Source organism: Nonomuraea sp. NPDC048892 (assembly GCF_040649735.1).
GTDB classification, from domain to species: domain Bacteria; phylum Actinomycetota; class Actinomycetes; order Streptosporangiales; family Streptosporangiaceae; genus Nonomuraea; species Nonomuraea maheshkhaliensis.
This window is the reverse complement of the sequence record NZ_JBEZFZ010000019.1, coordinates 1-56,626: the sequence shown is the minus strand read 5'-3', so window position 1 is coordinate 56,626 and position 56,626 is coordinate 1. Positions and strand designations below refer to the sequence as shown.

The 56,626-nt window shown below is 69.2% G+C and carries 54 protein-coding genes and 1 pseudogene (1 of these 55 cut by a window edge); 24 read left to right on the top strand and 31 right to left on the bottom strand.

The features are described from left to right. The 7 genes from AB0C28_RS41120 to AB0C28_RS41090 form a co-directional block, all read left to right on the top strand. Positions 1-1,021, top strand: the 3' portion of a protein-coding gene (locus tag AB0C28_RS41120; RefSeq protein WP_358080781.1) for a glycosyltransferase. Its footprint begins 3,689 nt before the window's first position; the window shows 1,021 of its 4,710 coding nt (coding positions 3,690-4,710); the start codon falls outside the window, past its left edge; the stop codon is at positions 1,019-1,021. 108 nt (positions 1,022-1,129) lie between these two features. Next, positions 1,130-1,498, top strand: a complete 369-nt coding sequence (locus AB0C28_RS41115) for a hypothetical protein (protein WP_357858452.1) — start codon at positions 1,130-1,132, stop codon at positions 1,496-1,498. Then, a complete protein-coding gene (locus AB0C28_RS41110) occupies positions 1,499-1,864 on the top strand; it encodes a hypothetical protein (protein ID WP_357858455.1) in 366 nt (121 codons plus the stop codon). 2 nt (positions 1,865-1,866) lie between these two features. Next, positions 1,867-3,147, top strand: a complete 1,281-nt coding sequence (locus AB0C28_RS41105) for a caspase family protein (protein WP_357858458.1) — start codon at positions 1,867-1,869, stop codon at positions 3,145-3,147. Positions 3,148-3,596: 449 nt separating this feature from the next. Then, a complete protein-coding gene (locus AB0C28_RS41100; protein WP_357858461.1) occupies positions 3,597-3,980 on the top strand; it encodes a TetR/AcrR family transcriptional regulator in 384 nt (127 codons plus the stop codon). A 42-nt stretch (positions 3,981-4,022) separates the two neighbouring features. Continuing rightward, positions 4,023-4,190, top strand: coding sequence for a hypothetical protein (locus AB0C28_RS41095; protein ID WP_357858464.1), 168 nt, complete (start codon positions 4,023-4,025; stop codon positions 4,188-4,190). Between the two features lie 203 nt (positions 4,191-4,393). Next, positions 4,394-6,064 (top strand): hypothetical protein, encoded by a 1,671-nt coding sequence (locus tag AB0C28_RS41090; protein ID WP_357858467.1) that lies wholly within the window; start codon positions 4,394-4,396, stop codon positions 6,062-6,064. Between the two features lie 113 nt (positions 6,065-6,177). Here AB0C28_RS41090 and AB0C28_RS41085 read toward each other — a convergent pair whose 3' ends face one another. The 5 genes from AB0C28_RS41085 to AB0C28_RS41065 all read right to left on the bottom strand — a co-directional run bounded on the left by AB0C28_RS41085 (position 6,178) and on the right by AB0C28_RS41065 (position 11,379). Next, the gene (locus tag AB0C28_RS41085; RefSeq protein WP_358080779.1) at positions 6,178-7,386 is read right to left on the bottom strand and encodes a DUF2786 domain-containing protein; all 1,209 of its coding nucleotides are present in this window, start codon (positions 7,384-7,386) and stop codon (positions 6,178-6,180) included. An 81-nt stretch (positions 7,387-7,467) separates the two neighbouring features. Next, positions 7,468-8,271: a family 43 glycosylhydrolase gene (locus tag AB0C28_RS41080; protein ID WP_358080777.1), complete on the bottom strand. Its 804-nt coding sequence runs from the start codon at positions 8,269-8,271 to the stop codon at positions 7,468-7,470. 33 nt (positions 8,272-8,304) lie between these two features. After that, a complete protein-coding gene (locus AB0C28_RS41075) occupies positions 8,305-9,234 on the bottom strand; it encodes a DMT family transporter (RefSeq protein WP_357858476.1) in 930 nt (309 codons plus the stop codon). After that, positions 9,231-10,217 (bottom strand): BadF/BadG/BcrA/BcrD ATPase family protein, encoded by a 987-nt coding sequence (locus AB0C28_RS41070; RefSeq protein WP_358080775.1) that lies wholly within the window; start codon positions 10,215-10,217, stop codon positions 9,231-9,233. The genes AB0C28_RS41075 and AB0C28_RS41070 overlap by 4 nt, the downstream gene beginning before the upstream one ends. 13 nt (positions 10,218-10,230) lie before the next feature. Then, on the bottom strand, positions 10,231-11,379 hold the full coding sequence (locus AB0C28_RS41065) for an SIS domain-containing protein (protein ID WP_357858482.1): 1,149 nt from the start codon (positions 11,377-11,379) through the stop codon (positions 10,231-10,233). Positions 11,380-11,498: 119 nt separating this feature from the next. On the opposite strand from AB0C28_RS41065, the gene AB0C28_RS41060 reads away from it, so the two are divergent. Beyond that, positions 11,499-12,257: a GntR family transcriptional regulator gene (locus AB0C28_RS41060; protein WP_357858485.1), complete on the top strand. Its 759-nt coding sequence runs from the start codon at positions 11,499-11,501 to the stop codon at positions 12,255-12,257. Between the two features lie 46 nt (positions 12,258-12,303). Here the strand turns inward: AB0C28_RS41060 and AB0C28_RS41055 are convergent, their stop codons facing one another. Then, entirely contained in the window at positions 12,304-13,341 is a 1,038-nt protein-coding gene (locus AB0C28_RS41055; protein WP_357858488.1) for a hypothetical protein, read from the bottom strand. Positions 13,342-13,406: 65 nt separating this feature from the next. Here AB0C28_RS41055 and AB0C28_RS41050 point away from each other — a divergent pair, with 65 nt between their 5' ends. Then, positions 13,407-15,926 carry a LuxR C-terminal-related transcriptional regulator gene (locus AB0C28_RS41050; RefSeq protein ID WP_358080774.1) on the top strand — a complete coding sequence of 840 codons (2,520 nt, stop codon included), beginning with the start codon at positions 13,407-13,409 and terminating at the stop codon, positions 15,924-15,926. Between the two features lie 25 nt (positions 15,927-15,951). Here AB0C28_RS41050 and AB0C28_RS41045 read toward each other — a convergent pair whose 3' ends face one another. The 5 genes from AB0C28_RS41045 to AB0C28_RS41025 form a co-directional block, all read right to left on the bottom strand. Next, positions 15,952-16,836, bottom strand: a complete 885-nt coding sequence (locus AB0C28_RS41045) for a carbohydrate ABC transporter permease (protein WP_357858494.1) — start codon at positions 16,834-16,836, stop codon at positions 15,952-15,954. After that, positions 16,833-17,774 (bottom strand): sugar ABC transporter permease, encoded by a 942-nt coding sequence (locus tag AB0C28_RS41040; RefSeq protein WP_358080772.1) that lies wholly within the window; start codon positions 17,772-17,774, stop codon positions 16,833-16,835. Before AB0C28_RS41040 ends, AB0C28_RS41045 begins: the two co-directional genes overlap by 4 nt. 79 nt (positions 17,775-17,853) lie before the next feature. Beyond that, a complete protein-coding gene (locus AB0C28_RS41035) occupies positions 17,854-19,215 on the bottom strand; it encodes an extracellular solute-binding protein (RefSeq protein ID WP_358080770.1) in 1,362 nt (453 codons plus the stop codon). 149 nt (positions 19,216-19,364) lie between these two features. After that, complete coding sequence (locus tag AB0C28_RS41030; RefSeq protein WP_357858503.1) at positions 19,365-21,542, bottom strand: alpha/beta hydrolase-fold protein; 2,178 nt, start codon at positions 21,540-21,542, stop codon at positions 19,365-19,367. A 662-nt stretch (positions 21,543-22,204) separates the two neighbouring features. Further along, complete coding sequence (locus AB0C28_RS41025) at positions 22,205-23,212, bottom strand: LacI family DNA-binding transcriptional regulator (RefSeq protein ID WP_357858507.1); 1,008 nt, start codon at positions 23,210-23,212, stop codon at positions 22,205-22,207. Between the two features lie 224 nt (positions 23,213-23,436). Between AB0C28_RS41025 and AB0C28_RS41020 the strand changes: the two genes are divergently transcribed. The 4 genes from AB0C28_RS41020 (at position 23,437) to AB0C28_RS41005 (ending at position 28,308) form a co-directional block, all read left to right on the top strand. Continuing rightward, positions 23,437-24,753, top strand: coding sequence for a sugar ABC transporter substrate-binding protein (locus tag AB0C28_RS41020; RefSeq protein WP_358080768.1), 1,317 nt, complete (start codon positions 23,437-23,439; stop codon positions 24,751-24,753). Positions 24,754-24,945: 192 nt separating this feature from the next. Beyond that, complete coding sequence (locus AB0C28_RS41015) at positions 24,946-25,746, top strand: sugar ABC transporter permease (protein WP_358080766.1); 801 nt, start codon at positions 24,946-24,948, stop codon at positions 25,744-25,746. Beyond that, positions 25,730-26,623: a carbohydrate ABC transporter permease gene (locus tag AB0C28_RS41010; RefSeq protein ID WP_358080765.1), complete on the top strand. Its 894-nt coding sequence runs from the start codon at positions 25,730-25,732 to the stop codon at positions 26,621-26,623. The genes AB0C28_RS41015 and AB0C28_RS41010 overlap by 17 nt, the downstream gene beginning before the upstream one ends. A 47-nt stretch (positions 26,624-26,670) precedes the next feature. Then, positions 26,671-28,308, top strand: a complete 1,638-nt coding sequence (locus AB0C28_RS41005; protein ID WP_358080763.1) for a beta-xylosidase — start codon at positions 26,671-26,673, stop codon at positions 28,306-28,308. An 18-nt stretch (positions 28,309-28,326) separates the two neighbouring features. Here the strand turns inward: AB0C28_RS41005 and AB0C28_RS41000 are convergent, their stop codons facing one another. The 5 genes from AB0C28_RS41000 to AB0C28_RS40980 form a co-directional block, all read right to left on the bottom strand. Next, entirely contained in the window at positions 28,327-29,067 is a 741-nt protein-coding gene (locus AB0C28_RS41000; RefSeq protein WP_358080761.1) for a GntR family transcriptional regulator, read from the bottom strand. After that, on the bottom strand, positions 29,064-30,188 hold the full coding sequence (locus tag AB0C28_RS40995; RefSeq protein WP_358080759.1) for a glycoside hydrolase family 68 protein: 1,125 nt from the start codon (positions 30,186-30,188) through the stop codon (positions 29,064-29,066). Before AB0C28_RS40995 ends, AB0C28_RS41000 begins: the two co-directional genes overlap by 4 nt. A gap of 77 nt (positions 30,189-30,265) precedes the next feature. Continuing rightward, complete coding sequence (locus tag AB0C28_RS40990; RefSeq protein ID WP_358080757.1) at positions 30,266-31,090, bottom strand: carbohydrate ABC transporter permease; 825 nt, start codon at positions 31,088-31,090, stop codon at positions 30,266-30,268. Next, positions 31,087-31,992 (bottom strand): sugar ABC transporter permease, encoded by a 906-nt coding sequence (locus tag AB0C28_RS40985; RefSeq protein WP_357858531.1) that lies wholly within the window; start codon positions 31,990-31,992, stop codon positions 31,087-31,089. The genes AB0C28_RS40990 and AB0C28_RS40985 overlap by 4 nt, the downstream gene beginning before the upstream one ends. 5 nt (positions 31,993-31,997) lie before the next feature. After that, complete coding sequence (locus AB0C28_RS40980; RefSeq protein WP_357858534.1) at positions 31,998-33,359, bottom strand: hypothetical protein; 1,362 nt, start codon at positions 33,357-33,359, stop codon at positions 31,998-32,000. A 148-nt stretch (positions 33,360-33,507) separates the two neighbouring features. Here AB0C28_RS40980 and AB0C28_RS40975 point away from each other — a divergent pair, with 148 nt between their 5' ends. After that, positions 33,508-34,566, top strand: coding sequence for a LacI family DNA-binding transcriptional regulator (locus AB0C28_RS40975; protein WP_358080755.1), 1,059 nt, complete (start codon positions 33,508-33,510; stop codon positions 34,564-34,566). Positions 34,567-34,576: 10 nt separating this feature from the next. Here AB0C28_RS40975 and AB0C28_RS40970 read toward each other — a convergent pair whose 3' ends face one another. Further along, positions 34,577-35,158 (bottom strand): RICIN domain-containing protein, encoded by a 582-nt coding sequence (locus tag AB0C28_RS40970; RefSeq protein ID WP_358080754.1) that lies wholly within the window; start codon positions 35,156-35,158, stop codon positions 34,577-34,579. Between the two features lie 206 nt (positions 35,159-35,364). Between AB0C28_RS40970 and AB0C28_RS40965 the strand changes: the two genes are divergently transcribed. The 3 genes from AB0C28_RS40965 (at position 35,365) to AB0C28_RS40955 (ending at position 36,807) form a co-directional block, all read left to right on the top strand. Next, complete coding sequence (locus AB0C28_RS40965) at positions 35,365-35,943, top strand: hypothetical protein (protein WP_358080752.1); 579 nt, start codon at positions 35,365-35,367, stop codon at positions 35,941-35,943. Positions 35,944-36,443: 500 nt separating this feature from the next. Beyond that, positions 36,444-36,614, top strand: a complete 171-nt coding sequence (locus tag AB0C28_RS40960; protein ID WP_358080750.1) for a DUF433 domain-containing protein — start codon at positions 36,444-36,446, stop codon at positions 36,612-36,614. Beyond that, the gene (locus AB0C28_RS40955; protein ID WP_358080749.1) at positions 36,595-36,807 is read left to right on the top strand and encodes a hypothetical protein; all 213 of its coding nucleotides are present in this window, start codon (positions 36,595-36,597) and stop codon (positions 36,805-36,807) included. The genes AB0C28_RS40960 and AB0C28_RS40955 overlap by 20 nt, the downstream gene beginning before the upstream one ends. Positions 36,808-36,830: 23 nt before the next feature. Here AB0C28_RS40955 and AB0C28_RS40950 read toward each other — a convergent pair whose 3' ends face one another. The 6 genes from AB0C28_RS40950 to AB0C28_RS40925 form a co-directional block, all read right to left on the bottom strand. Further along, the gene (locus tag AB0C28_RS40950; RefSeq protein ID WP_357858550.1) at positions 36,831-37,712 is read right to left on the bottom strand and encodes an SMP-30/gluconolactonase/LRE family protein; all 882 of its coding nucleotides are present in this window, start codon (positions 37,710-37,712) and stop codon (positions 36,831-36,833) included. Continuing rightward, a complete protein-coding gene (locus AB0C28_RS40945; RefSeq protein ID WP_357858553.1) occupies positions 37,709-38,677 on the bottom strand; it encodes an ABC transporter permease in 969 nt (322 codons plus the stop codon). Before AB0C28_RS40945 ends, AB0C28_RS40950 begins: the two co-directional genes overlap by 4 nt. 110 nt (positions 38,678-38,787) lie before the next feature. Next, positions 38,788-39,840: an ABC transporter permease gene (locus tag AB0C28_RS40940; protein ID WP_358080747.1), complete on the bottom strand. Its 1,053-nt coding sequence runs from the start codon at positions 39,838-39,840 to the stop codon at positions 38,788-38,790. Next, on the bottom strand, positions 39,837-41,381 hold the full coding sequence (locus AB0C28_RS40935) for a sugar ABC transporter ATP-binding protein (RefSeq protein WP_358080745.1): 1,545 nt from the start codon (positions 41,379-41,381) through the stop codon (positions 39,837-39,839). Before AB0C28_RS40935 ends, AB0C28_RS40940 begins: the two co-directional genes overlap by 4 nt. Further along, the gene (locus AB0C28_RS40930; RefSeq protein WP_358080743.1) at positions 41,378-42,391 is read right to left on the bottom strand and encodes a sugar ABC transporter substrate-binding protein; all 1,014 of its coding nucleotides are present in this window, start codon (positions 42,389-42,391) and stop codon (positions 41,378-41,380) included. Before AB0C28_RS40930 ends, AB0C28_RS40935 begins: the two co-directional genes overlap by 4 nt. A gap of 52 nt (positions 42,392-42,443) precedes the next feature. After that, positions 42,444-43,487 (bottom strand): LLM class flavin-dependent oxidoreductase, encoded by a 1,044-nt coding sequence (locus AB0C28_RS40925; protein ID WP_358080741.1) that lies wholly within the window; start codon positions 43,485-43,487, stop codon positions 42,444-42,446. A 137-nt stretch (positions 43,488-43,624) separates the two neighbouring features. Between AB0C28_RS40925 and AB0C28_RS40920 the strand changes: the two genes are divergently transcribed. The 4 genes and pseudogenes from AB0C28_RS40920 to AB0C28_RS40905 all read left to right on the top strand — a co-directional run bounded on the left by AB0C28_RS40920 (position 43,625) and on the right by AB0C28_RS40905 (position 47,632). Continuing rightward, positions 43,625-44,308: a TetR/AcrR family transcriptional regulator gene (locus tag AB0C28_RS40920; protein WP_357858565.1), complete on the top strand. Its 684-nt coding sequence runs from the start codon at positions 43,625-43,627 to the stop codon at positions 44,306-44,308. A 109-nt stretch (positions 44,309-44,417) separates the two neighbouring features. Further along, positions 44,418-46,088 (top strand): long-chain fatty acid--CoA ligase, encoded by a 1,671-nt coding sequence (locus tag AB0C28_RS40915; protein ID WP_358080739.1) that lies wholly within the window; start codon positions 44,418-44,420, stop codon positions 46,086-46,088. Between the two features lie 6 nt (positions 46,089-46,094). Continuing rightward, entirely contained in the window at positions 46,095-46,637 is a 543-nt protein-coding gene (locus tag AB0C28_RS40910) for a cupin domain-containing protein (RefSeq protein WP_358080737.1), read from the top strand. Positions 46,638-46,700: 63 nt separating this feature from the next. Further along, positions 46,701-47,632, top strand: a pseudogene (locus AB0C28_RS40905) (acyl-CoA dehydrogenase family protein). Positions 47,633-47,677: 45 nt separating this feature from the next. Here AB0C28_RS40905 and AB0C28_RS40900 read toward each other — a convergent pair. The 5 genes from AB0C28_RS40900 to AB0C28_RS40880 form a co-directional block, all read right to left on the bottom strand. Continuing rightward, positions 47,678-48,448, bottom strand: a complete 771-nt coding sequence (locus AB0C28_RS40900; RefSeq protein ID WP_358080736.1) for an alpha-ketoglutarate-dependent dioxygenase AlkB — start codon at positions 48,446-48,448, stop codon at positions 47,678-47,680. Beyond that, entirely contained in the window at positions 48,432-49,649 is a 1,218-nt protein-coding gene (locus AB0C28_RS40895; protein WP_358080734.1) for a hypothetical protein, read from the bottom strand. The genes AB0C28_RS40900 and AB0C28_RS40895 overlap by 17 nt, the downstream gene beginning before the upstream one ends. A gap of 119 nt (positions 49,650-49,768) precedes the next feature. Continuing rightward, positions 49,769-50,977, bottom strand: coding sequence for a PP2C family protein-serine/threonine phosphatase (locus AB0C28_RS40890; protein WP_358080732.1), 1,209 nt, complete (start codon positions 50,975-50,977; stop codon positions 49,769-49,771). Positions 50,978-51,162: 185 nt separating this feature from the next. After that, positions 51,163-51,423, bottom strand: coding sequence for a hypothetical protein (locus tag AB0C28_RS40885; RefSeq protein WP_357858580.1), 261 nt, complete (start codon positions 51,421-51,423; stop codon positions 51,163-51,165). A gap of 211 nt (positions 51,424-51,634) precedes the next feature. Then, positions 51,635-51,901 (bottom strand): hypothetical protein, encoded by a 267-nt coding sequence (locus AB0C28_RS40880; protein ID WP_357858583.1) that lies wholly within the window; start codon positions 51,899-51,901, stop codon positions 51,635-51,637. A 131-nt stretch (positions 51,902-52,032) separates the two neighbouring features. On the opposite strand from AB0C28_RS40880, the gene AB0C28_RS40875 reads away from it, so the two are divergent. Beyond that, complete coding sequence (locus AB0C28_RS40875; RefSeq protein ID WP_357858586.1) at positions 52,033-52,590, top strand: hypothetical protein; 558 nt, start codon at positions 52,033-52,035, stop codon at positions 52,588-52,590. 51 nt (positions 52,591-52,641) lie between these two features. On the opposite strand, the gene AB0C28_RS40870 is transcribed toward AB0C28_RS40875, so the two are convergent. Next, the gene (locus AB0C28_RS40870) at positions 52,642-53,535 is read right to left on the bottom strand and encodes a diacylglycerol kinase family protein (RefSeq protein ID WP_358080730.1); all 894 of its coding nucleotides are present in this window, start codon (positions 53,533-53,535) and stop codon (positions 52,642-52,644) included. A gap of 4 nt (positions 53,536-53,539) precedes the next feature. Further along, positions 53,540-54,091, bottom strand: coding sequence for a hypothetical protein (locus AB0C28_RS40865; protein ID WP_358080728.1), 552 nt, complete (start codon positions 54,089-54,091; stop codon positions 53,540-53,542). A 400-nt stretch (positions 54,092-54,491) separates the two neighbouring features. On the opposite strand from AB0C28_RS40865, the gene AB0C28_RS40860 reads away from it, so the two are divergent. Next, on the top strand, positions 54,492-55,412 hold the full coding sequence (locus AB0C28_RS40860) for a serine/threonine-protein kinase (protein ID WP_358080727.1): 921 nt from the start codon (positions 54,492-54,494) through the stop codon (positions 55,410-55,412). A 159-nt stretch (positions 55,413-55,571) separates the two neighbouring features. Here AB0C28_RS40860 and AB0C28_RS40855 read toward each other — a convergent pair whose 3' ends face one another. Continuing rightward, the gene (locus AB0C28_RS40855) at positions 55,572-56,378 is read right to left on the bottom strand and encodes a TetR/AcrR family transcriptional regulator (RefSeq protein WP_358080725.1); all 807 of its coding nucleotides are present in this window, start codon (positions 56,376-56,378) and stop codon (positions 55,572-55,574) included. A gap of 56 nt (positions 56,379-56,434) precedes the next feature. Here AB0C28_RS40855 and AB0C28_RS40850 point away from each other — a divergent pair. Then, positions 56,435-56,626: FAD-dependent monooxygenase (locus AB0C28_RS40850; RefSeq protein ID WP_358080723.1), on the top strand; the 192-nt coding region annotated here is incomplete at its 3' end.

The following is a 56,626-nucleotide window of genomic DNA, read 5'->3' as shown; positions in this document are numbered from 1 at the left end:
CGCCGACATCGCCGGGCGCCCCATGGCGGTGGGCGGGGGCGAGGACGACGGTGTCCACCTGTGGCCCCTTAGCGGTATCGACGCCATACAGCCGCAGGACCGCTTCGTCGCCGAACGCTGGTCGACCTCCCGTCTCGCGGCGGCCGGACCCCGAATCCTGGCCACCGTATCGAATGACCAGGGTCGGTTCGCCGTCTTCGACGCGCTGGCGGGCGATCGCGTGGCCGGCCCGTTCGGCCCTCCCGAGCCGGAACTTCTGAGCACAACCGCACTGGCCCTCATCGAAGGACAGGTCTGGTACGCCGCGGGAACGGAGAACGGGACCCTCGGGATCGGAATCGCGCCCGGCCCTCCGACGTGGTCGAGCGGCGCGGAACCTGACTGGATCGTCTACTCGGGCTTCCTGGTCCTCGACGGCCGGCCGATCCTGGTGAGCGTGACGAGCGGCGGCATCGTCTCCATCAGGGACGAAGTCGCGACGCGTCCGCATGCCCGCCGAGATCAGCTCCTCACGGGGCTGGAGCAGGCGGTGACCGCCGTATCTATCGCTCCTGATCCCGATGGCGGGGCGGTGCTACTGGCCGGGGACCGGTCAGGCCGGGCAGGGGCGTGGCGGCTGTCTGATCTGAGCCCCGTCGCGCCCGTGCGGAGCATCGCCTCCGAAGCCGTGCGCAGTCTCATGTCGTCCCCAGCGATCGGCGGTGTCGTCGCCGGTACCCACTCCGGGCTACTGCTGCTGGAGACCCGGCACGGTCTGCTGACGCATTCAGCGCACCGCCGGTCTGTGACCTGCACGTTGGAGACCGAGGATCTGCTCATTTCCGGCGGCGAGGACGGGTTGATCAACGTCTGGCGCAGCGCGCGCATGGGGAACCCGCCCGTCAGCATCGACGTCGGCGCGCCGATCAGCGATCTTCTTTCACTTCCTGACGGCACGCTCGCGGCCGGTACCAGCCATGGAACCGTGGTCATCGATCCGCACACGCGGGACAGCGATGGTTTCCCATCGTTTCCTCAGTAGTGCCGACGGGAAACGTCTGGAAATCACGCCGTGGACCGACGAAGCTGTTGACATTTCTTTCCGCGCTGCTCCGTGCGGATCCCTCAAGGCGAAGAGGCGGCTCGGCCCATGCGCGTGCGCAGCAGTTTCAGCATTTTGGTGGTGGCGTCGAGCGCCGCCCTCAATCTTCTGTCCCCCGGCGTCTCGCGGGCGGCCGGACTGCCGGCCTGCGCCTATCCGTATGTCTGTTTCTACCGGATGCTGGATGACTCCTCGGTCGTGAAGACCGGCCAGCTCCGGGATTTCACTCGCGGATGGCAACGACTGGGCGTCAGCAGAGGGGCGATCTACGGCTGGAACACCAGACGTGACGATGTGCTCCGAGTTCTGTACTCCAGCGGCTTCGTGTCGTGTTATCCGCCGAACCGGATCTTCGGGTTCACCGGAATTGCGACGGCCGTACGGATCGACCCATCACCGACCTGCGAGAACATGTAAATGGATGAAATAAGAATCAGCGGAGCCGGCCACAACCCCGAGGAAGCCATAGAATCACTCTGGGAATGGCTCCACGACGAACCCGAACTCCGCGGCCGAGTGACGCAGGGCCATCCGCCCGTCTCGGACGAGGACCTGGGCATGGCGGTCGAGATCGTCATCACCGCCGCATCCTCGGTCACCGTGATGACGGCACTGGCGCAATCCCTGCGGACGTGGCTGACTCAGCAGCGCGCCGACGTGAAGATCGAAATCACCCATGCCGACGGCCGGAAGACCTCGCTGTCGGCGCAGCGGGTGAGAACCTCGGACGTCCAAGCCCTCCTGCGCGAGGCGCAGGCGCCGGCACCGCCGGATGAGGCTTGACCATGCGACTTCCGGATCCGCATCGATCCAGAGCCATCTTGATCGGGACGTTCACCTACGCCTCGTCGAATCTGCGTTCGCTGCCCGCCGTGAAGAACAACCTCAGGGATTTGCACCAGGTCCTCACCGACCCCGCGCTGGGAGGTTTGACACCGGAACGATGCATCGTCGTGCCGAATCCGAAGAACCCGCGAGAGGTCTTCGGCCCGCTCGCGGCCGCCGCGAAAGACGCGCAAGACACGCTGCTGGTTTATTACGCCGGTCACGGCCTGGTGGGGCCGCAGCACAACGAGCTCTACCTCACGCTCGAGGACACCGAAACCGACGCCTTGCCCGTCACCGGACTCAAGTTCGACGTCGTGGGGGATCTGGTACGGAACAGCGGCGCCGACAATCGCATCCTCATCATGGACTGCTGTTTCAGCGGGCGTGCCGCCAAAACGTTCTTGCCGCTGGGCGACGAGAACAGCATTCTCGGCCAGATGGACATTAAAGGCGTTTACACGCTTACCTCCTCCGCACCCAACCGGGCCTCCACAGTGCTGCCAGGTGCCACATATACGGCGTTCACCGGCGCGCTGCTCACCTTGGCCCGTAAGGGGATACCCGACGGACCAGAATTTCTGACCATGAGGAAGATCTACCAAGAAGTGCACAACTCCCTGCAGTCCGAGGGGTTCCCAGAGCCGAACCAGCTCAATACCGACACCGTCGACTCATTGGCATTGACGCGTAACTGCGCACTGCCGGGAGCAGCCAAGCCCGTGGCCGAGTACACGCCGCGCCGCAGATGGGCACAGCTTCGTTACCGGTTCGCCAGACTGCGGAGGAGAAAAGGATGGCGCATCGCATTCGCGATCGTCGCCACGATCGCGATAGGGACCCCCGTCGTCCTCAATTTCGATGAATTCGCCTCAGGCGAAAATCCGCCAGCCTCCGCAACGCTGACGTTCCAACGACAGCTGAAGTGCACGCGAGGTTCAGTGTGCCTGTGGCCGGAACCGAACTACGAGGGGCGCATGTGGAAGTGGACGCCGAAGCCCGACTCAAAGGTGGCCCTGCCCTCCTATCTGAAGAACCACGTGGGCTCGTTCGACGTGCAGGTGGAGGCAGGAGTCTGCTTCAGTGACACGGACGCCGAATCGGAGCAGCGCGTTCCAGCCGCCATGGAGGATTGGGGCTGGAACTACAACCTCCGCTTCGGCAGCAAGATGGACCAGGTTGAGTCCTGGTGCTCCGAACTCAACCAGCGAGTGAAACCCAGCACGTCGAGTACGGGATGACGAATTCTGGCGCCGCGTTGGCGGGCTCGCTTGATCAGGCCGGCCTGCCGGGCGTACCGCTAAGTCGCCTTCTGGCCCAACGCTCGGCATAGCAGTTCACCTCGGGCCTCTGCGGCCGTGTCTTCATGCCCACAACGTCGAACACCATGTCGAAGACGAACCATCCCTGCGGACGCCAACGTTCAGACTGCGTGTCTTGCTCCGGCAGGGCGGACGCGCGACTCCTCGGCGTTGACTTACTCACCTAAGGTCAATATTAATGACCTCAAGTCAACAATCTTCGAGGAGTTGCCATGTCCCAGGCGGCCGATGGTCTCCAGCTGGTGAGCCGGTTGCTCGACCCCGCGTCGAGGCCCCGGATCACATGGCGGATCACGCGGCGAATCGCGCCGGAGCGACCACGTGTGCGCCGGCCGCGGCGGCACGGACGCGTCCACTAATCTGGGGCGATGGTCAGCTCCAGGAGCCGCCGCCGGCTCTCCCCCGAGGCCAGGCGCGGCGAACTCATCGACGCCGCCGTCCGGCTGCTGGAGTCCGGCCAGGAGGTGAGCAACTGGGTCCAGGCCGTCACCGCCGAGGCCGACGCCGCCAAAGGCACGTTCTACGTCTACTTCTCCTCCTGGGAGGACATGCTCGCCGCCGTACGCGACCGCGTGCTGCGCGACTACGTGGAGCGCTTCGACCGAATCGCTGAGACCACCGAGCCGATCGACTGGTGGGCCACCCTCGACGCCGAGTGTGCGGCGGCCATCGAGGCGATCGCCCAGCCGGGCGGCCTGCATGCCGCCGTCTTCCACCCCGGCCCCGTGCGGGTGTCCGCGGACGAAGGATAGAGGGCCACACTCGACGCCATCGCCAGGGCACTGCGCCGCGGCATGGACGAAGGGGCGTTCCGCCAGGTCGACCCGCACACCACGGCCACGATCCTGTTCACGGTCCTGCACAGCGCGGGTGACGCGATCGGCGCGGGCGAGCAGCCGGAGCGGTGGCTGGAGGCCGTCCGTGACCTGACCCGCCACTGGCTCGCCCCGTCCCCGCGGTAGCCGCCGGCGTCATCCCAGCTCACGCAGTGAATGGCGGCTGTCGTACTGGATCGGCCGACAACCTCAGCCCGGTCCGCCTGATCGCCTCCCAGATGGACGCTCGACAGGCTGAGCGGCGGCCAGAGGCCGAGGCCGTTTCTGGACGACGATGATCACATGTGCGAACATGTGTTCGACAATCGTCCTCCCTGAATGGAGTGCCTGTGCGCCTCTCAAGCTCTGGCAGTGTTCCTCTCACCCACCGATTAGTCGCCCTGGCCGGGACCCTGTTCCTGGCAGCGGGCCTGCTCGTCGCTCAGGCACCCGCCGCCTCGGCCGCCAGCACCGTCATCGACCTCGGTGTCGCCGCCGGCAGGGGCGGCGACGTGGTGGGGCAGAGCGGCAAGATCTTCATCGCCGCCGACGATCGGATCGTGGTCACCGACAGCGGCGGCACGCTCATCGACACGATCGGCGGCCTGTCCGGTGCCATGGCCCTGTCCGTGGCGGACAACGGCAGGAAGGTGTACGCGGCGCTGCGCGATTCGCATGAAGTGATCGAGATCGACATCGCGACGCTCGCCATCATCCAGCGGATCGACCTCACCGCCTACCCGTGCCCGTCCACGCTGGCCCAGTCGTACGAGCGGGTGTGGGTCGGATACGGCTGCGGCCAAGCAGGTCAAGGAGGCGTCGTCGCCCTTGAGCTGTGGCGGCCGGTGCCCGTCCTCGTCCCGGTCGAGTCGGGCACGACGCAGCCTCCGCTGGTCGCCGTCGCCGGAAGCACCCTGGTGGCGGGAGAGCCGGGAGCCGGCCCCGCCTCGATCAAGGTGTACGACGTCAGCACCGCCCCGGCCACCCCGCGCGGCGAGATCCGTGTCGACACGTCCCCGCGGGACCTCGCTGTCGGCGACTACGGATCGACGGCGCTGTCGGCGCTGAGCGACACCCACCGGTTCGACGCCTGGGACACGACGACCAACGCCAGGACACGCTCCTACTACAGCGGCAAGCTGAGCAAGCACGGCCTCCCCACCGCCGTCGCGGGCGGCCCGGACGGCGCCTACGTCGTGGGCGGCTGGAACTCCGCCGCGGGCGACGCGGCGGAGTTCGTGGAGTACGACCCGGCCACGGCGGAGGTGATCTACTCGGCCGCCCACCGGGGGAAGACACTGGTGGCGGGCAGCATCGCCCTCTATGGCATATTCACCTTTGCGGTGCTGAAGGAGCCCGGCACCGGGCGCATGCACCTCTGGCGGCTGCCGCGTTCGCCGTTCCACGCCTCCACCCTGACCATGGCGGCGCCCTCCGAGGCAACCACGCTGAAGCAGCTGACCTTCACCGGGCAGCTCACGCTGAGCTCCGGCGCGCCGCCCGGGGTGCAGACGCTTGAGCTGCATCGCCGGCTCCCCGACGGCACCGACGGGCCCTTCCAGGAGGTCACCACGGAGGCGGACGGCACGTACCGGTTCACCGACACCGCACCGGCAGTCGGGTCGTACGAATATCGGTTGTCCTGGCCGGGCAACTCCTGGTTCGAGAGCAGCCGCGCCTCGGCTGTCGTCGAGGTGGGCCGGTACCAGCCGGTGCTCACGGTGACCGGCCCGAAGAGCGGCGCCGTCGGCGAGCCACTCGAATTCGACGGAACGTTCGCCGCCGACGGCATCACCTTCCCGCGCACCTTTGTCACCGTCGTACGCAACGTCTCCAACTCCGACGGCACCACCTCGGAAGGCGTGGCCAAGATGACCGCCGCCGACGACGGGTCGTTCAGCTTCACCGACACGCCGGCGAAGGCCGGCAAGCACACGTACGTCATCCAGGTGCTGGGGAACTCGACGATCGAGCCGGCGAGGACCACCCACGTGGTCCTCGTCCCCCGGCCTCCCGCGTAACCTCCCGGCAGGGGTGGCGGCGATCCGCATCGCCGCCACCCTGCCGGACGGGAGCGTTGGATCAGGCGTAGCAGGGAAGACCACGCCGATCTCCGCCTCGCCGCCGGCGACCGCTACCGGTCACGCGTGCCGAGGCTGGCCTGGTCGGCGGCGGTGCGGCCGGCCGCCCAGCCCTCCCGGTCCCAGGACGTGCGCGTCCGGTGCGAGACCAGGTTCGGGAACATGCGCTCGACCGCCTGCTCCACCTCCTGTTCCCGGGCCGCCAGCACCGGCTCCAGGTCGGTGCCCCGGCCGGCGCTCTCCTGCGCGACCGCGGCCGCCGTGGCCTCGGCCAGCCGCTCGCCGATCCTGGAGGCGAAGGCCGACAGGAACGACTGGCGGAACGCCTTGTTCCTGGACCGGCCGGAGCCGTGCTTCTTGGTGCCCGAGTTCTCCAGCGTGGTCTGCGCCTGCACCAGCAGCGAGGTGAACAACATCTCCACCCAGGACAGGTCCGCCGGGAACCCCAGCACGGTGGCGAACCCCAGCTCCCGCGACCAGATCACCCGGCACCTGTTGGCCTCGGCGACGAGGTTGAGCAGGACGGCCTTGGGCTGCTCGTACGGCGCGTCGACGCCGACCCGGACGCCCTCCGGCGCCGCGCCCCCACCCTGCCGAGCCCCCAGCGCCTCCAGCGCCGCCGCGTCGAGCATCGCCTCGTCGATGCTGTACTTCGCCATCAGGCTCTGCGCCGCCGAGGTGAATGTCTGCGCCTCCGCCTCGTACGGCGTCGACTCCGCCTTGGCCAGCAGCCCCCGCACCCGCGTGAGCGTCTTCTCGCTGACCGCGTGCGGGCGTGCCCGGACCGTACGGCGGGCATGGCCGGGCGGCGGGCCCAGCATTTCCAGCCGGGGCAGCCCGGTCAGCAGCCGCAGCAGTTCCAGTACGCCGGAGACGGTCACCAGCCGGCCGGCCCCGTCGCGGGCCTGCCGCGCCGCCAGGTAGCCGCCCTTCCACCACACCGTGGCCGCCAGGCCGGCGAGCTGGTCGCGCCAGCGCTCGTCCACCGTGTCCTGCGCGTAGGACCGAAGCTCCCAGGCGATGAGATCGGCCGCCACCCGCTCGTGCCGGTCGCTCAGCCGCCTGGCCGCGATCCTGACCACGTCGGCGGGCTGCCAGCCGTTCCGCCACACCCCCGAGATCGCCCGCGTGGCGGCCTCCACCAGCACACGATCGGCGTCGTCCCGGTCGGCCAGGAAGGCGGCGGCGGAGTCGAAGGCCGCCTGATCCTCGCGGGCCAGCGCGTCCATCGCCGCGCTGATCAGCTCATCGGCCTTGTTCACACGTTCCGTCCACGTCAGGGAAAGTCCGCCTGAACCTTACCGGGCGCGGCCCCCGTCCCTGCTCACCGGCGCGGGGTCCGCTTACCGATCGTACTCGGCGAGGGTGACGGTGGTCTCGTGCTCCACGAGCGGACGGATGATCGCCCGTTCGTGGGGAGTGGTGTTCGGCCGATGCAGGGTGAGCGCCAGGCTCTGGTCGCGCAGCCGTACGATCATGCCGCCGTCCCTGGACCACAGCGCCTGCTCCTCCTGCGTCCACGGCCCGGTGACCTGCCCGGACGACGAGTGGGCGATGCCCATGGCGTACCCTTGGTCGCCGAAGCTGGACCACAGCATGATCAGGTGCTCGCCGGCGAGGCGGAACAGGAACGGGCCGTCGGTGACATAGACGGGCAGCTCGGCGGCGCGGGCCTTGGGGTGGTCGAGTGGCCTGGCCCACGGAGCGTCGGAGGCGTTGAAGAGGAAGACGGGTACGCCGTCCGCTTCGCGCAGGTCCGGGGTGAGGCGCTGGGCCCAGACGGCGCCGTCGTGGATCTGGGTCCGCTCCTGGCAGTAGACGAGCCAGGGGGCGTCGTCGACGAAGAGGGTGCCGTCGAGGCACTGCCACTTGCGGGGCGTGATCGCACCCTCGCTCCACGGCGTGAACGGGCCCTGCGGGGCGTCCGCCACGAGCACCTGCGTTCCCCGGTAGCCGTCCGGGGCGGTGAAGGTGGCGAACATGAAGAACCGGCCCTGATGCTCGTGCACCTCGGGAGGAACCGTCGTCGAGGAGGAACGGGTCGCGGATCTGGATGTCGTCGAGCGTGCGCCCGCCGCCGGCCGAGCGCTCCTCGATGAGCCCTGAGTCGTCGGACATCGGCGATCCCCTCTTCGTGCGCGTGCCACGTGACCAGGTATCGTAACGCTGCCCTGGGGCCGTCAGGAGGCGGGCGCCTCCGGTGACACCGCGCCCGCCGTCACGTCTTCCCCGCGCTTCTCGTCGGCGTACACCATCAGGGTCGAGCCGCCCAGGGCGAGCACGATGCCGACGGCCCCGTAGACCGACGGCAGCGTCTGGTAGACCGCCAGCGACAGCACGATCGTCAGGACGGGAGCGAGCGCGTTGGTGATGGGCGCCACCACCGCGGCCTTGCCCCGGCTGAGCGCCATCACCAGGAACAGCGCCCCGGCCGCGTTGAGCACCTGGGTCACCGCGGTCAGCGCGGGCGCCTGCCAGGGAGCCCCGCTGGGCAGCCCGCCCATCATCAGCACCGCCACCGGGATCAGCAGCAGCCCGCTGATCGTCATCCAGCCGAAGGTGGTGGCGTCGTTGACGCCGAGCAGGGCGGCCTTGCGCATGAAGAACGCCTGCGCGCCCCAGGCCACGCAGATCAGGACGGCCAGCAGCAGCCAGGGCCCGGTCGTGTTCGAGTCGTCGCTGCTGCCGGGGATGCTGAACAGGACGATCGCGGCCAGCGCGGCGACCGCGCCGACGACGGCGAGCCGCTGGATCCGCTCGCGGAGCAGGGCGATGGCCATGAGCACAGTGATCACCGGCGACAGGGACACGATCGGGAAGATCAGGTACGCGGGGCCGTTGGACAGTGCCTGGAACAGCAGGAGCTGCCCGCCCGCGCCCGTGAGTCCCGCGATGAGCCCGTAGAGGGCGGCGACGGGCCGCCGGTCGAACCGGTTGCCGCGCATCGCGAAGTAGGCGGGGATCAGCATGGTGAACGCCCAGATGACGTACACCATCTCGTCGGGATAGCCGTACAGGCTGGTCGGGAGGCTGGAGAAGGCGCCCCACACGCCCCAGAAGACGACGAGCAGGGTCGCGTAGAGGATCCAGCTCCGCTTGAGATCGATCATTCGCCTTCTCCTTGTCCGGCGGTCAGCAGGTGGTCGAGCGCGACCCGGTCCAGGGGGGTGCCGGCGAGTTTCGCCGCGTAGAGCGCGGCTCCGACGACCGGTTCGTACAGCGGGCGGCGCAGCTCGTAACCGGCGTGCAGGGCTTTCAGCTCCCGGGTGAAGGCATCGAGCACCGCCTCGGCGCTGAACGTGCCGCCGGAGTAGGAGACCGGTACGGGCTCGCCGGGCTCGAAGCCGAGCCGTTCACGGGTGGTGTCCACCAGCAGCGCCAGCTCGCGCCCGGCCTCGGCCAGGATGGCGGCGGCGCACGCGTCGCCCAGCCCGGCCGCCTCGGCGACCCGCGGGCTGAGTGCCGCGATCTCCCCGCGGTCGCCGCGCCACCGGTTGAACACGACGTCGATCACGGTGAGGTCCGAGGTGAGGGCGAGGTGGCGGCGCAGGACCCCGGCGAGCGGGCCTTCGGGCAGGCGTCCGTCGCTCATCCGGGTGAACGCGTTGAGGCCGCGGACCGCGATCCAGTACGCGGAGCCCTCGTCGCCGAACAGCTCTCCCCAGCCGCCGACCCGGACACCGCGGCCTGACCGCTCGCCGTAGGTCATGGACCCGGTGCCGCTGAGAACGTTGATGCCGTCCGCCGCCCCGAGGGAGCCGGCCCACCCGCACACCGTGTCGTTGTCGCAGGTGTAACGGTCGTGGCCGAGCACGGCGCGCGGGGCCGCGTCCAGGACGGGCAGGTCGCCGGGGGCCTCGCCGTAGCCCGGCAGGCCGAAGAAGGCGTACGCGATGCCGGCGGGTTCGATGCCCGCCTCCGCGCAGACCACCTCGACGCCCTGCCTGAGGGCCCGCTCGACGATGCCGATGCCTTCGGAGGCCTGGGAGAAGTAGTAGCTGCCGGCGGTCCGTGCCCGCCCCGCTATCCTCCCGTCCTGGTCGACCAGGCAGAAGGCGGTCTTGGTTCCGCCGCCGTCGACGCCGAGAAACATGCTGTCACCTCTGTCAGTGCTGCAACCGGTGCAGGGTGACGCCGTGCACCACGCGGTTGACCTCGCCGGAAGGGAACGGGTTGTCGGGCCGGATGCCACGGAGCACGGCGGCCTTGAGGCCGATGAGCTGGGCGCACAGGACGGCGGGCAGGGCCAGCGCCGCGTCCTCGACGTCCTCGGCGCCGAGGAGCGGCCAGCTTTCGCGGAGCGGCCGGCTTCCGTCCTCTGGCGCGCCGCCGACCGCGATCACACTGCCGGGCGGCATGGTGGCGCGGAGTTCGGTGAGGATGTCCTGGTCGTACCTGCGGGTGTACGGATCGTTCGACACGTACACGATCACGACCGTGCGCTCGTTCAGCACGGCCTTGGGGCCGTGGCGGAATCCGAGGGCGGAGTCGGAGAGCGCGACGATCTGCCCGCCGGTGAGTTCGAGCGTCTTCAGCGCCGACTCCGCGGCCAGGCCGCGCAGGGGGCCGCTGCCCAGGTAGACGATCCGTTCGGGGTCGCGGGCCAGGAGCGCGTCGATGCCCTGGTCGAGGATGCCGTCCTCGATGATCCGCTCGGCCGTGCGGGCCAGCCGCACGGTGAGCCGGGCGTAGGCGGGGCCGCCGAGGGCGAGCAGGGCGGCGAGCGTCATGCCGGTGAAGCTCGAGGTCATCGCGAAGCCGCGGTCGTTGGAGTCGGGCGGCATCAGCAGCACGTACGAGCCGGTCCGGCCCGAGTGCTCCTGGGCCAGCCGCCCCTTTGCGTTGCAGGTGATCACCAGGTGGCGCACGTCCGACAGGCACTGCTCGGCGAGTTCGGTGGCCGCGATGCTCTCCGGGCTGTCCCCGGAGCGGGCGAAGGAGACCAGCAGGGTGGGGAGGTCCTCGGCGAAGCAGCCGCGCGGGTCGGCCACGATGTCCGTGGTGTGCACGGCGTCGACCCGCCGCCCGAGCCGCCGCGTGAGCGTGGTGGCGAGCACCTGCCCGGCGAAGCCCGACGTGCCGGCGCCGGTGAGCACCACGCGGGCCGCGGCCGGCCGCAGGAAGGCGTCGAGCTCGGGCCGGGAGGCGGCGACGATGCCGTCGACCTCCCGCCAGACGCGGGGCTGCTGGGCGATCTCACGGACGGTGTCGTCGGCGCCGGTCGCGTGAGCCAGGCTGCCGAGAAGGCCGGTCACAGGAACTCCCTTGAGGTGGGGCGGTCGATCAGTGGCCGCGTTTCCCAGCTGACCACTAGCTGGAAGAGTACTGGTCAGGATTATGGCCGTCAATGGTCGTAAACTGGTATGCTTCTGGTATGCCTCCCTCTTTTCCGCAAGGTCTGCTGAGTGACGACGCCTTGCCGCGCTACGTCCAGATCGCCTCCCAGCTCTGGAGCGACATCACGGCCCGTGGCGCCAAGCCGGGAGACCGGCTGCCCTCCGAGCGGAGTCTGGCCACGCGCTACGCGGTGTCGCGGGACACGCTGCGCGCCGCGCTGAACGAGCTGGCGAGCCGGGGCCTGCTGGAGTCCGCCGCCGCCCGCGGGTGGTTCGTCACCGGGGCCGAGCAGGCCCCCACCCCTGCAGGCGGCCACACCGTGGAAGGCTTCGCCGACTACGCGCTGAAGCACGGCCTGGCGACCCGCAGCCGAGTGCTGGAGTCGGGCGCCAGGCCGGCGACCGTGAACGAGGCCGAGACCCTGCGGATCGGCCCCGGCGCCGCGCTGTTCGAGATGCGCCGCCTGCGCTTCCTGGACGGCCTCGTCGTCGTGCTGGAGCACAACCGGGTGCCGCTGGCGCTCTGTCCCGCGCTGGCCGGCACCGACTTCACCGCCGCCTCCCTGTACGCGACCCTGCGCGGCGCCGACCCGGCGCAGTTCCCCCGGGTCGCGGACTACTCGGTGGAGGCACGGCAGCCCCGGGCCCACGAGCGCGACCTGCTGGAGATCGACGACGGCACCCCCGTGCTGGTCGCCGAGCAGCTCACCTTCAACCAGGACGGCCGGCCGCTCGAACTGACGATCCAGGTCTACCGGGGGGACCGCTACCGCTTCCGCGCCTCCATCACCGACTGAGCGGCCGCGTACGACTCCCGGCCGACCCCGTTCGCCGGCCGTCGCGTCAAAGGTCGAGCGATCGGCCGAGCTCGGCCAGGTAGCGGGCCAGCGCCACCCGGTTGGCGAAGTACGCGCGCAGCTCGTCGTCCGGCTCGTCGGTGAGTCTGTCGACGGGGATCGCCGTCCACAGACTGCGCAGGACCAGCGCGGCGGCGAACCCGTCGTGCTTCATCACGCTGCCGTAGCCGTCGATGACGGCCTCCTGCACGGCGGGCAGGTCCGCGGCCGGCAGCAGGCCGTCGTGGACCCGCCCGATGAGCAGCTGGCCGAGGTCGAATCCGATGGCGCTCGGCGAGTTCCAGCTCCAGTCCACGGCGACGAACTCCGCCGAGCCGTCGGCGGGCACGAGCAGGTTCTGCGGGCTCGCGTCGCCGTGGACGCCGGTGTGCGGGAGCCGTTCCAGGGCCTCCAGGATCGTGGGGATCCGGCCCGCCAGGAAGGCGATGTCCTCTCTGAGCCTTTCGTCCGCGTACGGGGTGATGAGGGGGTGCCGCCAGACCTTCTCGTCCAACAGCGCCGGGATCATCAGCCGCGGGGGGACGTTCATGACGAACATCCGCAACGACGTGTCGGGGCCCTGCGCGGGACGCATGGCGGCCAGCTCGCCCAGCAGGCGGGCCGCGCGGTGGTAGCGGTCCAGGTCCCATGCGACCGGCGACTGCTCGACGTCCTCCAGCCACATGACCAGCCGGTCGTCGTCCAGCACGTCCAGCCTGCACAGGCGGGGCATGCGCAACCCGTCGGGCAGCGGCTCGGCGGCCAGGTATGCGTCGGCGTCCGCGCGCCAGGGAAACAACTCGCCCATCAGCGGACGCATGGCCTCCGGAAACTCGGCGAGCCCCTCCCACACGCGCAACGACCGTACGGACTTCACGAAGAACGACCAGCTCGCCCCGGACGTCGTGGTGCCGATGACGCGGTGCAGGCCGGCGGTGGACAGCGCGTACGAGGGACAGTCGACCGGCTCGACGCGTTGTTCGGCGATCTCGGCGGAGGGGTCATCCAGAGCCTGTCTGACCAGGTCGGTGAGGTCGTTGTGCATGGCACCAGCATGGCGACGCCGAATCTCCCTCGCTTGAGCCACCCTTACTCAAATATCCTCGCGGCATGTCGAGCACCTGGCCCTTCTCGGGACGCGGTGAGCAACTCGCGCGGCTCAGGTCCTCGCCGGCGGGTGCGGTGGTGCTCGGGCCCGCGGGAGCGGGCAAGACCAGGCTGGTGGCCGAGGCCGTACGCGACGGGCGGAACGTCGCCTGGGTCAGGGCCACGACGGCGGCGGCCGAGCTGCCGCTCGGCGCGTTCGCGCACCTGCTCCCCGCCTCGCCGCCCTCGGCCAACCTGCTCAGATGGGCGTCGGAGTCGATCACCGCCGACGTGCTCGTGGTGGACGACGCGCACGCGCTCGACCCGGCCTCCGCCGCGCTGGTGCACTTCCTCGCCGCGCAGCGGGCGGTGCGGCTCTTCGTCACGGTACGCAGCGGCGAACAGCCGCCCGACGCCGTCGTGGCCCTGTGGAAGGACGACCTGCTGCCGCGCCTGACCCTGGAGGCGCTGACCCGGGAGGAGACGGCGGAGGTCCTGGCCGGAGCCCTGGACGGCAGGGTGGAGTCCGGCTCGCTCACCCGGCTGTGGCGGCTCACCCGGGGAAACCCGCTCTACCTTCGCGAGCTCGTGCTGTCCGGGGTGTTGCGGGACGTGGGCGGGCTGTGGCTCTGGCACGGTCCGCTCCTGATGAGCACGACCATGCGGGAGACCATCGCCGCCAGGATCGGCGACCTCGACCCGGAGGAACGTTCCGCGCTGGAACACCTGGCCCTCGGCGAGCCGCTCGGGGCCGACCTGCTGGCCTCGCTGACCTCGCCCGCCGCCGTCCAGGGGCTGGAGGAGCGTCAGCTCGTGACCGTCCAGGCCGACGAGCGCAGGCTCGCGGTACGGCTCGCGCACCCCCTCTACGGCGAGGTCATCCGGGCGTCGTGCGGAACCCTGCGTACCAGGACGATCCTGCACACCCTGGCCGACGCCGTGTCCTCCTCCAGGCTGCGCAGGCGTGACGACATGCTCCGCGTGGCGGTGTGGCGGCTCGACGCGGGCGACCGCGCGGACCCGTCCCTGCTGCTGCGCGCCTGCGGCCACGCCCGTGCGGTGCGCGACCTGCCGCTGGCCGAGCGGCTGGCCAGGGCCGCCGGCGACTCGGGTGAGGCGTGGCTGGCGCTGGCCAGCATCCTTTACCTGCTCGACCGCTACACCGAGGCCGCGGAGTGCTACGCCCGCGCCTGGTCGGCGCCGCTGAGCCCGACGCACCGGATGGAATGCGCGGCGATGAGCACGCTCAACCTCGTGTGGGGGCTCGGGCGCCACGACACCTCCCTGCTCGGCGAGGCCATGGCGCGCACGTCCGACCCCGGCGAACGCCAGATCCTGCGCTGCTTCACCGCTTCCATCGGGATCTATACCGGCGACCTCCGCACAGCTCTGGCAGAAGTGGCCTCGGCCCACCGGTCGCCCGAGCCGCTCGGCAACGCCGCCAGGGGGTCGGTGCTCATCACGGAGGCCCCGCTGCGGACGGCCACCGGAGAGACCGCCAGGGCGCTGGAATGCGTCGCCGAGCTCATGACCCTCCTGGAAGAGGAGCCGCAGGCCAAGCCCAGCATCACCGGCATCGTCATCGACAACGGCGCGATGGCCGCGGCGATGTCAGGGGATCTCGACCACGCCGACCGGCTCGCCGCGATGCTGGCCAGCGGGGAGGAGTACGTCGGCTCGTGGAACCGGGTGAGCCTGCAGGCGTGCGTGCGCAGGGCTCAGCTGCTGCGGCTGCGCGGACGGCTGTCCGACGCCTTGGTCACGGGGGCCGATGCGCTGGTCCGGCTGCCCGGCGTACCGACGATCTACGCGGGACCGTGCCTGGGCGAGATCGCGTACGCCCACGCCCTGCGCGGCGACGCCGATGCCGCCGAATCCGTGCTCGCGCGCGCCACCGGCCTGGCGCTGTCCCTGGGACCGCTGACCGATCTGCCGCTGGAGTCCGCCAGGATCTGGACTCTGGCGGCGCGGGGCGACGTTCAGGGGGCGATCGAGCGGGCGCTGGCGGTCGCGGAGTCGCCGTACCTGATGTTCACGCTCTTCGCGCTCCACGACGTCGTCCGGCTCGGCCGTCCCGGTCTGGTCGCGGACCGGCTGGCCGCGCTGCCCGTGGACGGCGTGCTCGCGCCGCTGTTCGCCCGGCACGCGGCCGCCCGCACGGCGGGCGAGCTCCTGGCCGTCTCGGAGTCGTTCGCCCGGCTCGGCTTCCTCCTCTACGCCGCCGAGTCGGCCGCCCAGGCCGCCGCCCGTTTCGTGGAGTCGGGCGAGCCCCGCAGGGCCACCGGCGCCGAGACCTATGCCTGGACGCTCACGCGGCGCTGCCAGGGCGCCCGCACCCCCGCCCTGGTCGGCCTCTCCCTGCCCGGCCTCACGCCGCGTCAACGGGAGATCGCCACCCTCGCCGCCCAGGGCCTGACCAACCGCGAGATAGCCTCGCGCCTCGTGCTGTCCGTACGCACGGTCGCCAATACCCTCTACGCCGTCTATGAGAAGACCGGCACTCCTGACAGGAAGGCCCTCGCCGAGGTGCTGGAGTACCTGTAACCGTTTGAGTACCCCATGCGCATGCCTACCGGAGGCCGCCGACGGACAGTCCCCCGCGCCAGTGCCGCTGCAGGGTGAAGAAGGCGATGACGAGGGGGATGACCGACACGAGCGCGCCCAGGATGATGAGGCTCCACAGGGACGTGCTGCCCGCGTTGTTCGCCGACGCGATGCCCTGCCAGAGGCCGAGTCCGACGGTGACGGGGAAGAGGCGGTTGTCGGAGAGCATGGCGAGGGGCAGGAAATAGTTGTTCCAGGATGCCACGGCGGACAGCAGCAGCACCGTGACGATCGCGGGCCGCATCAGGGGAAAGGCGACCTGGAGAAACGTCCGTATTTCACCCGCGCCGTCGGCCCGCGCCGCGTCCAGGATTTCGTCGGGGACCGCGTCGCGCGCGTAGACGTGCATGAGATAGACGCCGAACGGGTTGAGCAGTGAGGGGAGGATCACCGCCCACACCGTGTTGGTCAGGCCGAACGCGGAGAACATCATGAAGGTGGGGATCACCAGGGCCGTCGCGGGCACCATGAGCGCGCCGAGCACGAGTGCGAAGCTGAAGCGTCTGGCGGCGAATCGGTATTTGGCGAATCCGTAGCCGGCCATGACGGAAAGGATCGTGGCGCCGACCCCGCCCGCGACCGCGTACAGCGTGGAGTTGAGAATCCATCGGCCGTAGATGCCGTTGTCGTAGCTGAACAACTGTCCAAGGTTGCCGAGATAGTCGATCCGGTCGGCGAACCACAGGGTGTTGCCGCCGCCGAACAGACCGGGGGCGTCTTTGGAGCTGTTCACGATGACCCACCAGAACGGCGCCAGGAAATAGACGACGAGAAAGCCGAGCAGTACCTGCAGCGGAAGGTGGCGTTGCGGGCGGCGGCGGGCCGTGGCGCGGGAGCGGGCGCTCGTCACAGGAAGCTCCTCCTTTTGCGGGTGATGAACAGGAAGGCGTAGACGCCGACGAAGACGATCCCGCCGAGGGCGAAGGAGATCGCGGAGCCGTAGTTGAAGTTCGCGAGGGCGAAGGCCTGCTGGTAGGCGTACATGTTCGGGGTGAAGTCCGGGCCGATGGTGCCGGCCGCGAGGGAGCGCAGGATCTGCGGTTCGTTGAAGAACTGCAGGGTGCCGATGAGTGCGAAGACCAGGATCAGGAGCAGCGCGGGGAGGATCAGCGGGATCTTGATGCGCAGGGCGATCTGCCATTTGCCGGCGCCGTCCATGCGGGCGGCTTCGTAGAGCGCCGGGTCGATGCCCTGGAGCGCCGCGTACAGGATGATCATGTAGTAGCCGGCCCATTGCCAGGTGACGACGTTGACCAGGCCGTAGAAGATCAGATTGCCGCTGAGAAAGTCGGGTGGGGTGGCGCCGAACATCCCGAAGATGCCGGAGAGCGGCCCGAAGCTCTTGCTGTAGAGAAAGCCCCACATGACGGCCCCGATGACCGTGGGAATCGCGTAAGGAAGGAAGATCATGAGTCGGGAGAAGCGAGTGAACAGCGAGGTCACGCCGTCCAGGATCAGGGCCATCGCGAGCGCGACGATGATCTGCAGGGGAATGGAGACCAGGGAGAAACGAATGACGAACCACGAACCGGACAGGAAACTCGGGTCGGTGAACGCCTTCACGTAGTTGTCGAGGAAGACGAAGCTGGTGCCGCCGATCAGCTTCTTCTGGAAAAGACTGAGATACAGCGCGTACGCGAGCGGCGCGATGAGCAGCGCCAGAAAGACGATCCCGAACGGCCCGACGAAGAGCCATCCCATCAGATGCTCACGAAGGCGCACCTTGCCGCGGACTTTGGGGCTCTTCTCCTGGGCGCGTGGCGCGCTGTTCTCTGTCAGGGTGGTCAACTTGGGCTCCGAGAGGTCGATGCTGGGGGACCGCGGGTGGGCCGGCCGGTCGAAGACGGCGCGGCCCCGCCCTTTCACGTCACTGAGCGGTGAAACCTTGCTCCTTGGCGTAGTTCGCCACGTCCTCCTGAAGCCGGTCGGCGGCCTGCGCGCCGGTGACGGAACCCTCGTTGAGCGCACTGACCTGCTTGGTCATGGCGTCGAAGTAGTACTGGCCGAACGGGCTGTAGGTGACGCCCTTGTAGGCGTTGGCCGCCGGGACGTAGACCTCCTTGTTGGCCTGCTGGCCGTCGAAGAAGGCCACCTTCAGGTTGACGAAGGCGGGGTCGTTGAGCGCCTTGAGGTTCAGCGGGAAGATGATCTGGTTGGTCCAGCCGTCCGTGAGCGACTCCTTGTCGGCGTAGAGGCCGTAGGCCACCTTCGCCGCGAGTTCGGGGTTCTTGGCCTGGCTCGTCACGGAGAAGGCGGATCCGCCCCAGTTCACCTGCACCGGGTTGGCGGCATCCCACTGCGGGAGCGGCGCCACCGCGAACTTGCCGGTGTCCTCGCCCTTGCCGACACCGGCTCCGGTGAGGTAGCCGGGCGCCCAGGCCGCCGAGATGTACGTCGCGTACTTGCCGTTGATCACCCCGGAGATGTACTCGGGGGTGAACTGGTCCTGCGTCCCGACCAGGCCCTTCTTGGCGAGGCCCGCCCAGTAGTCGAGCACGTCCTTGGAGCCCTGGTCGTTCAGCTTGATGCCGATGGTGCTCGGCCGCGCCGGGTCGTAGGCGAACGGAGCGGCGCCCTTCTGGATCTGCAGCGCCATCGTGAGAGCCGACACGTTCGCGGCGAAGTCGCCGAACTGCGGGCCGCCCGCGTCCTTCATCTTCTGCGCCGCCTGCTCGTACTCGGCCCACGTCTTGGGCGGCGTGATGTCGTACTTCTCGAAGAGGTCCTTGCGGTAGATCATCGCCATCGGCCCGCCGTCGACGGGCACGCCGTAGACCGCGTCGCCGACCGAGACGTCCTTCCACGCGCCGTCGCCGTAGTCGGCCTTGACCCGGTCGAAGCCGTACTGCTTGATGTCGACGAGCGACTTCTGGATCTGGAAGGTCGGGATCCGGTCCATCTCGATCATGATGACGTCGGGCGCGCCGGTGCCCGCCGAGATGGCCGTCTGGAACTTGTCGTACTCGTCGCTGCCCTGGCCGACGTTGGTCCAGCAGACCTGCACCTCGCTGTTCTGCTTGTTGAAGTTGTCGACGACGAGCTGCATGTTGGGGTACCAGCCCCACATCGTCACGGCCGGCAGGTCCTTCTTGGGGATCGTGTTCGTGCAGTTGCTCGCGCCGCTTCCGCTCGCGGCGGTGCTCGCACCGCCTTGCTCGCCGGGTGAGCAGGCGACGAGCGCGGTCGCGGTGACGATCAGGGCCGCCGTGGCGGGAAGTCTCTTCTTCATGGACGTGCTTCCTCTTCGGGATGGCGGCGCACGAAGGTTCGGTGGCGCCGCCGATGAGACGGGGCGACCGGCCGCGAGGGGGCGACCGGTCGCGACGGGGGCGGAGGACGGGGGTGGAGGACGGGGGTGGTGGTACGCGGCCCGCGTGCCTAGCGCCTGAACAGGCGCGGCGCCAGGTCGATGAGGTTCTTCTGCCACACGTCCCAGCCGTGCGGCCCGGGGGTCACTCCGTCGAACTCGTAGTGGATGCCCAGGCTGTCCAAAGTGCGCAGGGACGTCATGAAGGACGGGTACACGAAGTCGGTCTGGTCTCCGACGTACAGGCGCAGCAGCTTGGTCCCGGCGTTGATCGCCGCCGCGTCGACGCCGTCGCCGCTGCCGAACCCGGCCGAGAAGGCCGCGACGTAGGCGAACCGGCCCGGGTGCGCCTTGAGTACCCCGAACGTCTGCCCGCCACCCATCGACAGGCCGGCCAGGGCCTGCCGCGACGGATCACTCGAGACGTGGTAGCGGGCGCGGGCCGCCGGGACGATGTTCTCCAGCAACTCCCTGGTGAAGTCGGAGGTGTTGCCGTTGCCCATCACGACCACCATCGGCACCAGGTCGCCCTCCAGGAACTGGTGGTCCAGGATCTGCTTGGCCCGTCCCATCTCCACCCAGTCCGTGTAGCTCTGGCCGGCACCGTGCTGGAGGTAGAGGACGGGGTACGGCTCCGCGCGATCCGGGTCGTAGCCCGGTGGGGTCCACACCAGCGCGGTCCGTTCCGCGCCCGCCACGGTGCTCTGATAGGTCAGGCTCTCGACCTTTCCGCCCTGGCCTGCGGGGACGTCCGAGAGCAGGCGGGACCTCTCTCCAGAGACGAGGAAGGTGCTCCAGGTCGGCTCGGAGGTCACCTTCGTCGGGTTCGACACATCCTTGACCGAGGTCAGGTCGGCGATCAGCCGGTAGTAGTAGAACCACGGATCGAGCGGGCCCACCGTCACCCGCCACCGGTCGCCCGCACGGGACATCGGCACGCGCAGCCAGCTTCCGTTGGGAGCCCAGTTCGCCCATACCTTGACGCGCTGGGCGTCCGCGAAATCGGTCGTGGTCTCGAAGGTGACGAAACCGTCGCGCGTCACGAACGGCGTGGGAGTGGTGCCGGCCGGCGGCGGGGTGAACTCACCCTTCAGCCTCCCGTGACCGGCGCTCGGACCATGGTCGGAAACCCGGCGGAACAGCCGCGGCAGGAAGTCGATCAGGTTCTTCTGCCAGGCGTTCCAGTTCCCGCCGGCATCGGGGTTGACGCCGTCGAATTCGTACCTGACCCGGGCACGGTCCAGCGCCTTGGTCAGCCGGACGGTCGCGTTGTACGCGGGGTCCGTGACGTTCCCCGTGTACAGGCGCAGCAGCTTGGCGTGGCGGTCGATCTTGTTCGCCTCCGCCGGGCCGGCGGAGGACGGCGGGAGGCCCGAGAACGAGCCGGCGTAGGCGAACCGGCCCGGGCGGGTCAGCGCACGCAGCGCCCGCGCTCCGCCTTCGGCCACACCCGCGATCGCCTGGTGCCCGGGATCGCGCAGGACGCGGTAACGGTTCCCGACCGCCTTGCGGAGGTCCTCCTCCGGCCCGTCACCGTCGCTCATCACGACCACCATCGGCTCGATGGCCTCCTGAGCCGACAGGTTGTCGAGGATCTGCTTGGCACGGCCGAGGTCGAGCCAGTCGGTGGCTTTCGCACCGTCGCCTGACCGCAGGTACAGCACCGGGTACGCCTTCGGGCCCTGAGGCGCGTACCCCGGCGGCGTCCACACCAGGGCCGACCGCTGCCCATAGGTGAGGGTCTCGACCCTGCCGCCCTGGCCCTCAGGCACGTCCGCCAGCAGGCGTGCCGAGTCGCCCGCCACGAAGAACGTGCTCCAGGCGGGCTTGGACGCCACGCTGGTGCTGTTCGTCGGATCCTTGAGCACCTTGGTGTCGTCGCCCGTGACCTGGTAGGAGTACAGCCCCGGCTTGAGCGGGCCGAGGACGCCCGACCAGGCGTCGCCCCTGCGGGTGAGACCGAACTCCGCCCAGGCGAAGGAGGGGCCGAAATTCCCCGCGATGACGACCTGCGACACCTGGCCGACGGCGGCCTGGACGGAGGCGTTCGGGACGGTGAACGAGGCGTAGCCGTCCGCCGAGACACTCAGCCACGGCGTGTCCGCCACTGCGGGCAGCGGCGCGAACAGCGGCGCGGACAACGGCGCGAACAACATCGCCGCGATCGCCATGGCTCCGGCGGCGAGCACCGCCGGCAGCCGGCGCACGCCCAGGGGTCGTGAGCTGCCATGATAAGGTAAAGAGGGCATGCGGAAACTCCCTTTGACGGCTGGCCTCGATTGATCCTCGACCGGCCAGCCTGATCCAGCGGTGGAAAGTTCGTGGGTGTGGTTTCCGCACCTCCGTCCGTCAAGGGGTCAGCGTGCTCACCTGACGTTCGTTGCAGCGAGCGTCAGGTGCGAGAGGACGTCACTTCTGTACGTGACGCCACGCTCACAGAGTCTTCGGTGCCGCGATGGACCCGCGCGTCATCAGGCGGGCCGGCAGCACGAACGGCCGGGCCGGCCGCGCCGCAGGCTCGTCGCCACCGGACTCGCCACGCCGGCCTCACCAGCCGTAATCGTTGTCGGTTACGTTTGCAGCGCCAACGTAAGCGATCACGATTACAGAAACAAGAGCTTTCCGGTCGGCCGTATCTCGAATAAGACACGTGTCAGATCAGGCGAGGCAGGCTGGGCAGTGCTCGGCCGGACGCCGCGGCGTCACCTGAACCTTCGAAACTTTTTCGGAACCCAATCCTCACACCCTTCTCGCTGGGCTGTCGGCGAGGCCGGCGCCCAAGTCAAGCCGTTGACAGGCAACATATGCGGCGCCTAGGGTCCTCGCAACGCCGAACAAGTTGCGAAAGCTTTCGGACCAGCTCAGGGCGAGGTGAGCGACCCGTGCTGCCCACGCGACCCCCGCCGGACGGTCAGGATGCGGGTGCGGGCGCGGGGCCGGTGGAGTCGCGCACGGTGAGGGTGGTGGCGAGCTGGAGGTGCTGGGAGGCGGGCTGGGTGCCGTCGGCCATGGCGAGGAGGGTTTCGACGGCCATGCGCCCCATCCCGGCGAGGGGCTGGCGGACGGACGTGAGGCGCGGGGTCGTCCATTCGGTTTGCGGGGTGTCGTCGAATCCGGTCACCGAGAGCTGATCCGGCACCGAGATGCGCAGGTCCTGGGCGGCGGCGAGGACGCCGACGGCGATCTCGTCGTTGCCCGCGATGATGGCGGTCGGCCAGGGGGTGCGGGTGAGCAGGTCGCGGGCGTGGCGGTGCCCGGCCTCGACGGAGAAGGCCTCGTGGCGGACGAGGGCCGGATCGGTGGGGATGCCGGCGGAGTGGAGAGCGGCTTGGTAGCCGTGGAAGCGTTCGAGCGAGGGCGCCGAGCCGAGCGGGCCGCCGATCCAGGCGATGGTGCGGTGGCCGTGTTTGATGACGTGTTCGGTGGCCGAGCGGCCACCCGCCCAGTTGGTGGAGCCGATGCTGACCAGGCGTGATTCGGTGGTGTCGATCGGGTCGATGGTGACGATGGGCATGGGCAGGTCTTCCGCGGCTTCCAGGATGGAGTCGGGGACGGCGACGGCCAGGGCGATGATGCCGGCCACGCCGGCGGCCTGCTGGTCGGTCAGCCAGGCGCGGGCGGCGGTGCGGCTGGTGCTGATCGGCTCGCCGGCGGGGAACTGGAGCAGGAGCTCGGCGCGGGCGGCGGTGGCGGCCAGCAGGATGCCCTGCAGAACCGTTCCCGCGTAGCGGGATTCCACGATGTCCAGCACGGTGAGCAGGGCCCGGTCCCTGGTCTGGGTGTGGCGTACCGCCGTGGCCTGGTAGCCGATCTCGGCCATCACGCCCAGCACGAGCTCCCGCGTCTTGGCCCCGACGTCGCTGCGCCCGTTCAGCACCTTGGACGCGGTCGTCGGCGACACCCCGGCCAGGCGCGCCACGTCCGCCAGTGTGGCTCGCTCTGAACGACCCCGTCGTCCCATCCCTGGACTCCCCTCTCCGAAACTATTTCGGAACCTACCACGAACCGCCTCGTGCCGTTGCTGCCAGGCATTCTTCCCGGACTCTCCGTTGACAGGGGACAGATCCGGCACTTAATGTCCTCGCAATACCGAATATGTTGCGAAATAATTTCGTAACCAGCGATGGACGAGAGGAGCAGCCCATGCGGCTCTCCCAGAAGCTCAGGCTCCTTTTCGCGGTACTCATGCCGGTCGTCGCCTTGGCCGCGTGCTCAGGCGGCGCCGGCACCACCGGCGGCACCACAGGCGGCGGTGCCGAACAGGTGAAGCTCACGGTCTGGAGCTGGGACGGCACGGTCGAGAAGGCCGTCGCCGGCTTCCAGGCCGCGAACCCGAACATCAAGGTCGAGGTCGTCAACGCGGGCTCCTCGTCGGACGAGTACAAGGCGCTCGACAACGCCATTCAGGCCGGTTCCGGGGTCCCTGACCTGGCCATGTTCGAGTACTTCGTCGTCCCCTACTTCGCCATTCCCGGCAAGCTCACCGACCTCGCCGAATTCGGCGTCGGGAACTTCAAGCAGGACTACGTACAGGCCGCCTGGAACGACGTGACCGTCAACGGCAAGGTCTACGCGCTGCCGTCCGACTACGGGCCGTCGGCCATGTTCTACAACACCGCCACGCTCAAGAAGGCCGGCATCGACAAGGCCCCGGCCACCTGGGACGAGTACTACGAGGCGGCCAAGAAGATCCGCGCGCTCGGGGGCGATCATTACATCGCCCAGGACACGGGAGACCTCTTCTTCCTGCTCTCGCTCATCTGGCAGGCCGGCGGTCACCCGTTCACGGTGGACGGCAACAAGGTGCGCATCGACTTCACCGACGAGGGCACGAGCAAGGCCGTCGCCTTCTGGCAGAAGATGCTCGACGAGGACCTGCTGAACACCAAGATCACCGGCTGGTCCGACGACTGGAACCGCGCGCTCAACGACGGCACCCTCGCCACCCAGACCATGGGCGGCTGGCTGACCTCGACGCTGCCCGAGCGGGCGCCGAAGGCCGCCGGCGACTTCAGGGTCGCCCCGATGCCGCAGTGGACGCGGGGAGCCAAGGTCGGAGCGGAGAACGGCGGCAGCTCCTTCGGCATCCCGGCCGCGGCCGAGCACAAGGAGGCGGCTTTCACGTTCCTCGAATACTTCACCCACGGCGGCGGTCTGTCGTCCCGGGTCGACGCGGGCGCCTTCGTGCCGAACACGTCGGTGCTGCAGAGCGAGGCGTTCAACGGCAAGCCCAACGAGTACTTCGGCGGCCAGAAGGTCGGCACCGTGCTGGCCGAGGCGTCGGAGACCGTCGCGACCGGCTGGCAGTACCCGCCGTTCTTCGAATGGGCGCGCTCGATCTACGGCGACATCGCCTCGCCGTACTACACCACCGGGAAAGGCTCGCTCGCCCAGGTCCTCGAAGAGTGGAAACGGCGCTGTGTGCAGTACGGCAATGAGCAGGGCTTCGAGGTGTCCTGACCGGAACCGGGCAACGCGATGATCGGAAGGAACACGGATATGGAGCCGGCCCGTCGGTTCGACGCCACCGCTGCGGCCACGGCGTCACCGGGTGCGACAGAGCGTCCGGCGGGTGCTCGTAAGCGCCGTAAACCACAGATCGGATTACTGTTCATCGCTCCCTTCGGAGCGCTGTTCGCGATGGTGTTCATCGTGCCCATCGGATACGCCGCCTACCTCAGCTTCTTCCGGGAGCGGCTCATCGGGGGCAGCACGTTCGTCGGGCTGGACAACTACGCCAAACTGCTGCAGGATCCCCAGTTCTGGGACGGGGTCGGACGCGTCTCCCGATTCACGCTCGTCCAGGTCCCGATCATGCTGGTTCTCGCCGTGGCGCTGGCTCTGGCGCTGGACTCCCTGCGGCTGCACGGCGTCAAGTTCCTGCGGGTGACGATCTTCCTCCCCTACGCGGTGCCGGCGATCGTGTCGACTCTCATGTGGGGATTCCTGCTGGGCGTCAAATACGGCCTGTTCGGCAGCCTCAACAGCGCTCTGGGGACGGACGTCAATCCCTTCGCCCCCGACACGACGCTCATCTCCATCGGGTTGATGGTGACGTGGGCGTTCACCGGCTTCAACATGCTCATCTTCTACTCCGCGCTCAAAGCCGTTCCACGCGAGTTGTACGAGGCGGCCGCGATCGACGGGGCGAACGAATGGCGGATCGTCAGCGCGATCAAACTGCCGGCCCTGCGCGGGTCCCTGGTCGTCACCGTCATCTTCTCCATCATCGGCACGTCCCAGATGTTCAACGAACCGCAGATCCTGCCCTCGATGGTAGCCAACAGCGGCGTCACCACCTTCTACACGCCCAACCTGTACGCGTACAACCTGGCTTTCACCGGATCCCAGCAGGGTTATGCGGCAGCACTCGCGCTCGTCATGGCGGCGATCACGATCGCCGTCGCCTACGCCGTCCAGATCAGGGGGTTGCGGAATGCCTCCCAGCAATAGCCGGCGCGGCCGCTCGCCGCACACGGTGGACAATCCCAGGAAGAGCACGACCCTCACCGTGATGACCGGTCTGTTCGCCCTTTACTGCCTGCTGCCGCTCGTCTGGCTGGTCATCAACGCGACGAAGACGCAGGCCGACTTCGTCTCCTCGTTCGGGCTCGCTCCCGGGCGTGAATTCGCCCTGTGGGACAACATCGTGCAGGTGTTCGCCTACCAGGACGGGATCTTCTTCCGGTGGCTGCTCAACACGATTCTCTATGTCGTCGTGGGTGCGACCGTGTCGACCTTTCTGGCCGCGCTCGGCGGCTACGCACTGGCGAAACTCGACTTCACCGGTAAGCGGGTGTTCCTGCTCGTCGTTCTCGGATCGATCTCGGTCCCCGGCATCGCCCTGGCGATCCCGCAGTTTCTGCTGTTCGCGCACGTCGGCATGACCAACACTCCGTGGGCGATTCTCATCCCGTCCTTCATCAACCCGTTCGGGCTGTATTTGATGTGGGTGTTCGCGGCCGAGGCCGTGCCGACCGGTCTGCTGGAGGCCGCGAAGATCGACGGGGCCGGGGAGTTCAGAACCTTCGTCCGAATCGCGCTTCCGCTGCTCGCGCCCGCGAGCGTGACGGTGCTGCTCTTCTCGTTCGTCTCGATCTGGAACAACTACTTCCTGCCGTTGATCATGCTCAAGGATTCCGCCTGGTATCCGCTGACCGTCGGCATCAACCAGTGGAACAAGCTGGGCTCCTCGGCCGGGAACGGCGCCCTCATCCAGAACCTCGTCATCACCTCCGCGCTGCTGACGATCGTTCCTTTGATCATCGCGTTTCTCGGCCTGCAACGGTTCTGGCAGTCGGGCCTGACCCTGGGCGCCGTCAAGGGATGAGCGACGCCGGCACCTCCATGAAATCCTCGGTGAAGAGAAATGAGACCATGACGACCGACGGCGCCCGCGCACCCCGGATCCTGATCGACGGTGAGCCCCGCGACGAAAGCCCGCTCCCGCACATCTGGAGCCGCTGCATCGGCGCGGGACGCGCGAACGAGGCACTGCGCGCGGATTGGCAACGGCAGTTCGCCGAGGCCGTCAAAACCCTGGGCATCGAGTACATCCGCTTTCACGGCGTCTTCCACGACGACATGTTCGTGTACCGGGAGAGCTACGGCGGCGGTTTCGGACCGGACGCGCCCCTTCCCTCGCCCGTGTACACCTTCGGTTACGTGGACAAGGTGTTCGACTTCCTGCTGGACCACGGTGTCCGGCCGTTCGTCGAGCTGGGCTTCATGCCGCGCGAGCTGGCGACGGAGACGGAGACCGTGTTCTGGTGGGGCGCGCACTGCAGCCCGCCCAAGGACATGGCGCGCTGGGTCGAGCTGGTCACGCGGACGGTCGAGCACTGGATCGACCGGTACGGCCTGGCCGAGGTGCGGGAGTGGCGGTTCGAGGTGTGGAACGAGCCGAACCTGGCCCCCCACTTCTGGACCGGGACGAAGACCGAGTATTTCCAGCTTTATGAGCAGACGGTGCGGGCGATCAAGGGGATCGATCCCGCGCTGCGCGTGGGCGGGCCCGCGACGAGCGTCTTCGTGCCCGACGACCGCTACCGGGGCGAGAGCGAGGACCGATCGGCGATGCGTGAGACGGCCGCCGCGACCGACGTCGACGCGCTCGACTGGCGCCCGGTGTGGATCGAGGAGTTCATCGACTGGTGTGCGGAGCGCGAACTTCCGATCGACTTCGTCTCGACCCACCTGTACCCCACCGACTTCGCCTTCGGCGCCGACGGCAAGGCGGTGCCGATCACCCGGTACGCCGACGCGACGTTCGACGACCTGACCCTCCTGCGCAAGCTCGTCAAGAACAGTCCGTATCCCGACGCGGAGATCCACGTCTCGGAGTGGTCGACGTCGCCGTCGTCCCGCGACTTCATCCATGACACGGTGTTCGCGGCCACCTACATCACGAGGGCGTACCTGAAGTGCGCCACGCTCGCCGATTCGATCTCCTACTGGACCTTCACCGACGTGTTCGAGGAGGGAGGCGCCGGGATCGGGCCGTTCCACGGCGGATTCGGCCTCGTGAACGAGGAGGGGATCCACAAGCCCACGTTCCACGCGTTCGCGATGCTGGGCCGGCTCGGCGACCGGCTGCTGCTGGCGGCGTCAGACGGGGTCGTGACCCGCGACAGCCGGACGTCGGCCGTGTCGGCGGTGTTCTACAACTATCCCGGCGACCTGGCCCTGCGCGGTCTCCCCGCGCAGAGCTCCTACCCCGCGACCCGCGCGCTGGCCGAAAGGGGACCGAGCCGGAGGATCCGCCACTCGATCGGCGGGCTGGAGCCGGGCGCCACGTTCCTCGTCGAGATCGTGGACTGGGAGCACGGCAACGCCGCCGAGGCCTGGCACCGGCTCGGGGCTCCGCTCAACCCGTCGCGGGCCGAGAGCGCGTACCTGCGCCAGGTCGCCGGCTCGCTGCTCAGGTTCGCGCTGACCGTGCCCGGCGACGGCGTGCTGCGCCTCGACGTCGAGCTCGCGCCCTGGGCGGTGATGTCGTTGCGGCAGTCGGCGTGACGCGCCCCGGGCGCGGCGTCAGCGTTGCAGCCGCACGGGAGCGCTGGACGTGCTGCGCCGGACCAGCCAGGCCTCGGTGATGTGCCGGAACATGGCGTCGGCGGCACCGTCGGGGTCCTGCGCGGCGATGCGCTCGTAGATGCGGCGATGGCCCTGGTTGGACGCCACGCACAGGGCCCGCTCCGTCTTGCCCGTGTAGCGGGCGGTGTTGCCGACCTGGCTCTCCAGCGCGCGTACGACGCCCCGGGCGATGCGGTTGCCGGACGCCTGCATGATCGTGTCGTGGAAGGCGCGGTCGAGGTCGGCGTAGGCGACGTGGTCGTCCAGGATCCCCAGGCTCTCGTCCATGTCGATGGTCGCCGCCAGCACGAGTTCGTCGAACATGTCCCACATCATGGGCGGGGTCACCATGGTGCCCGCGCCCTGGCGGACCTGGACGAGCCCCTTCTCCTGGAGGATCTTCACGGCCTCGCGGACGACGGTCCTGCTCACCGAGAAGGTCTCGCACAGAACGGGCTCGGGAGGAAGGGGCGTGCCGGACGGGTGCACGCCGCGGACGATGCGCTCCACGAGCTCCGCCGTCACCGCCTTGGCCAGGGTGGCCGGCCGCCGAACCCAGGCGGGCTCCCCCGCCGGCCGGACGGCGCCACGGCGGGCGGCACTCCCGACGTCCGGCCGGAGCACGCCGGACGACGGCTGCTGGGCGTGGCCGGCGCCTGACCCGCGGGGCTCGCCGTACGGGAGAGCCCCTAGGTTCAACCCGGGGCGACGGACGTGGACAGGCCGTCCAGGGCGAGCTTGAGCATCGGCGCGGCGGTCCCGCCGAAACCGGCCCGCGCCTGCTCCGCTGCCGCGTGCCGCAGCTCCCCGCCGTCCGGTGATCGGTAGTTGGCGAAGCCGGTGACGTGCAGATCGGGCAGTACGAGCCAGGCGTAGGCCTGATCCGGTTGACCGGAAGGGTTCTGGATCACGAGCCCGGAGCCGTTGAGCGGCCGGTACGGCCCGGTCAGCGCGGGTGCGGCGAAGCCGTAGAGCCCGGTGGGTGCACGATCGGCCGGGTGGAAGCTGTGCCGCTGGGTGCTGAAGAAGAGGTAGTACCACGACCCGTGCACGACGACGTGCGGCCGTTCCAGCTCGTGGTTGACGCCCTGCGCCACGAGAAGAGGCGGGAGCAGCGACCAGGCGCCGGCCCGGGCGGCGGCCAGGGCGACGGCACCGGTGAAGCGGTCGTCCCAGGCGATGGACGCGGCGACGAGCAGGTAGTCGCGCCCGTCGGCGGGGTCGCGGAACCAGCCGGGATCGCGAAATGCCCGGATGTTCCCCGCCGACCCCGTCTCCTCGTCGGCGGGCAGGTACATCAGACCGTCGGAGCGGAGGATCTCCCGGTGTTCCTCGTACGGCGCGGGCGCGTCACCGTCGGCGAACCGGCGCAGGCGCGTCTCGACGACGCTCTGCCGGAAGGTGGGGCGTGCTTCGCCGCGTCGCCCGGCGGCCGTGTAGAACACCGACACCGTTCCGTCCGGCCGGCGGACCGCCGATCCCGACCACTCGCGGCTGCCGGGCGAGGCGTCGTCGGCGAAGGCGTTCCCGAGGTCCTTCCATCCGCCGTCGTTCCTGGCGAGCAGGCGGATCCGAGCCTGGTCGTGACGCTCCTCAGGGTGACCGAGGGCCGGAGCCGACAGTGCCATCCACACCTCGTCGCCGCCGATCAGAGCGGTCGAGCCGTCCTCCTCCTGGACCGGCCACAGGTCCCAGAGATCGTGGCCCGGCAGGATCCGCGGCAGGGCCTTGGGGTCGAAGGCGGGCGCCGTGGTCGCGTCGCTCTCCACGAGCAGATCGAGATGCCGGCTGGTCCAGAGCGCCGGTCGGCCACCGCTCACGCTCCGCCCCGCCCGTTCCGTAGGGTCATGCACGACCTCAGCTTTCGCTCGTCGGATGTGATGTGCCTGATGTGCTGTCAGCCCTTCAGCGAGCCCTGAAGCAGGGCCTTGACGAAGTGCCGCTGGAAGATGAGGAAGATCGCGAGCGTGGGGGCCAGGATCAGCAGCGATCCGGCGCACAACAACGGGATGTCGGTCCCCCACTGACCCTGGAAGGCGCCCAGGGCGCCGGACATCGTGCGCTTGGCCGGGTCGTCCACCAGGACGATGGCCAGCAGGAACTGGTTCCAGGTCCACAGGAACAGCAGGATGCCCAGGGACGAGATCGCCGGCATGGCCAGGGGGACGTGGATGCGCCGGAACAGCTGCCACACGTTGGCGCCGTCCATGCGTGCGCTTTCCGACAGCTCCGCGGGCATGTTGACGAAGTGGGCGCGCATCCAGAAGACGCTGAACGGCATGAACAGGCCGATGAGCGGCAGGATGATCGCCCACCGGGTGTTGAGCAGGCCCATGTCGCGGATCTGGTAGTACAGCGGCGTGACGATGCCCTCGAAGGGCAGGGTCAGGCCGAGCACGAACAGCGGGAAGACCACCCGGCCGCCGATCACGCGCAGGTGGCCGATGGCGAAGCCGGCCATCGTGCCCAGCAGGATCGAGATCGGCACGACGCCCAGCACGATGAGGACGCTCGACCACAGCAGCGCGCCCATGTTCGCGGCCTCGAAGGCCCGCAGGAAGTTGCCCCACCGCGGGTCGTCGGGCCAGGCCAGCCCGGCCGGGTAGGTGCCTGAGGGGTGCAGGGCGGTGACGAAGAGGCTGAGGAACGGCAGGAGCGTGACCGCCATCATGACGACGAGCAGCAGCCGGCCGGTCCAGGACTCCCGCCGGGAGGTGATCATCGGTTGCCGTCCTTCGCGAACCACTGGATGGGCAGGGCGCAGGCGATCACGAGCACCATGAGGACCATGGCCAGGGCCGAGGCCGTGCCCACCTCGCGTTCGGAGAAGGCCAGGTAGAAGATCTGCAGGCCGGGCACCATGGTGGTGTTGCCCGGTCCGCCCTGGGTGGCGATGTAGATGATGTCGAAGCTGGCCAGGGCCGCGATGACGGTCACGGTGACGCAGACGGCGATCTCCTGTCGCAGGCTGGGGACCGTGATGGAGACGAACTCCCGCCACGGCCCGGCGCCGTCCAGCCGGGCCGCCTCGTACAGGGCGGGGTCGATCTTGCTCATGCCGGCCAGGAGCAGCAGCGTGCAGAGGCCGAGCAGCACCCACGCGCCGATCATGCCGACCGCCGGCAGGGCGGTGTCGAAGTCGCCCAGCCAGGCCCGGGTCACGCCGCCGAGGCCGACGAGCGTGAGGAGCTGGTTGATCACTCCGGTGGAGGCCAGCAGCCAGCTCCACGCGATGCCGGCGGCCACCAGCGGGATGACCTGTGGCAGGAAGAGCACGGTCCGCGCCACGAGGGCGAGCCGGCTCTGGGCGATCCGCCGGATCGTGGCGGCGATGGCCAGGCCGAGCAGGACCGGGATCGCGCTGAAGAAGACGATCAGTTCGCCGGCGTTGATCAGGGAGTCGAACAGGTCGGGGTCGGTGAACACCTTGCCGTAGTTGGCCGTCCCTACCCAGGTGGAGGGGCCGATGCCGTCCCATTCGTACAGCGAGTACTGGAACGTCAAGGCGACGGGGCGCAGGACGAAGACCGCGTAGAAGGCGAGCGCAGGAACGATGAACAGCCAGCCGGCCAGACCGCGCAGTCTGGTGCCGGCCGGTCGCCGGTGCGCGGACCGGGGCGTCACCTGGCTCAGTTCCCTTCGAGCTGGCGGGCGTAGTCAGCCTGGACCGTCTTCAGCAGCCCCTGCGGCGTCTGCTCGCCGGCCACCAGTTTCTGCAGGTTGGGGGTCCAGCTCTTGGCGTAGATGGCGCCGGTGGCGTTGGCGATGAAGTCCATCGCGCCGTTGTCCTTGGCGATGTCCGCTCCGGCCGCCAGGGTCGCGGCGGTGACCTTGTCCGCGGCCACCTCGGGCATGTACGCGTCGGCCGGTCCCATCGGACGTGATCCGCCGACCTCGACGCCGATGTCACGGGCCCGCCGGTCGGTGGCCACCCAGTTGAGGAAGAAGGCGGCGCAGCCGGCGTTCTTGGCGTTCGCGGCGATGCCGAAGGTGAGCGGCGCCGACATGGCGGCGCGCTTGCCTCCCTGCTGCGCCGGCGGCATCAGGAAGAAGCCGGCGTCGCCCGGCAGCTGCTTGTCGAGGTTGCCCGACTCCCAGTCGCCGTTGAACATGAACAGGCCCTGGCCGTCGATGAAGCGGCTCATCATGGTCGCGTAGTCGACCGCGTTGACATCCTTCGGGAAATAACCCGCTTTGATCCATTTCTCCAGGTGCTGGGCGGCCTGCAGATTCGACGGCGTGTCGATGGTGGCGCCGGGCTTCTGGAAGATCCAGTCGTTGACGGGCCCCGCCGGGCCGTAGGCGGCCATGAGATTCTGCAGCGGGAACGCCAGCCCGCCGGTGGCGCCGCCGTTGAACTGCATGATGGGCGTGAGGCCCGCCCGCTTGGCCTTGTCGAGGGCCTGGTCAAGCTCGGCCAGAGTGGCGGGCGGTGCCGACATGCCGATCTGGGCGGCGAGCTTCTTGTTGTAGAACAGGCCGGTCATGCTCATGTTGAGGCCCAGAGCGTAGAGGGAACCCTCGCCGCGCGGGCGACCGCCGGGGCCCAGGCGGAGTTGTTCGAGCTGCGAGGCCGGCCATTTGTCCCAGCCGAAGGACTGCGCGTAGCCGTCGAGGTTCTTCAGCAGGTTGTCCTTGACGAGTTCGGAGACCTGGGGAAGGCGCATCAGGTCGGGCGGGTTGTCCGCCAGCACGCGGGGGGCGTTCTGGGTGATCACCGCGAACTGGTCCTCGCGGATGTCCCAGGTCACGTTCGGGTGCTGCTTGGAGAACTCGGTGGTCAGCGCCTTGGGCAGCGGGAAGCCGGTCTCGAAGTAGCCGCTCATCGTCACCGGCGCCGTACCGCAGGTGGGAGCGGCCGACTGCGCGGAGGTGCCGGTGGCGGTGGGTTGCGCGACGTCGCCGCCGGGAGCGGCGCAAGCGGCGGCCAGCGTCCCCATGGCGATCACCAGTGCGGCTCCGGCCTTGCCGGGGCGAACGCGACGAGCCATGTGCATCTCCTCTGCTGCAGGGGGACGCTCGCACCCGGCTGATGTGCTGCGTCCGTTGCTAAATCGTGTTAGCGCCCGATAGTCTCACGGCGCACGTCGTACGATGTCAACCCCCTGCAACTCACCGTTCGACGATCGGAGGTCCCGGGTGAGCCCTCGCCGGGTCACGCTGGCCGATGTGGCCAAAGCCGCGGGCGTCTCCCGCCCGACCGCCTCGCTCGTGCTGTCGGGCCGCGGTCGCGAGCTGCGGATCTCTCAGGACGTCGAGCAGCGGGTGCTGAGAACCGCCGAGGAGCTGCAGTACCGGCCGAACATCGTCTCCAGGGGCCTGCGTACGGGCACCACCCGGACCATCGGCTTCGTCTCCGACACGGTCGCGACCTCGCGGCTGGCCGGCGACATGATCAAGGGGGCGCTGGAGGCCGCCCGTGAGCGGGGCTTCATGCTCTTCATCGGTGAGACGGAAGGAGACGCCGAGCTCGAACGGCTCCTGCTGCAGGCCATGCACGACCGCCAGGTGGACGGGCTCATCCTGGCCTCGATGTTCACCAGGACCATCAAGGTGCCCCCGTCCATCACGGCCTCCCCCGCCGTCCTGCTCAACGCCCTGCCCTCGCAGCCCACTCGCCTGCCCTCCGTCCTGCCCGACGAGGTGGAGGCCGGCCGCCGCGCGGCCCGGGTCCTGCTCGACGCCGGCCACCGCGATGACATCTACCTGATCGGCGCGGGCCCCGCCCTGCGCGATGTGCCTCCGGAGAGCGTCGCGGCGGTGGAACGGCTCATCGGCATCAGGGAGGCGTTCGCCGAGGCGGGCGTCGAGGCGGCGGGCGCTCGCCCGTGCCCCGACTGGCAGCAGGACCTCGGCCTGGCCGCGACGCGGGACCTCCTTGAGTCGGCGCGCCCGCGGGCGCTGATCTGCTTCAACGACCGGATCGCCATGGGCGCCTACCAGGCACTCGACGACGCCGGGCTCGACGTTCCCGGCGACGTGTCCGTGGTCTCCTTCGACGACCATCCCATCGCCTCGTGGATCCGGCCCAAGCTGACGACGGTGGCTCTGCCGCACTACGAACTCGGCCGCAAGGCCGTCGACGTGCTCTTCACCGAGATCGGCCGCGACCATGCGACCGCTGACCGACGGGGTGAGGTGCACCGGGTGCCGATGCCGGTGCGCGACCGCGAGTCCATCGCGCCGCCGTCCGCGTGATCCACCTGGCCTACCACTGGAAGACCCAGTCCTGGTTCGCGAGATTACCGGCCTCGGTGTCGGGAACGCAGTCCCACACTTGCAGGAGTGCGCCGGGCCCGGGCACCCGGCCGCTGGTGAAGGCCGGATTATCAGCATCGAGGCACTTGCCGCTGTGGATCCCCATCAGAATTTTGGCGTTGGGGTCGCCATCCTCGAATATCTGCGGCATCCAGCGCTGATTGGTGTTTCCGGTGCACTGCCAGAGAATCACCTTGGCGCCATTGTTCGTGCCGAAACCGGCGACGTCCAGGCAGTAATCTCCGAACCACCTGATCTCGTACCCTTGCCCGCCCACGAGGTGAAAGGAGAAAATGGCGCGTTGACCGGGTCGTCCGAGGACGATCGGTGTGCCGTTGGGGCAGGTGGCATCGTCGGGGATGTAGCAGCTCGGGCGTATGGAGAAGTCCGCCATCAGGCCTGAATACCTGTTGGTGATGTAAGTGGAAGGGCCGTGGCGAAGCGTGTTCGCGAGAGCCGGCGACACGTCGGCGAACAGCAGAAGTGTCGCGCTGAGCAGCTTGAGGACGAGTGCACATTTTCTTCTCGACATCGCTTCCCCCTTGACGGGTTCTCACGAGGCAGAACATATGTACGCGCTGGACACCTACGGTTGCAGCCTATCGACAACCCTCCTAACGCAGGTCAACAACCCGACCAAATTCCATCAAGTTGATTAGCCTGTTTCCGGGCGGGGTGAGAAGACCGGCGCACGACACTTGACGCTCGCCGCGGCCAGTTGATCTCTATGCTCCTTGCATGGACACGGCAGAAACCGCCCCCGGCACCTGGCGACCCGGGCGAGCGGCGGCGATCGTGCCGACCGTCGTCGCGGCCCTGGCGACCCTCTGGGCGACGAGTGTTCCAGGTTGGGACCTGCTGTGGCTGGGTTTGATCGCCAATGTCTGGTTTTGCATCGGTCTCGTCTGGCTGGTCACGCTGGTCCGCATGCTGCTCAGGCGTCAATCTTCAGCGTGGTTTCGTGGCGAATGGCCGGTATGGTCAGTGCCGCCCCTGATCGTGGTACTGGTTTGCGGCCTGATCTACGTGAATGCACCCCTGGAGGCACGCTTCGCCCTGTCCCGCTCCGCCCTCGACGATCGCGCCCGAGCCGTCTCACACGGTACGCCGCTGCCCGTGGACACCTGGGTCGGGCTGTTCCCGGTCGAATGGGCTGAGAGGATCCCCGGCGGAGCACGTTTCGCCATCGACGGCGCCGGATTTCTCAGTACCACCGGCTTCGCCTGGAGCCCCGAAGGCGAGCCGCCTGAGTCCGAGGGCGAGAACCTCTACCAGCACTGGCACGGCCCTTGGTACCTGTGGAGTCGAGGCGCTTGAGAAGGACCTGGTCAATGGTGATGTTGATGCCTGGTATGCCGCTCGTGGCGGCGGCTTGCCACGCTTCGTCAGCTCGCGCACTGGCGTAAGGCCAGTTCCGGCCGTGGCGCGGTGCTGGTGCCGGAGATCTCGCCGGTGCGTCCGGTGCTGTATTCCTTTCGGGATCTGGTGGCGTTGCGCACGTGCGTGAAGCTGCGCAACGACGCGTCCTTGCAGAAGATTCACCGGGCGTTGGACCCGCTGCGCGACGACCTGCGGGAGCGCGAGCACCTGTCGGCCTACCAGTTGGTGACCGACGGTTCGACGATCTACCTGGTCGAACAAGGTCAGGCCACCGATCCGGTGCATCGTAAGAACCATCTCGTCATCCATGACATGGTCGAGGTGTTGCGGCCGTTCTACCGCGATGGACGGCACATTCCGGACCTGCTGCATCCCCGCGAGCACGTCACAGTCGACCCGGCTGTCCGCGGTGGGATGCCTGTGATCGAAGGACCCGCGTGCCGTACGACGAGATCGCGGCGCTGCTGCGGGATGGCGTTCCGGCTGAGCGGATCTCCGACTACTACCCAAGCGTGTCGGCCACTGCGGCGTTGGACGCTGCCGACTTCGCGGACTATGTCGACAGTTACGAGCCTCAAGGGGAGCAGCGTGAGGCTGCTGCTGGATGAGAACGTCCCCCGCCCGCTGCACCAAGTCCTGACGACCTTCGTCCTGAACCACGACATCGTCCACCTGCTGGATCTTCCCGGCTGGTCGGGCACGCGCGATGAGACCCTGATGACCCGCGCGGATGTCATGCGCGCGGGTCACGTACGCTACGGCCGCCTGTGTGGATGGATTGCCGGTAGGCGGGCGGGATAGGCGTCGGGCTGGGCTGGTGGGAGTTAGGGCGCCGGTACGGTTACGCGCATGGCGAGCATGCGGGCCTCGCGGGCCGCTGCGCGGGCCTGTTCGTGGAAGTCGGGGGCCGCGCAGGCGAACAGGGTCGTGCCCTCCTCGCCGCCGAGGGCGCAGGCGTACACCGGGGAGCCCGGGCTGAGCTCGTCGGTGATCGTGCCGCCCTCGACCACCCGGACGAGCCGGCTGCCGATGGCGTCCGCGATCCACAGGGCGTCCTCCGAGTCGAGGCAGGCCCCGTCGCCGGCGACCTGCAGCTGCCCCAGTGCCTCGGCTACGCCGCGGTCGGCGGGTAGCGGGCCGAACTCCGCCCACGTCCGGCGGTTGACGAGCTCGCCGTCGCCGGTGAGGTCGAACGCGGTGACGCGGTTGCCGAACGTCTCCACGACCACGAGCACACCCCCGGGCGTGATGGCGCTGCCGTTGGGGAACCAGAGGTCGTCGGCCACCTCCGTGACGTGGCCGTCGGGGTCCACCCGGTGCAGCGAGGTCGGCTCCAGCGGGGCGCCGCCCATCAGGTCGAAGCCGAAGTTGCCCACGTAGGCGCGGCCCTGGTCGTCCACGACCATGTCGTTGAGGTGGCCGGCGGCGTGCTTGCCGAGGTCGGCGTGGACCGAGAGAGTCCCGTCCGGTTCGCGGCGGAGGATCTTGCGGTCGCGCATGGAGACGATCAGCAGGCGTCCGTCGGGAAGCCAGCCCAGGCCGGACGGCTGCTCGGGGACGTGGGCCTCCTCGCGCACGTCCGACCCGTCCTCGCGCATGGAGCGCACCCGATGGGTGTAGAAGTCGGAGAACCAGAGCCGCCCGTCGCGCCAGCGCGGCGCCTCCAGGAAGCTGAAGCCCTCGGCCACGGTGGTGGTCTGCGTCATGGTCGTCCTCCTTGCGAACGTGGTTCTGACGTTGTACGGCGGGCGCGCAAGCGTTCTACGGCCTGCCGCAGGCCGGGGCTCTCGACGGCGACGATCACGGCGAGCAGCGCCGCGTACAGGAGCTGGGTGGAGAAGTCGGGCAGGGCGGTGACCGCGACGATCTGCGCGAGCAGCGCCACCGACAGGGTCCCGGCCAGCAGTCCCAGCGGGGCGCCGCGGCCGCCGGCCAGCGAGACGCCGCCGAGCAGCGCGGCCACGACGGCGAGGATCAGCGGCTGCAGCCCGGGGTCCGGGTTGGCCGAGGCGTAGCTGTAGCCGAGCAGGGCGCCGCCGAGCGCCGCCAGCGTTCCCGACAGCGTGAAGATGCCGACGATCCGCCGGTCCACGCCGACGCCGGCGACGCGACTGGCCCGGCGGTCGCCGCCGATGGCGCGCAGCTCGCGTCCCAGCCTGGTCAGGCCCAGCACGGCCGCGGCGGCGAGAAACGCCGCCAGCGTCAGCAGGCTCCGCGGCGACAGGACGCCGGCGATCGGCTGGTCCACCCACAGGGTCGCGTCGGCGTTGGCGTAGGTCTTGCTCAGGCCGCCGGACATCGTGTACGTCAGCCCCAGCAGCGCGATGTACGTCGCGAGCGTGACGGGCAGCGACGGGATGCGTAACCGGGCGATCAGCCCGCCCTGCAGCGCGCCGACGGCGGCACCGGCGGCCACCGCGGTCAGCACGCCCATGACCGGGGAGTGCGCGCCGGTCTGGACGGCCAGCATGCCGCCGAGCGCGTACGTCCCGGCGACCGACAGGTCGAACTCGCCGGCGATCATCGTGATGCCGATCGCCAGGGCCAGCAGGCCGAGCTGGGCGAAGCCCTGCAGCGCGTTGTAGACGTCGAACGGTTCGAGTGGCCGGCCGCTCAGCAGTGGGGAGCAGGCGAACGCGGCCAGTACGAGGAGGAGGGAGAGGGTGGGCATGGCGTGTTCCGGTCGCCGCCGGGCCCACCCCTTTTGGCCATCCAGGCGGCCCGTCCGGCTGCTCTGCCGCCGGCCCTCCGTGTGGCCCGTTCGGCGGTCCGTTCGGCGGGTCATCGCCGGCCCCTGCCGGAGCGTACGTGCACGACGAGGACGACCGTGAGCACGAGGAGTCCCTTCACCAGGATCTGCACGCCTGTCGAATAGCCCCGCAGCAGCAGTATGTCGGAGATGACGGAGATGAGCACCGCTCCGCCCAGCGTCCGCACGGCCGAGCCGTGGCCGCCGGAGATCGCGGTGCCGCCCACGAGGACCGCCGCGATGGCGTCGAGGGTGAGGGTGCCGCCGAGCGTCACGGTGGCGGAGGTGGTGAACGAGGCGAGGAAGATCCCGGTCAGGGCGACGCACGCGCCGGCGACGGCCCACGCGATCACGGTCACCCGGCCGACGGGCAGGCCGGCCGCGCGGGCCGCGGCCCGGTTCTCGCCGACCAGGTACATCTGCCGGCCGGCCGTCGTACGGCGCAGCGTCCATTCGACGATCACCGTGACCGCGAGCAGGACGTACACGGCCAGCGGCAGCCCCAGCGGCGTGGAGTTGAGCACCTCGAACCCCCGCGCCGCGGGGTAGACCGTGGTGCCGCCGCTGAACCAGGTGGCCGCGCCGCCGATCGCGAACCCACCGGCGATGGTGAGCACGATCGGGTCGGCCTTCCAGTAACCGATGACCGCGCCCTGGACGGCGTTGAGCGCGACGCCGGCCGCGAGCGCGATCAGCAGGGCGGCTCCCAGGCCGAGGTGCTGCGTGCCGAGGAAGAACATGGCCACGACGGTCGCGATCTGGGAGGTGGCCAGCGACACGCCGGACCCGGCGATCATCACCATGGTCGCGCCGACCGAGGTGATGCCCACGAAGGCGGCCGAGGCGAGGATCGCGCGCGCGTTGTCGAGGGTGAGGAACCGGGGCGTCGTCAGGGCCGGGACGAGCAACAGCGCCAGGAGGATCAGGAGGAGTACGGCCAGGCCGGGCGGGACGACGCGCGGCGACGGCCACCTGCGCGGCGAGCCGCCCTCCGTGGCGGCCCCGGCCTCCGGCGGCGAGGGATCCGGCGGCGAGGGATCCGGCGTGATGCGCACCGCGCCGCTCCCGGGGTCGTCCGCCGTCATGCCCCCTCCGCCCCATGCGTCATGTCCCGCATCAGCACCGCCCCGTCCACGTCCCCCTCGTACCGCCCCACCACCCGCCCGTCCCGCATCGTGACGATCACATCGCCCAGTTCGAGCAGCTCCTCCAGCTCAGTGGAGGCGAAAAACACGACAAGTCCGGAATCGGCGGCCTGGCGCAGCAGCCGGTGGATCGCCGCGCGCCCCCCGACGTCCACCCCCCGAGTCGGCTCGTCCAGCAGCAGAGCGAGGACGTCCGCGTTCTCCAGGCACCGGCCGACGAACGCCTTCTGCTGGTTCCCGCCGCTCAGCGTCACCACCGGATCGTCGAGCCGCTCCTGCGGCAGCCCCGACCGTTCGGCGAGCGACCGGGCGGCGCGCCGCTCGTGACCAGGCCGCAGGACGCCAGCGCGTCCCAGCGCCGGCAGGCGGGTCGCGACGAGGTTCCACGCGGTCGGCTTGCCGAGGAACAGCCCCTCGGACTTGCGGTCGTTGGAGACGAACGCGACCCCGCCGCGCGCGGCCCGCACCGGGTCGCGGATCGCGACCGGCCGTCCGCGCAACGAGACGGTTCCCGTGGCCGAGGGGTGCAGGCCGGCCAAGGCGCGCAGGACGTCGGACGCGCCGCTGCCGAGCTGCCCGGCCAGCGCGTGGACGCGGCCGGCCCGGGCGGTGAGGGTGAAGCCGTCGAGCCGTCCCGGCACGCGCAGGTTCTCGATCCGCAGGGCGTGCGCCGGGTCGGGGGCCTGCTCGCGCGCGGCGGACGGCCGGTGGCGCGTCTCGCCGAGCATCCGGGTGATCAGCTCGTCCACGGTCAGCCCGGCGGCGGGGCTGGTGGCGACGTCGTGACCGTCACGCAGTACGGTCACGACGTCGCACAGATCGAGGACCTCGGCCAGCCGGTGGGAGACGAAGACGACCGAGCAGCCCGTGGCCGCGACCCGCCGGATCGCGGCGAACACGTGCCGGCTCTCGGCGTCGCTGAGGGTCGCGGTGGGCTCGTCGAGGATCACCAGCCGGGCGTTCTGGCCGAGCGCCTTGGCGATCTCGACCAGTTGCCGTTCGCCGATGCCGAGCGCCGACAGCGGCTGGTCCGGGGCGATGCGCTCCAGGCCCATGTCGTCCAGGATCCGCCGGCACCGGGCCGCAGCCGCGCGCCGCCGGTTGACGAACGGCGCGCCGAGGTCGCCGAGCAGCATGTTGTCGAGCACGGTCAGGGCCGGTACGACGCTCAGCTCCTGGTCCACGAGCGCCACGCCCGCGCGCTGGGCGGCCCGGCGGCCGCGCAGCTCCACCGTCTCGCCGCCGATCACGATGCGCCCGCGGTCGGGCGCGAGCTGCCCGGACAACATCTTCACCACCGTGCTCTTGCCCGCGCCGTTGTGTCCGCACAGGCCGTGGATCTCGCCGGCGCCCACGGTGAAGGAGACGTCCCGCACCGCGGGGACGCCGTTGAACGCGTACGCCAGCCCCTCCACGCGGAGCAGCGGACCGCTCCCCTCCTGCCGGCTCCCCTGCGGCCGGCTCCCCTGCGGCCGGCTCATGCGTGGCTGCACTGCTCGGCGAACTCGCCGACATTCGCGGCGGTGACCCGTTCCTCCTGGACGGTCTCGCTGCGCGGCGGGTTCTTGCCGGTCAGATATCGTACGACGTAGTCGGCGGTCTGCTCGGCGATGGTGCCCGGGGCCTCGGTGGCCGTGCCGTACAGCTCGCCCGCCTTGATCGAGTCGATGCCGGCCTTGAAGCAGTTGCTGCTGGTGACGATCAGGCCGTCCTTGCCGCCGATCGGGAAGCCCGCCTGCTTGGCCGCCTGGATGATCGGCAGGGCCATGTAGTCGGCCATGCCGTACGCGGCCTGCACCCCGTCCTTGCCGTGTTTGGCCAGGAGCTGCTGGGCGATGGTGCCGGACAGCTGCGGGTCCCAGTTGGCGTCCTGCTCATCGACGACCTTGTACTGCGGCGCGGTCGCCAGGACCTTTCTGAAGCCCTTCATCCGGTGCTGGGTGACGAGCATGGACTTCGTGCCGGTCAGGACGATGATGTTGCCGGAGTCGCGGCCCTGGGCCTTGAGCCCTTCAATGATGTTCTGGGCGGCGTACTCGCCGAGCTTCTCGTTGTCCGAGAGCACCGACATCACCGCGTCGGCCACCGTCGGGTCGGGCGGGCCGTCGAAGACGAGCACCGGGACGCCGGCGGCCCCGGCCTTCTTGATCGGCACCGCCATCGCCGTGGTGTCGAGGATCGAGACCACGATGAGGTCCGGCTTCTGCGCCACGGCCTGGTTGAACTTCTGGACCTGGGTGCCCGGGTCCATGGTGGTCAGGTCACCGATCTTCACTCCGGTGGGCGCCAGCCGTTCGGTGAAGACCTTGTTGAAGTAGGCGCCCCACGGGTTGCCGTTCCCGTAGCCGACCAGGGCGACCGTCCTGCCGGACAGCGACGTCGCGGAGGCGCCGCCGGACGACGACGGCGGCGCGGCGGCCTGGCCGCCGCAGGCCGAGATCAGCAGGGTGAGTCCGAGCGTGACGGCGGCGAGGGATCCGGTGCGGAACATGGCTCTCCTTCGACCCTTCGACGTGTTGGGGGGTGCCGGCTCGACGCGGGGGTCACAGGAGCCGGGCGAAGTCGGCCATCTCCTGATCGGGGTTCAGCACGGGCTGCAGGAGCAGCTCGTCGATGCCGGCGGCTTCGAGGGTGACGACGCGTTTGACCAGGTCGTCCGGGGTGCCGACGAGGCCGAGCTTGTCGACCAGGGAGGGGACGATCAGGTCGCGGTCCTGGGGGTAGATGCGGCCGAGGTAGTTCTCGTACAGCACGAAGTGGCGGTCGTCGGCGGTGGCGGTGGTGCCGCGCCGGTCGAGCAGCCGCCGCACCGCATCCGCCTCGTCGGGTTCGAGCCCGTCCAGGAAGGAGGGGTTGTCGGCGGCGAAGGTGAGCAGCGCCATGGCGACGTGGCCCATGGAGTCGCGGGCGAGGTCGCCGTGCGGGTTCTCGCCGTCGGCGAGGATGTGCATCGAGGTCATCACGTACGAGGTCGTCGGCGTGCGTACGCCGGCCTCGGCGGCCCCTTCCTCGTGCGCCTCGCTGAACGCCCGCCAGGCCGCCGGGTCGAGCAGGCCGAAGGAGATCGTGCCCGCGCCCCGGCGGCCGGCGATGCGCGCGGCCTTGAGCCCGAAGGCGGCCACGACGAACTCGATCGGGTCCTGGGTGTTGACGTAGTCGCCGACGTGCAGGAAGCGCACGTCGCGGGTGCGTTCGCCCTCGCTGTACTCGGTGGGGCGGCCCGCGGTGAGGTCCTGGAGCTGGCGGGTGAAGCGTTCCAGGGTGGCCATGGTGGTGGGCTTCATGCCCAGGGTGCGCCGGGCGGTGTTGCCGGTGCCGACGCCGCAGATGACGCGTCCTGGCGCGAGGGCGTTGAGGCTGGCCAGGGCCGCCGCGCAGGCGGGGGCCGAGCGCAGGGCGGGCGAGGTGACGCCGATCCCGAGCCGGATGCGGCTGGTGGCCTTGGCGCAGAGGGCCAGACCGACGAAGGGATCCCCGTTGACCATGGGCGTGTCGTAGACCCAGAAGCTGTCGTACCCAAGTTCCTCGGCCTTGGCCGCCAGGTCTTCCACCCCTGGCTTGGCCGTGACCACGATGCCCTTGCGCATGCCGCATCTCCTCGATTGCGAGCCAGGACTTACTTACTGAGCGCATAGTTACTGCGAGCGCGAGGGGTGTCAAGATGTGTACGCACGACGGGACGGTAATGTCAGCGCGTCGAGATCGGCACAGGGGAGGATCGGGGATGGTCGCGAAGCGTCGCGGTCCGCGGCGGGGTGGCAATCCCCCGCTCGTCTGGCTGGACGAACCGTCCAGTGATCTCTGGGACGAAGACCTCTCCGACGTGACCAAGGCCCTGCTGGGCTCCGCGGTCCTCTGCTTCGCCGAGAAGGGGTTCCAGGCGACGACGACCCGCGACATCACGAGCAAGGTCGGGCTGACCCCCGGCGCCCTTTACGTGCACTTCTCCACCAAGGAGGAGGTGCTGTTCGAGATCGTGCGCAGCGGTCACCGCCGGGCTCTGGAGGCGCTGCGGGCGACGCTGCCCGGCGACGACGACCCGGAGACCCACCTGCGGCAGGTGGTCGCGGTGTTCGTGGAGTGGCACGCCAAGCACCACACGACGGCGCGGGTCTGCCAGTACGAGCTGACGCCCCTGTCGGCCGAGCACTATGCGGAGATCCTCGACCTGCGGGCGCAGTTCAACACCATCTTCAGGGACGCGGTCGGCCGCATCATCGACGGCGCGACGGCCGACCCTGACGACGTCAGCCGCCTGGCCCGCTCGATCCTGTCGCTCGGGGTCGACCTGGTCCGCTGGTACCGGCTGGGCGGCTCGGACACCCCGGCCTCGCTTGGCGCGTTCTACGCCGACCTGGCCGTTCACATGACCGCCGCCGTCCGCGGCCGTCGCCCCACGAGCGCGTAGCGCCCGCTTCGTGCTTGACAAGCGCCGCTCTCGTTACTAACTATGCGCTCAGTAAGCGATGAGGTCCCGCCCGGCTCCAGAAAGGCTGCCGAACGAGATGCACGGCTTGATGCAGGAGCACGCCCTGGCCCTCCCCCTGATCTTCCGCCGGGTGGAGCGCTACTTCGGGCACAAGCGGGTGGTGACGGGCCGCGTGGACGGCGAGACCACCGCGACGTGGGCCGAGATCTGCGCGCGCACCCGGCGGCTGGCGGCGGCACTGGACCGGCTCGGCGTCCCCATCGGCGCCCGGGTCGGCACGTTCGGCTGGAACAGCCGGCAGCACGTCGAGCTGTATCTCGCGGTGCCGTGCGCCGGGCGGGTCCTGCACACGATCAACCACCGGCTCTTCCACGAGCAGATCCGCTACATCGTCGACGACGCCGCCGACGACGTGCTCTTCGTCGACCGTTCGCTGCTGCCCGTGGTGTGGCCGTCGGTCGGGAAGCTGGCCGGCCCCCGTCACATCGTGGTCATGGACGACGGCGCCGACGCCCCGCTGCCCGACGACCCGAGGATCCTCGACTACGACACGCTGCTGGCCGAGGTCACGCCGCACGCCGGCGACTTCACCATCGCCGACGAGAACACCGCGGCGGCGCTCTGCTACACCTCCGGCACCACCGGCGACCCGAAGGGGGTCCTCTACAGCCACCGGTCCATGGTCCTGCACGCCCTGCTGCTGCTCATGGTCGACACCTTCGGGATCAACGAGCGCGACGTGGTGATGCCGGTGGTGCCGATGTTCCACGTCAACGCCTGGGGGCTCCCGTACGCCGCGATGTTGTGCGGCGCGGACCTCGTCCTGCCCGGTCCGGCGATGCGGCCCGAGGAGCTGATCGCGCAGATGGAACGGCAGCGCGTCACCTTCACCGGCGCGGTGCCCACGGTGTGGCGCAGCCTGGAGCCGCTGCTGAAGGAGCACGACCTGTCCAGCCTGCGGACGATCATCTGCGGCGGCGGCGCGGTGGACGGCGCGCTGTCGCGCTCGTACGAGGAGGCCATCGGGATCCCCCTCACCAACGCCTGGGGGATGACGGAGACCAGCCCGGTGGTGACGGTGGCGCGGCTGTCCACCGTGCACGACGACCTGGACCCGGACGCGCGGCGCGCGGTCATCGGCACGCCCGGCCCGGCGATCCCGCTCACCGAGCTGCGGCTGGCCGCCGACGACGGCACGGAGATCGCGTGGGACGGTGTCACACCGGGCGAGCTGCAGGTGTCCGGCCCCACCATCGCCGCCCGGTACGTGGGCGAGGAGCGGCCGGGCCCGGCGTTCACCGACGACGGCTGGCTCAGGACCGGCGACGTGGCCACCATCGACGAACATGGCTACGTGCGCATCGTCGACCGGACGAAGGACCTGGTGAAGTCGGGGGGCGAGTGGATCTCCTCGGTCGAGCTGGAGGGCGCCATCATGGCCGACCCCCGGGTCGCCGAGGCCGCCGTGATCGGCGTGCCGCATCCTCGCTGGGGGGAGCGTCCTGTCGCGTACGTGGTCCGCCGGCCCGGCGCCGTCCTCAGCGCCGACGACGTACGCGAGCATCTGACCGCGTACGTCGCCCGCTGGTGGATCCCCGAGGAGGTGCTCTTCGTCCCCGAGATCCCGAAGACGGCGACGGGAAAGTTCTCCAAACGCCAGCTCCGCATGCAGCACCCGCACTCCGACGACCCCTCACAGCCGTCACAGCCGTCACAGCCCCCGCGATCCCCGCAGCCCCCGCACCCCCCGCAGGAGTGAGCCGCCATGCCCATCCAGCCTCGTCTCATCGTCACCGGCCGGGAGCCCGACGGAACCTCGGTGTTCGTCACCGACCGGCCCGCCGACCCGATCTCCGTCGGCGCCATCCCCGGCTCGGAGTTCTACCTGATGTGGGGCACCGAGGACGGCACCGCCACCGTCGGCACCAAGCCAGGGCAGCCGACGACCTTCCCGTTCTTCCCCGGCGCCGGCGGCACCCGCATCCTGTTCCTGCGCTGGGCGCCAGAATCGTCCGCCCCCGAGCAGCTCGCCGACCCCGCCGGGCTGGCCGCCGAGGCCGCCGAGAAGCTGCCGGGCCTGATGGACGTGTTCGAGCCCGACAATCCCGGCATGCACACCACCGACACCGTCGACTACGGCATCTGCCTGGAGGGCGAGCTGCACCTGGAGCTGGACGACGGCAAGGAGGTCAAGCTGACCCCCGGCTCCGTCGTGGTCCAGCAGGGCACCCGCCACGCCTGGCACAACCGCAGCGACCGGCCGGCGCTGATGTGTTACGTACTGATCGGCGCCGAACGCGACTCATGACTCGGGGCGAGTCCTGCCGCTGCCTCCGCCCTCGTGTCCCACCCGAAAGAAGGCCTCCTGCCTGTGGACCGACTGCTGTTCGACGAGGACCATGACCTGTTCAGAGCCTCGGTGGCCGCGTTCACCGCGCGCGAACTGCTCCCCCACCAGGAACGTTTCGCCGCCGAGCGGCGCATCGACCGGGCCGCCTGGCGCGCGGCCGGCGAGCAGGGCTTCCTCGGCCTGGAGGTGCCCGCGAAGCACGGCGGCGGCGCGGCGGGCGACTACCGGTTCAACGCGGTCGCCTGCGAGGAACTGGCCAAGGTGAGCATGGCCGTCGCGTCCTGCTTCAGCATCCACTTCGACGTGATCGCCCCGTACCTGGTGGACCTGGCCACCGACGAGCGGCAGGCCGAGTGGCTGCCCCGCTTCTGCTCCGGCGAGCTGGTCACCGCCATCGCGATGACCGAGCCCGGCGCCGGCTCCGACCTGGCCGCGATCAGGACGGCCGCGCGCCGCGACGGCTCCGACTGGATCATCAACGGCACGAAGACCTTCATCACCAACGGCCACGGCGCCGACCTCGTCCTGGTGGCCGCCAGCACCGACGCGCGGCGCGGCGCCAAGGGCATCACGCTGTTCGCCGTCGAGGCCGGCACTCCCGTTTCGAGCGCGGCCGCACCGCGTTCGGGCAGCCGATCGGCTCCTTTCAGCACAACAAGTTCCTGCTCGCCGAGCTGGTCACCCGCATCAAGGTGGCGCAGGCGTACGTCGACCACTGCGTCCGCCTGCACACCAGGCAGACCCTCGGCCCGGCCGACGCCGCCAAGGCCAAATGGTGGTCCGCCCAGGCGCAGAACGACGTGCTCGACGCCTGCGTGCAACTGCACGGCGGGTACGGCTACATGAGCGAGTACCGCGTGGCCCGCGCCTGGACCGACGCCCGCGTCACCAAGATCTGGGCTGGCTCCAACGAGATCATGAAGGAACTCATCGGCCGCGACCTCGGCCTCTGACCCGATGGGCGCGTGGAATCCCTGACGTTTCACGAGCAGGAATCATCAGACGGGTGGCATCAGGTCGCTCTCGCTGACGGTGTACGTGAGCGTGGGGTAGGTGAAGTCCGTCTCCTGGTTCTCGCGGCGCCGTAGTTGGTAGAACTCACGCCTTTGTTCCTCGTCGGCCGAGGTGAGGCGGGGGCCGTCCGGGAGATGAGTCTGACCGTCGCGATAACGCACCAAGGTTTTCGAGGTTCGGAAGGTCACGCCCAGCCATCGGTTCTCGGCGGGCTGGGCTGGCTTGTCCAAGATGATTTTGTGCTTGTGTCGCCGGTTCGTGGCTACGGAGAACACGACGGCGCTGTTGTGGGTCAATGGGATCTCGAAAGCGTCGCCGCTGGAATCCTTCGGTTCGACGATCAGCTTTCTTGGTGGGTTCGCCTCGGGGTGCTCGTAGCAGGAGAAGAGGGCGATGAACGACTCGTCCGCCAGGTCGAGGGCCTGGTCGGAATGGCTGCCCATAGTCGTGTAGGCGTTGGTGTAGAGCTCGATGAGAGCGTTGTTGAAACCGGCGGCCGAGCCCGCGCATTCTTGGATCTGCTGGGCCAGGCGCTCGTGCACCGGGCGGAAATGTTGTGCTGGAGCGGCGTATCGGGTGGTGGTGCGGACGAGAGGTACGTCTCCCGTCTCGGCTACCTTGACCAGGACGGCTCCCGACCGTCCTTTTCCCACGTCTTCGAAGCGCGTCGATGCGCTCAACTCCTGGAAAAGGTCTCGTTCGGTGGGCAGGGTGTACGAGCGGATCTCGGCCAGGATCCTATGGTCGGGGGGCAAGGTAGTCTCCCGTGTTCATGCTGAAGAGAAAGCCGTCGCCGTAATCGATGAAAGCCTGGGTTCTGTTCTCCTCGGCGTACAGCTTGCGCAGCTCGTTCAGGCCCTCGGGGGTGGGTGGTTCCAGCTTCGTCAGGTCGCCGTCTCTCTTGAGGTACGTGTGGCCGTTCCTGTGCACGGCTTCGGTGCTCGAACAGCGGACCACGTAACCCAGGCGGAGCGGGAGCGACTCGGCGTTCAGTGCCGACGGCCGGACTTCGTGGGTGTAGAGCCGGTTGGTGGACAGCGGCATGAAGAAGACGGAGCCGGGATAGAGCGTGAGGGTGAACTGCTGGGGAAGGGCGTGGTCTTCGGCCGGCTCTTTGAGGCGGAAGTGGAGTTTGGTCAGCCCGCTGACGCCGTTCAGGCCATGGTCGAAGGCGTCCAGCGGGCGTAGTTTGTCGAGCCCGTCGTAGAAGGTGCAGAAGGCCATGATGCCGTTGGCGGGCATGTCCTTGGTCTTGTCGGCGTGGGCCGAGATCTTGGCCTTGGACTGTTTGCGTTCGGCGGCGGCGGGGGTGTTGTGGTAGATCTGCGCGAGGACGTGGTTCAGCGGAGCGTGGTCCCGGAATACGGTGGCGGCCTCGGCGTTCAGGGCTTCGACTATTCGGGTGTCCGTCGCGGAGAAGGTCTCGGTGGGCCCCGAGAGGTTCGTGGAGCAGCGCAGCAGGCGGAAGTGCAGGTCATCCCCGTCTCGCGTGACGGGGGTCAGGTAGATTCCGGTGCGATGGGCCGTGCCCGGCTTGGTGGACTCCGTGAGGGACTGGAAGGTGTGCTCCGAACGGATGCGGGTGAAGTGGTCGGAGGCGGGGTCGAAGAAGCGGCGGTAATACACGCCGACGCCGTGCACGCGGGTGGGAACCTGACCGAGGTTCACCAGTCGCCACTTCTCGTCATGACCGTACGAGAGGTCGCGGACGACGAGCACTCGTGCGGCCGCGTCGAATTCGGGGGCGTTGATCCTGGATATGTCGCCGCACAGGTATACGGTTTTCTGTCTCAAGTCGGGCGCGTTAGAGAGAAAGTCGTCCAGGCTGAGCACGAGCCCATGGAAATTCTGGATCGTGTCGTCGTCTCGCGGTAAGGACGACGACACGATCAGGTAATTGTTCGCATTCTCGATACGGGCGACTTTCCGGCCTGCCGTGTGCATGGAACCGTACACGGTCCCACTGTAGCGAACGGCGTCCTCACGGCATGAGGCCGGCGATCGCGGCGTGGACCAGGGCCTTCTCCTCGCCGGTCAGATCCATGGACAAGGCGGCCGGCCCGCGTTCAGTCAGGTCAGAGGTCGACCTCGGCGAGGTGGTCGGCGGTCCCGCCGCGCCATTCGACCAGGAAGAGGCTCGCGTCATCACTCGTCGTCCCCTGCCTTTGGCGCATCAGTGTGTGCGAGAGGCTTCGTACCATCTGCTGCACAGTTCTCGTCACAGGGCCGACGTGCTCGATGGACTTGATCAGACGTTCTTCGCCGAACTGCTCACCGCCGGTCTCGTGCTCTTCGACGAGACCATCGGTGTAGAACAGCACCCGATCATGACGCGCGAGCCGGCGCGTGTTGATCTGCGGGCTGACACCGCCGAAGCCGACCGGTAGGGTGCCCGCACCCTCCAACGCCTCGATGACCCGGTTGCCGCGGATCAGCAACGGCGCCGGGTGCCCTGCGTTGACCCATTCCAAGACACCCGACCCGATGTCAAGACGCGCCATCTGTGCCGTGACGAACTGGTCGGGGCCGAACTGTTCGTTGATGGCCGCGTCCATGAATTCGTACAGTTCGGCAAGTGCGACATCAGCGCGTCTCGCGTGCCGATAGGCGCCGATGGCCACGGTCGCCAGCACGGCCGCGTTCATGCCATGGCCCATCGCGTCGATGACGGCCATGTTCAGGACTTCGTCGTTGAGGGCGTAGTCCAAGCTGTCCCCGGCGACGTCATAGGCGGGCTCCATGATGCCGGCGACCGCGACCTGTGGGGTCACCATGGACAACGGGGGCAACAGCGACCATTGGATCTCGGCGGACACGCTCATCGGCTCGCGACGCCGTGCCATGAAGAACTGATCTGTATAACTGTTCTTGGTGACGAGCATGTCGGCGACCAGACCGGCCAGCCGTCGCAGCAATCGGCGGTCGTCGTCGTCGACGGTGCCGAGCGTCAGCGCCATCACCCCGACCTCGTCACTGCCGTCGAGCAGCGGCAGGAACATCCGGATGCCGTCGGCCACCGGATGCTCCACCCTCGTCTCGCTGACAAAGGCCTCACCTGCCCACGACCCGTCAATGGGCAGGGGATCGCCGCCCGTGAGCCCCTTGCCCGGCAGCGGCACCAACATCACCTGGTCATAGTCCTGCAGCAGGATGGACACATCCCAGCCACCGATCTTGCGTACCTCCTCCGCAACCAGCGGAGCGATGAGCTGTGGCGGCATGGTGTGAGCCCGGTCCAGCAGTTGCCCCAGCAACCGCTCGCCGAAACCCTCCGACCGGTCCACCGCAACCCGGGCCCCTTTGGGGCTTCCCGGCGCACGTCCCGTCATAACTGATTCAGTCCCCCCGTGCAGATTTCTTTCTGCCGGTATCCGACCTTGAACCAGCACCGGCCTCTTTTGACGTGGATTTGGCCGAGGACACTGTCCTGCCGGACAACGTCAGGCAATGTTCAGGGCTTCTTGGCCCGCTACAGGTACTGGCCCGCCTCAGCGCTGTCCGTCTTCGACACACGCACCGACACCACGTTGGCGAGGTTGACGACCACGCCGTGCGGCTCGGCCTCACTGTCGTATCTCGCCCGCATCAACACCAGGCTGCGCCGCTCGTCCATGGCACGAGCGATCGCCGCCACCGCCTCCGGCTCTCCGTCGAAGTCTCCGCTCGTCACGGAGACGTCTTCGCCGCCCACCAGGTGGAATCGAATGATCAGCACGACATTCTCGGACACGGCCGGCTCCCTTCGCCAGAATCCGCAAGAGACACCTGCCCGTCGTTGCACGCAGTACGCATCGGGCGTTTCCTGGCACTCGCCTCGACGTCGATCCGCAAGCTGGTCGCGCGCCTACGGCGCCTCCTTGCGCCGTCTGTCCCGGATCTGCCGGTGTGCCGGGGATCCGGACGGGGCCGGAGGTGGTGGGTCGTCGTCTTTCGGACTGATGTCAGTCGGTGGGCCCGAGCCCGGCGATGCGTTCCTCGCGTACGTCCTGCAGGGCCCGCAGATAACCGATCTCCATGGCACGACAGATCAGGTTGTTCATCTCGGCAGAACCATCGAGTCGTCCCCAACTGGAGAACTCGTTGGACACCGTCTCATCGGCCAGCCGCTCGTCGCCGGCATCTCCAGGACGTGGCCCGTCATACCGAATCCGGCTGATGAACTCACTCCATTCCTCCAGCTCGGCACGTGCGTCGTCAGCGTTGCTCATGCCGGCCATCGTGACCCATGATCACCCTAATTGCGAGCCATCCGGCGCGCTCGGCGATGAGCCGCTGGAAACGCTCCGGCGCATCGTCGCCAGCCGTGCGCATGGCTGGCGGGTCGCGTAGCGTATTCAAGGTGACGCATCAAGACGCGCCGAACGACCCGCCACCCGACGCGGTGGCTCCGGTTGCCGCGCTGGTCGACGCCTGCCGGCACTTCGCCACCCACGTGCGGCTGCTGGCCGACCAGCTCGGTGCCGTGGAACTGAGCGACGACGACGTCGAGCTGGTTCACCATGCCGTCCATCAGGTTTTCACCGCGGCGGGGCTGGCGGGCGCGCTCGCCACCGGGCTGCAGCGGCACACCGGCGAGCAGGACTGCCCGCACTACAACGTGCTCACCGACGGTGAGTGGGCGCCGCTGGCGGAGAACGGCCGGCACGAGCGCAAGGCCGTCTACGGGTGCGAGCTGCAGCCCGGCCACGCGGGCGCCCACGCGGCGCACGTCCAGCTGCTGCCCGAACCCGACAGGTTCATCTGGATCCGCTGGGACCTCCGCGCCCGCGAACTCGTCACGCTGCCGCCGTGCCCGGCCGAACGCGCCGACCCCGATCCTGATCCCCGCTCCCCCTACGGGGACGAGCCGGCGCCGTGCCTGCTGTTCGAAGGGCACGTCGGACCTCACCGCTACTGACTCCCGCACTTCCCGGTCTCGGCGGGCGCGGTGTTCTCCTGCGTCGATCACTCACCGTGCCGTCTCGGCCGGGACGCGGATCAGCAGAGCCTTGGGGGCGACCGCGATGCGGGTCGTGGTGCCGGGCTTGATCAGGTCGCCGTCGTACTGCCTGGGCATGGGCCGTGCGGTGTCCACCCGGATCGTCCGGGCGGTGAACCGCTCGATGCGCCGGTCCTCGCGCCGCGATCGGGTGAAGAGGCGGACGGCGACGCCCAGCCAGTCCCGCAGACCGTACGGGGAGAGCACCAGGACGTCGAGGCGGCCGTCGTCCGGTTGGGCAGTGGGGAACAGGTGCAGCCCGCCCTGGACCCGGCCGACGTTTCCGACCAGCACCATCCTGACCCGTCGCCGGAAGGGCGGGCCGTCGTCCAGACGCAGAGTGACCCGGAACGGCCGATCGCGCAGCCGCGACAGCGCGCCGAAGACGTAGGCGAGGGCACCGAAGCGGCCCTTGGACGTCTCCGTGGTGCTCTCCAGCATCGCCGCGTCCAGTCCGACGCCCGCCATCACCGCGAACGTCTCACCGTCGATCTCGCCCAGGTCGACGGCGCGAGTGCGGCCGGTGACGCCGGTGGCGATGCCTTCGGCCAGCGTCGTGCCCAAGGCGAGGTTCTGGGCCAGCAGATTGCCCGTTCCGGCAGAGAGCACCGCCACCGGCACCCCGCTGCCCACCAGCCCGTCAATGACCGCCCGCACGGTGCCATCACCCCCGCAGGTGAAGACCAGGTCCACCTGTTCGTCCACGGCCCGCCGGGCCAGGCCCTGCCCGTTGTCCTCGATCGTGGTCTCGAACCAGAGCGGTTCGGCCCAGTCGTGCTTGGCCAGCTCAGCGGTCACCTCAGCCCGGCGCAGGTCCAGATCAGGCACCTTGGTGGGATTCACGATCACAGCCGCGTGGGGCATGTCCCTACTTCCCTGTCGCGTGGTCGTCGGCGAGCGGCATCAGCCGGTGCAGGACGTTGCGGTAGGCGCGCAGGGCCATCCTCAGCCGCTCGGTCTCCGTGTCATCCTGATCGGTGTTCTTCCAGGGCTCCCGGAGCTCACCCAGGCGACGTTCCAGCGTCTCGTGGACGGCGGTCATCACTTCGTCCATGAGCTCGTCGGCCCGCTGGACGGCTTCGCGCGGGTCGTCCACGAAGAACGCTTGGAGATCGTGCCAACGCCGCAGGACACCGCTGGAGTCGCTGCCGAGCAACGAGCCGTGTTGTGGCGGCGCGGGCTCGGCCGCCGGGTCGAAAACGAGCTGGTCAGAGGTGACGGACGGCGGCCTGTCGGGCTCTCGGGCCGACGCGGACCGAGGTGGCGGTACGGCGGTTGCGTCGTCGAGACGCTCTTCGTCGTCGCCCATTTTCATGCGATCAGCTCTCTTGAGTCGCCGTGCGGGTGGGGTTGCGGTCACGGGCACCGGCGGCTGCTGGCGGGCGGTCCTCGTTGCGAGACGATGGGAGGCGATGGCCATGATCACCAGGTACCAGGTCATGCAGGTCAGGTCTGCCTCCCGGAGACGAGATGCAACAGCGGGCCGGCCGCCCGCCGACTGGCCGGGGCCGCCTGTCGGAGTCGTACTTCTTGAGCCAACCTCCCCGCGTGCGGCACGGACACAGCCGATTCCGGAACAGTTCATCGCCACAGCCGATCACCGGAACCGCGGTGATCAGCCACGGTGATGAGCTTTGCTCGGAGCGCCGGTGGCTGTCCGCCTGTCAGCGGTATTGGCTGGGGCTGTCTGGCTGCCCGTCTTGGGGCGATGCGCGTCGGCGGCGACGCCCGAGCGCCGGCCAGCGGACGGGAAGGCAGCCATGGCGAGGACTGGCCAGGCGCCGGAGACCAGGCCGCTATCGACCGGCGATCACGATCGGATGGCGCTCGTGACTGGTGTCGGCGTCCTCAGCCGCCGTCAGAACCCTGTCCTCGACCTCGCGCCCAAGTGTCACGTCGATGCGGCAGATGGCTGTCGCGGACTCGATGCACCGTTGGACGCCTCGCTTCTCGCCGACCGCTACCGTCTGCTCCGACCTCTCGGACGGGGCGGCATGGGAACGGTCTGGCACGGTCATGACGAGCTCCTGACCCGCGAGGTCGCGATCAAGGAAGTGCCGCTGCCTGACGGGCCCGAACGGACGATCGTGGCCGAGCGCACACGTCAGGAGGCACGCGTCACGGCCCGCATCAGCCATCCCAATGTCGCGGCCGTGTACGACGTCGTCGAGGTGTCCGGTCAGCCCTGGATCGTGCTGGAATTGGTGCGTTCTCGAACGCTCGGTCAAACGGTGGCCCAGGACGGGCCGCTGTCTCCGCGCACGGTGGCGAAAATCGGGCTGGAGCTGCTGCGGGGGTTGTGCGCCGCGCACGCGGCCGGGATCGTGCACCTGGACGTCAAGCCGGACAACGTCCTGCTGGCTCATGACGGTCGCGTGGTCCTGACGGACTTCGGTATCGCCATGATGGACGGCGATGCCTCCCTCACCCCGGCCGGAACGCTGACCGGCACCATGGCTTACCTGGCTCCCGAGCGGGTCACCGGCGATACCCACCGGCAGTCGGACCTGTGGTCACTGGGCGCCACCCTTTTCATGGCCGTCGAAGGGCGGCCCCCCTTCTGCCGTGACACGACGATTCATACCCTCGTCGCCGTGCTCGCCGACCCTCCGGACCCCTTCCAACGGGCTGGACCGCTCGCAGCCGTGCTCGCCAGCCTGCTCGACAAGAACCCCGCCACACGGCTGGACGCGGTCGGCGCGCGCGAGCAACTCCGGCACGTGGCAGACCTGTGGCGCTGAAGGACGAGCCGGCAGCGCCCGCCGTCGAGTGACAGCCCTACGGCATCGGGACGACCATCCGGAGAGTCGATCGCCGCCTGCAGCTCGCTGCTCGGCGGGCTGGTCGACGGCCGGCGCTTCCCCTCGCCGCGCGCCGCGATCGACGCCGGCGCCCGATGGTCACCGCGAGCGCGTGCCCGCGGGCGGCATGGGGGCGGGATGGAGGGTGGTGATGCCCGTGAGGACGAGGTCGATGCCGGTGAGGAACTGTTCGCGGTCGTCGTGGTCGCGCATCTGCTCCGCGATGGCCCGGATGAACGGGTAGTCGTCGGGGTCGAGCTCCTGCCAGGCGCTGGACGCGGTGTCGAGGAACGCGGCGCGCTCCGCCTCTGAGGCGGGGACGGTGTCGTCGCCGGCGTGCCGGCGGGTCTGGGTGGTGGCGCCGAGCAGGTAGTGGACCAGCGCCGAGGCCGTGGTGAACCAGTCGGCCCGCGGTACGCCGAGCGCGCGGACCGGCCGGCCGATGCTCTCGAAGATGCGCAACGTCACCGGCCCCCAGGGGTTGCGGGTGAACTGGATCGCGAGCTGGCCGGCGAGCCATGGGTGTGCGGTGACCGCGTCGAAGAGGCCGAGCGCGACGGCGCGGATGTCGTCCTGGGGCGTGCCCACGGCTCCGCGCGCCCCGGCGGCTCCACGCGCCCGGCCGGTTTCGCGCGCCCGATCGCTTTCGCGCGCTCGGCCGGTTTCGGTGGGCCGCGCGTCCAGGGCGGCAGCCACGACGGCCTCGGTCGCGGCTTCGAGCAGTTCGCCCATGTTGCCGATGTGCCAGTAGATCGCGCCGGAACCGGTGGCCAGGCGGCCGGTCAGCGCGCGAACCGTCAGAGCGTCCTCTCCCTCCGCGTCCAGCAGCTCGACCGCGGTCTCGATGATGCGTTCGCGGGTGAGCACCTGCCTGCGCCGTTCCGCCTGACGTGTCCGTGGGGCCATGGCTGCCATTCTGACAGGTTTGGAGCAGCGGTCCACCATGGAGTACCGTTCCATTCATGGAGCAATGCTCCATAAGACATCCAAGGAGGCGCGACGTGTACGACGTGGTGATCGCAGGTGCGGGCCCGGTGGGCCTGTTCCTCGCCGGCGAGTTGGCACTGGCGGGCTGCTCGGTCCTGGTGCTGGAACGCGAGCAGGAGAAGACCTCGCCGTGGAAGGCGCTCCCGCTGGGGATGCGGGGCCTGAAC

Bases quoted from the DNA above. Each gene is read 5' to 3' on its own strand.
- AB0C28_RS40855 (WP_358080725.1), bottom strand. From the start codon at position 56,378: ATGGCCCCACGGACACGTCAGGCGGAACGGCGCAGGCAGGTGCTCACC.
- AB0C28_RS40865 (WP_358080728.1), bottom strand. From the start codon at position 54,091: ATGGCCATCGCCTCCCATCGTCTCGCAACGAGGACCGCCCGCCAGCAG.
- AB0C28_RS40880 (WP_357858583.1), bottom strand. From the start codon at position 51,901: ATGAGCAACGCTGACGACGCACGTGCCGAGCTGGAGGAATGGAGTGAG.
- AB0C28_RS41100 (WP_357858461.1), top strand. From the start codon at position 3,597: ATGGTCAGCTCCAGGAGCCGCCGCCGGCTCTCCCCCGAGGCCAGGCGC.
- AB0C28_RS41060 (WP_357858485.1), top strand. From the start codon at position 11,499: ATGCCTCCCTCTTTTCCGCAAGGTCTGCTGAGTGACGACGCCTTGCCG.
- AB0C28_RS40870 (WP_358080730.1), bottom strand. From the start codon at position 53,535: ATGCCCCACGCGGCTGTGATCGTGAATCCCACCAAGGTGCCTGATCTG.
- AB0C28_RS41010 (WP_358080765.1), top strand. From the start codon at position 25,730: ATGCCTCCCAGCAATAGCCGGCGCGGCCGCTCGCCGCACACGGTGGAC.
- AB0C28_RS41030 (WP_357858503.1), bottom strand. From the start codon at position 21,542: ATGCCCTCTTTACCTTATCATGGCAGCTCACGACCCCTGGGCGTGCGC.
- AB0C28_RS40930 (WP_358080743.1), bottom strand. From the start codon at position 42,391: ATGTTCCGCACCGGATCCCTCGCCGCCGTCACGCTCGGACTCACCCTG.
- AB0C28_RS40920 (WP_357858565.1), top strand. From the start codon at position 43,625: ATGGTCGCGAAGCGTCGCGGTCCGCGGCGGGGTGGCAATCCCCCGCTC.
- AB0C28_RS41095 (WP_357858464.1), top strand. From the start codon at position 4,023: ATGGACGAAGGGGCGTTCCGCCAGGTCGACCCGCACACCACGGCCACG.
- AB0C28_RS41075 (WP_357858476.1), bottom strand. From the start codon at position 9,234: ATGATCGATCTCAAGCGGAGCTGGATCCTCTACGCGACCCTGCTCGTC.
- AB0C28_RS41070 (WP_358080775.1), bottom strand. From the start codon at position 10,217: ATGTTTCTCGGCGTCGACGGCGGCGGAACCAAGACCGCCTTCTGCCTG.
- AB0C28_RS41005 (WP_358080763.1), top strand. From the start codon at position 26,671: ATGACGACCGACGGCGCCCGCGCACCCCGGATCCTGATCGACGGTGAG.
- AB0C28_RS41105 (WP_357858458.1), top strand. From the start codon at position 1,867: ATGCGACTTCCGGATCCGCATCGATCCAGAGCCATCTTGATCGGGACG.
- AB0C28_RS41035 (WP_358080770.1), bottom strand. From the start codon at position 19,215: ATGAAGAAGAGACTTCCCGCCACGGCGGCCCTGATCGTCACCGCGACC.
- AB0C28_RS41050 (WP_358080774.1), top strand. From the start codon at position 13,407: ATGTCGAGCACCTGGCCCTTCTCGGGACGCGGTGAGCAACTCGCGCGG.
- AB0C28_RS40965 (WP_358080752.1), top strand. From the start codon at position 35,365: ATGGACACGGCAGAAACCGCCCCCGGCACCTGGCGACCCGGGCGAGCG.
- AB0C28_RS40945 (WP_357858553.1), bottom strand. From the start codon at position 38,677: ATGCCCACCCTCTCCCTCCTCCTCGTACTGGCCGCGTTCGCCTGCTCC.
- AB0C28_RS40970 (WP_358080754.1), bottom strand. From the start codon at position 35,158: ATGTCGAGAAGAAAATGTGCACTCGTCCTCAAGCTGCTCAGCGCGACA.
- AB0C28_RS40940 (WP_358080747.1), bottom strand. From the start codon at position 39,840: ATGACGGCGGACGACCCCGGGAGCGGCGCGGTGCGCATCACGCCGGAT.
- AB0C28_RS40950 (WP_357858550.1), bottom strand. From the start codon at position 37,712: ATGACGCAGACCACCACCGTGGCCGAGGGCTTCAGCTTCCTGGAGGCG.
- AB0C28_RS40980 (WP_357858534.1), bottom strand. From the start codon at position 33,359: ATGGCTCGTCGCGTTCGCCCCGGCAAGGCCGGAGCCGCACTGGTGATC.
- AB0C28_RS40990 (WP_358080757.1), bottom strand. From the start codon at position 31,090: ATGATCACCTCCCGGCGGGAGTCCTGGACCGGCCGGCTGCTGCTCGTC.
- AB0C28_RS40910 (WP_358080737.1), top strand. From the start codon at position 46,095: ATGCCCATCCAGCCTCGTCTCATCGTCACCGGCCGGGAGCCCGACGGA.
- AB0C28_RS41115 (WP_357858452.1), top strand. From the start codon at position 1,130: ATGCGCGTGCGCAGCAGTTTCAGCATTTTGGTGGTGGCGTCGAGCGCC.
- AB0C28_RS40860 (WP_358080727.1), top strand. From the start codon at position 54,492: ATGGCGCTCGTGACTGGTGTCGGCGTCCTCAGCCGCCGTCAGAACCCT.
- AB0C28_RS40915 (WP_358080739.1), top strand. From the start codon at position 44,418: ATGCAGGAGCACGCCCTGGCCCTCCCCCTGATCTTCCGCCGGGTGGAG.
- AB0C28_RS40935 (WP_358080745.1), bottom strand. From the start codon at position 41,381: ATGAGCCGGCCGCAGGGGAGCCGGCCGCAGGGGAGCCGGCAGGAGGGG.
- AB0C28_RS41055 (WP_357858488.1), bottom strand. From the start codon at position 13,341: ATGCACAACGACCTCACCGACCTGGTCAGACAGGCTCTGGATGACCCC.
- AB0C28_RS40925 (WP_358080741.1), bottom strand. From the start codon at position 43,487: ATGCGCAAGGGCATCGTGGTCACGGCCAAGCCAGGGGTGGAAGACCTG.
- AB0C28_RS41110 (WP_357858455.1), top strand. From the start codon at position 1,499: ATGGATGAAATAAGAATCAGCGGAGCCGGCCACAACCCCGAGGAAGCC.
- AB0C28_RS41020 (WP_358080768.1), top strand. From the start codon at position 23,437: ATGCGGCTCTCCCAGAAGCTCAGGCTCCTTTTCGCGGTACTCATGCCG.